Here is a 57671-nt window from a genome sequence, read left to right as displayed (position 1 = left end):
CGATATAGGCCCTAACGGAGACCTCTATGTCTTGGACTACGGAGACCACTTTGTGAAACGCTACACGCAGGATGGCACACTGGCAAATCGCTATGGCCATGGACAGGGGGCCGGACCAGGTGAGACACGGAATCCTACTGGTGTAGCTGTAGCACCCGGCAGTGGAGGCGTATGGATTAACGATCAGCAAGGACGCAAAGTTGAGTTTTTTGACGCTGCAGGAGATCACATTTCGGCTGTCCGTACGGATCATGGAGCATGGCGCATCGCAGCTCTTCAAGGCGAACGTATCAATGTTGCTTTCGGCTCGGATCCCAACCACATGGTCTCAGTCGCAGGGTCACAAACAACTGATGGGTTCCTACAAACATCGTCTCCTGTAATAGAAGAGCAGCAGTTCAACTTTAAAGTGCTGTCCGGAGAAACTGCGGCCGCGGGAGAGCAAGTCATCCATGTTCCTAACTATGGAGGACTCATTTTCAGCTACTCGCTTTCTGACGAAGAGTACTCGTATGTCAGAGAGCAGGTCAGCCCTCCTGATTTACCGCTTGTGCAGCGTACGGGAGACGGTGAAACGGGAAGCGTGGGTCTTCCACACGAAGATTTAAATTACCGCAATCTAAGCGTACACGCCGACGACGAAAGCATATATGTTCTTGTTTACCGACAGAGCGGCGAGCAGGTAAATTATTTTATAGACAAATACGAATTGGACAATGGGGAGTACGAGTACAGTTACCAACTCAAGAAGGCATTCCGCGACTTTGCTGTAGATGAAGAGTCCCTCTTTCTTACCGATGGTGAGAGCCTCTACTACTCATCGGATGCGCTGTAAAGTTCGATCATACTTTAGGGTTACGTTGCCCGTATCCCACCACGCGTCTGGCGCGCCCGATCACATATCATGAATCGACGTGCGCGCCAGCGGCAGCGTCATGCAGCGGGGGCCACCGCGTCCGCGCGAAAGCTCGGTACCGGCCAGTTGAATGGCCAGCTTCTCATCGCCCGGCGTGAAGGTGCTGTCCTGGTAGTACGACAGAAAGTTTTCGGCTGATACGACGCGGTAGCCGTGCTTGCGCAATTCCTCAAAGGTACGGCGATTCCGTTCGTATCCCACAATAACACCCGGCGCCACGGCAAACACATTGGCCCCGTCGGTCCACTGCTCGCGCTCCTGGTTGAGCCGCTCGCTGCCACCACACGGAATAAATTTCAGGTCGCGGTCGATGAGGTCGTTCAGCACGTCACGCAGGTTCGGACGCATGTCGGTGATGAACTGACCCGGCTCGCTCCCCTCGGTAAGATGCACCGCATAGCCGTAGCTCGGGTCGTCCACCAGCGGCGGAAAGGCAACGCACTCATTTGGTGAGGCAAACGTAAACACCGTATCCAGATGCATCGTGGAGCGGCGCTTGGGCAGATCCACCGCCAGCACGTGTTCGATGGGCGTGTGCTCGAACACCTGATGCGCAATCGCCATGATGGCGCCGAACGAGGTGCGCTCGGAGTGCCCTACCAGGAGCACATCGGGGGCCGCCATGAGCAGGTCGCCGCCCTCGAAGGTCACGCCTTCGGGCAGCGTAATCACGCGGTCGCTCACATCGTCAAAGAACGGGTGGTGATGCAGCAGCACCTGCATGATAATGCTCTCGCGCGAGCGCGCCGCCGTGGCTGCATGGCTGATCACGATGCGGTCATGTACCACCGCTGCCAGATCGCGTGTGAACATGAGATTCGGCAGGGGCGGCAGCGTAATCGGCAGGGGCGACTCGCCGGTTAGCGCCAGGCTATGCAGTTCGCTCGGCGTAAGCTGCTTCAGGTCGTGCCGCACCGCCTGGATGTTCGTCTCCGGCATCACGCGGCAGAGCCGGTCGATGAAGTCGGCGCGCGCATCCTCCTGCTGAAACACGTTCAGCAGCAACTCGCTCACCTGCAGCACAGCGCCCGGCTTGTCGACCACCTTCTCAAAGAGCGTGCACATGAGCAGATGCTCATCGCGGGCGTGCCCCAGAAACAGAATATCGTCAAAGAGCAGGTCCAGGCGATTGTCGGGCGCCACCAGCTCCATCTCGTGGCCCGGCGTATGCACCAGCACCTGTTCGAGCGGCATGGATTCGGTGTCCACCTGAAAGGTGGCCGACGTCGGACGCGGCGGAGCAACGGTATCGGGCATATGTCGCGGGATGCGTGCTTTGGGAGAAGAACATGTCGGAGTGATACTGGAAGCGCTTCTGACCTGCTTTTGTCACGATGCGGTGTGCAGGAAGCAGCTTCTCTCATGCCCGTACGTGCACAGCGCAGAAAAGTTAATCCCTCTTGTATTTGAGTTTGATGGAAACGTCTGCGATACTGCAAAACGTCTTCGCTTCGTTCTCCTCGACGCTGTCTGCCCTATGACCTGCCCTATGACCTGCCCTATGACCTGCCCTATGACCTGGCTCCGCTCGCTCTCTGTTAGCGGCCTTCTCATTGCCTCGCTCTTTGCTGCCTCGCTCCTTGCTACCCCGCTCGCCGCTCCGGCGCAGAGCCTGACGGGGTTCACGCCCGAACGGGCAGCTGCGCAGGAGGCGTGTGAGGCTGAGCTGCTTGCGCTTCCCGACAGCAGCACCTTCCGCACGCATCTGCAGGCCCTTACCGAGGAGCCCAACCCGGCAGGCACTGCAGCGAACGAGCGGGTGGCGGAGTACATCGCCGCGCAGATGGAGGCGGCCGGACTCCGCGTCGACCGCTACCCGTACGACCTCTACATGCCCGATCCGGAAGCGGCTACGGCCTCCGTCGCGCTGGTTACGCCGCAGCGGATGCCCCTCGGTATGCAGGAAGACATCCTGCCCGACGATCCCTTTTCCGATCATCCGGATCTGCGCCCCGGATGGAACGCCTATTCCGGCTCGGGTACGGTGACGTCTGAGGTGGTCTACGCCAACTACGGGCGTATCGAGGACTTCGAGCAGCTCGATGCGATGGACGTCGATCTGTCGGGCAAGATTGTGATTGCGCGCTACGGCGGCAACTTTCGCGGCTACAAGGCCAAGTACGCCGAGGAGCGCGGCGCGGCCGGACTCATCATGTACACCGACCCGGCCGACAGTGGCTACGTGCAGGGGCTTACTTATCCGGAGGGCCGCTACGTGCATGAGAGCGGCATTCAGCGCGGCTCCATTCTGACTCCGCTCGGCGGCGACCCGCTCACGCCCGACGGCCCGGCGCTTCCGCTTGACGATCCCGACACGCCCGAGCGTCTCGACCCCGACGAAGCCGACCTGCCGCGCATCCCTGTGGCCCCGCTGTCGTACCGCTCGGCGCAGGAGATCCTCTCGCGCATGAACGGCGATGCCGTACCAGCTGGCTGGCAGGGCGGCCTTCCGTTTACGTATCGCGTTGCAGGGGGCGAATCGCTCACCGTTGAGCTGGCCGTCGACCAGCCCAGGGGCATAACCCGCGCCACCAACATCATCGGCGTCGTTGAAGGCACCACACGCCCCGACGAGTGGATCATCCTCGGCTCGCACTTCGACGCCTGGGCCTTCGGCGCCACCGACCCGAACAGCGGCACCGCCATGCTTCTGACCCTGGCCGAAGCGCTCGGCCAGCTCTCTGCAGGCGACTGCGCGCCCCGCCGCAGCATCCTCATTGCGCACTGGGACGCCGAGGAGTATGGCATTCTGGGCTCGATCGAGTGGGTACGCCAGCTGCAGGAGCAGTTGGATGCAGGCGCCGTGACCTACATCAATGCAGATGCTGCCGCGACCGGACGTGCCTTTCGCGGGGCTGCTTCGCCCTTGTTAAAGGGGCCAATCCTCGACGCCGCACGTGCTGTCGCGCATCCCGATGATGATGCCGGCACCGTCTACGACCACCTGGCCGCTCGCTCGGGCGACGCCGACACCGCCCTCGGCAACCTGGGCGGCGGCTCCGATCACGTCGGCTTCGTGACCCACCTGGGCGTGCCGTCTGCTGCGGTATCGATGTCGGGTTCTACCCCGATCTATCACTCCAACTACGACTCGTTCGCCTGGTACGAGCGCTTCGGCGACCCGACGTTCACCGGCGGCCCAACATTGGCCCGCCTCGACGGCCTCTTGGCGTTGCGCTTTGCCAACGCCGACGTGCTGCCCTACGACGTGGCCCGCTACGCGCAGGACACGCATGCGCACCTGGATGCGCTGGAAGCGGTGGCCGCCGAGCATGAGATCGACCTTGATCCGGCGGCGCTTCGCACGGCCGTGGAGCGCATCGAGCAGTCGGCCCACGCCTACGAGTCAGCACGCGATGCCTACGTAGAAGATGGGCGCTCCGCATCCCCCGAAATAAACCAGGCCCTGTTGCAGCTGAGCCGGGCGTTTATGCGCCCCGAGGGCCTGCAGTCCGGAGGTATTCACCGCTCGCTCTACGTGTCGCCCGATCCGTTTAGCGGGTACGCCTCGTGGATGTTGCCCGCGCTGCGCTACGAACTGGAAACGGGCGCCGCCGACCTCGACGTGTGGATGGCCCGCTACGAGGCGGCGTTCGCCGAACTGGCCGACCGCATTGAGGCGGTAACGGTGCAATTGCAGTAGAGACGATTCCTGTAGAGACGACTCGGTGGGACGTCTCTACGGGTTATGCCTCGTACTCCACCCGCTCCAGCACCAGGCCTTCGGGCGGCATGGCGGGGCCGGCTTCGCGTCGGTCTTTCGTTGCTAACACGCGCGGCAGATCGTCGACGGGCCGCCGCCCCTGCCCGATATCGATCAGCGTACCCACAATGGCGCGCACCATGCCGTGCAGGAAGCGCGAGCCCTCGATCTCGAAGCGCCAGTCGCCGCAGTCGGTCTCTCGCACCCACCGGGCGTGGCGGATCGTGCACACGCGATTTTCGGTGTCGGACTGCACGAGGCAGAACGCCCCGAAGTGTTTCTCACCGACCAGATCGGGAGTAGCCTCCCGCATCGCGTCGAAGTCGGGCACAGGGCGCACGTAAGTGCGGGTGCGGCGGTCCAGCGCGCGGGGCTGCGTGCACAGGTAGTAGTGGTAGCGCCGCCAGCGGGCGTCGTAACGGGCGTGGAAGTCAGCATGGGTCTCTTCCACCTGCCGCACAGCAATGCCCGGCGGCGTAAGCGCGTTCAGGCTGCGGCGCAGGCGGTGCGGATCGGTGCTGCCGGGCACGTCGAGATGGGCGATCTGCCCGCGAGCATGTACGCCCGCATCGGTACGCCCCGACCCGGTGAGGCGGGGCGCCGTACTGAGCACGGTGTCGAGCGCCTCTTCCAGCGCGCCCTGCACAGTACCCACATCGGGCTGCACCTGCCAGCCGTGAAAGTCGGTTCCGTCGTACTCGATGCGAAGGCGCAAGCGCGGCATGGTGGAGGTCCGTTCGTTGAGAAGAGCCCAGACGCTGCCTGTAGACCCAGCAGCGCCACGCGTTCCCGTGCCTCTCAGGTCTGCCCCACCTTGCACAAACACACCACCCGTTGTACATCCGGACCAATAGCTCAGAGCACTGCTGCAGGATACTGCTGCAGGACATTGCTGTAAGGCACTGCTGCATTCCGCGGTCATGGCTATGCCGGAACCGGATCGGGCTGCATTACCTCGAAGGTGAGCATCTCACCGAGCGTAGTTACCCCCACGCCTTCGTCGGGGTGCCAGCTACGGTTCTGCGCCAGGTACGAGCGGCTGTCGAGCTCCAGCAGTCCGATAATCGTCTCCGCCACGATGCGAGCGCCCACCGGGCCCAGTCCCTCGCGCTCCTCAAACAGTCCCGGTTCGGTTTCGCGTCCGATGCGCTCTGCCTCTACCAGCAGGTAGAACCACAGCGGCGTACCTGAACTCAGATCGATCGTTGTATCCGCTGAGTTTGCAATGTTCTGGGCCGCGGTAGACACATGGTCAACCTCATCATCGGGGCGTTCCATAGCACGCGCAATCTGCTCGCCCGACGGAAGCAAGAAAGCCTGCCCGCGCAGCAGGTTACGCGTAGCCAGCGACGCCTCGGAAGGCGGTTGGATGAACGGAAGATCGAGCAGGTCGGGCGAGAGCTTGCTGTCGAGCTTCTCAGCCATCTGTACGTTCCGGTCGGCCGTTGTGTCGGCAAGTTCGTACCAGTCAACAACCGCCGCCTCGGTACTGAGCGGCGTGAACCCACGACCGAGCGTCGGCCCGAACACGTGGTGTGTCGGATTCGAGCGCTGGATGTGGATGCGTAGCGGAATCATCGAGTGCCCAAACCGATAGGCAGCCGTAGCAAACTCGATCGGCACGAACGGTACGCTCGTATCGGTGCAGAAGAACCGCCGTCCGTTCCCGAGAATGTCGTCGACCACGGCCTGTCCGCACATAGCCGTGAGGAAGTCCTCGACCACAACCCACTGGTAGTGCCAGGTCGTCAGGCGACGAGCGGCCTCGTAGAGATCGTGTCCGGAGAGGGCTGCGCCGTTCTGGGAGCCGCTGTGCAGCGTATCAACCACGTGGTTGTGGAAGCGCAGCATTGCCAGGTGCATCTGCGAGATGATACGGTTTTCGTCGTTGCGCGGATCGCCGATCAGAGCGACGCCGTGCGCCGTACGCGACAGGTCTTCGGCGGCCAGATCCGCCGGCTGAGGCGCGCCGTCGACCTGTGCGGCGGTGCCGTCGGCCCCGGTGATGAGCTTCACCCCGGCGAACTCGCCCGACGCATGGTAGAGGTACGCACTGGCTTCGGGCCCGCTGCCGTATACGGAGTCGAGGTCGAGCGTGGGGGTGCGCACATTCGGCGTTTCGCTTTCGTCGTTGACCTCCTCCAGGCTCGACGTCACGTCAAGCGTGATGTCATGATCAACAAACTGCCCGAAGAACACCTGTCCGACAGCCACCGACGACGTACGGTCTGACGACGTGCCGCCGTCCATGGGGCCACCGGGGGCGCCGAGGCGGCGCAGGTGGTCGGGACGCACGTACAGGGGCGGCCGGCGAAACATACGCCCGAATCGATCGCCACGCGCTCCTTCATGTCCGTACTGACAGAACGCGTGAATACCTTTTAGGCTGGTCATTCCATGATGATGAGACATAAGAGCACCTCTTTATAATCCAGTGTATAGTCCAGCGAAACGGTATCGCAGCGATGCGCACAGCTTGGCAGGCCACCTGGCGATACGTGCAGGCAACGGTTGGAGACAACAGTTGGAGAGCAACACCAAAGCGGCATCAGGGCACTTTCAACAGCTACCTTTCATATAGCCATACCGGCCCAAAAATGCTATACCGCAGAGGTGTCTTACACCATCTATCGCCCAAAGTCACGCCCCCTCCTGTCCGGTAGTCACACAGCACTCCGTAAGTGAGCGTACTTGCACCCGCGCCACGGCGCCGAACGCCTGCTCCTTCGGGGCATACACCATGGCGTTCGTGTACCCTTTTTCTAATCCATGCCCCTGTTTCCATGCGCGTCTACCTCACTGGCTTTATGGGATGCGGAAAGTCGACCGTTGGCACGCGACTCGCCTCGCGTCTTGACATGCCCTTTGTGGATACGGATGATTGGATCGAGAAGCAGATCGGCATGCGCATCCCACAATACTTTGCAGAGGCGGGCGAGGCGGCCTTTCGGGAGCGGGAACGCGACGCGCTGGAAGCAACTGCTGCGCATTCGCACGCTGTGGTGGCTACGGGCGGCGGTATGCTCGTCGACGCGGCACGCATGCAACGCGCGAAAGAACTGGGCACGGTCGTCTACCTGCAGGTGGACGTGGATGCGCTTTACGAGCGCCTGGCTCCTGAGGCTGCGTCGCGCCCCTTGCTCTGGGATGATAGCGGAGCGCCCTTGCAGGGCACGGCCCTGCGCCGTCATATCGCGGACCTTCTGGCCTGGCGGGCTCCTGCCTATGAGCGCGCCCACCTGCAGGTAGACGCCGCTGATCGTCCTGCACGCGTCAGCGCAACGATCGCTGCTCAGGTGCAGACCCAGGCAGAAGAACCGGCAGAAGGAAAAGACGAAGACAGATAGACGCTGCTTGCTACATGCCGCTTGCGGCGCGCCATACGGATGCTTTCCTGGTAAGGCCGTTTCCTGATTTCTTGAGCGTACCCGGGCCGCATGAAAGTAGTGCTTTTAGCGCATGTACGAAGCGCTCTACCTGACACAAAAGTGTTGCATAGGATAGCGTAGCCATTGAGTCGCATAGACTTCACAGACCGTGAACAAACAGAGGTGCATTCGGTAAATAAATCGTGGCTTAATCTCAAGCACTATATTTGTGTGTTGCCTCGGAGTAGCCAGAGCAGCACAGCAGCGTTTGTTCTGGGTATATTTTGCACCTTTGTATAGCGATTTTACCCTATTTGACACGTAAGCCAAACAGTTTGGCACGGTACGATAAGCATTTCTCCATCGTGCCTTGTTGATTTCATGTGAGCTAAGTGCGATTCAGCGCTGGTGGAGGCCAAGCATTCCCTCCTTCCATTCGTGATACGTGTTCACGGCGTTACCAACACAGCTTTACTTAACAAGAGTACCCCATTACTATGCTGTCTCACGTTCTCCTCGTCGGCACGAATACAACGTACACCACGCTTGTCAAGTATCGCCTGGCGTCTGCTCCGGCCCTGGATATGCGCCACGTAGATACCGGACAGGAGGCGCTACGTGCGTTCGACGCGACCACCACAATGGCAGTGGTGAATGCAACGCTTTCCGACGGGGCGGGGCTTGAGTTCGTCCAGTCGATGCGGTCGGGATGGCGCGACGTTCCCATCCTGTTGCTCGTACGCCCCCATGAAAAAGATATCGTACAAGATGCCCTGCAGCATGGCGTTACGGACGTGCTGATTGCCGGCAGTACAGATCTGAGTCGCATGGAGTGGTGGCTCAAGCGGGCCCGCACGCAGTCAATTACTACGGCGCTTCCTCTGCCTAAGCGCGCTGGTGGGCCAGACGTCATTGTCGGGCAGAGTCCTGTGATGTGCCGCACGCGCAGCCTGTTAGAGCAGGCCCGTCAGATGTCGGGTCCGATTCTTCTGCAGGCCGAGTCGGGCACAGAGCCCGACCGCTGGGCCCAGGCAGTGCACAGGCAGAGCGCCGATCCCGACGCACCGTTCGTGGCTATGGACTGCGCGCTCTACCGGGATGCCGCCGACGCCGAGGCGCTCTTTGGCGGTCCCAACACATCGGGGGCTTGTAAAGACGCCGGATGCGGTACGCTCTTCCTCGAAAATGTGGGCATGCTCGACGACGACCTTCAGCAGCTGCTCCTGTCGGTTGCCCGCGACGGTCATATTCCCGCAACTGGCGCGGACGCCCCTACTCCATTTGAAGCACGCCTCGTATGTGGCACCTGCCACGACTTGGAGCGCCTGGTCGACGACGGCGCGTTCAACGCCGATCTTTATGACGCCCTTACGGAGTCGCATATCACCCTCCCGCTCCTGCGCGATCGGAACGAAGATATTCTGATGGTGGCCCAGCAGATGCTTCGCAGCGCGACCAAAGACCGGGACGAAGCGCCCGTTGCGTTCTCGGTACCGGCCATGAAGCAGATGCTGCAGTACGACTGGCCCGGTAACACCCGCGAACTGCGCTCCGCGATCCGGCGGGGGGCCCAGGCGGCTACCGCCTTCGAAATCACTGCAGCCGATCTCTTCCCGGATGAATACGACGCAGACGAGTACAACACAGACGAGACTCCTGCCTCAGTTCTGTCAGATGGTAGCACCAAATCCCCAAGCGAGTCGCCCAATGCGCATTCGCTCAACGGCGAGTCTGATGGACAGACCGTACCTGCTTCGCACGATCAGCAGTCGGCGTCGCGCAACGACAGCGAAGATCGGAGCGAGGAGGTCCCCGCCCCCCGCTCGTTGTTTGACATGAAGGCTATTGAGCAGGATGCGCCTGTCCAGCCCTCAGTTAAACGTCCATCTTCCCCCCAGGTCACGCCCCTGCAGCAGCTCGCAGCCGACGCCCCGGAGGCTATCGTTCCTCTCGAAGAACTGCAGCTCCTTGCTGTTGAGCACGCGCTTCACCTATGCGGTGGGGATATGCAGCAGGCCGCCCGTGCCCTGGGGGTCCCGGCTTCAACCATTGCCCATTTTGCATCTACGCTAAACACCGAAGAGAGAGTTTCAGCCTGACCACGGCTCCTGGGCTCATAAACAGCCAATGAGCAGGGATGCAGCGCGACTAACCCCGAACAAATCTGTAGGGGTCGTGGCCTACCTGCCAGACATGCCCTACGCTTGCCCCATCGCATAATGGTTATGATACTACGGATTATCTGGCCCTTGCTGACAGGGCTGCTCCTCTCCGTGCTTCTCTCCCCGCTTCCTGCGCACGCGCAATACGATAGCCCAGACAACAACGTCCTCCACAACGTCGTGGGCTCTTGGGAGGGCCTGCTTGAGGCGGGGCTCACTGAGCTGCACATCGTCTTTCACCTCGATGCAGACGGCGATAGCCTGACCGCCCTCATGGATAGTCCTGACCAGGGCGCCATCGGCATTCCAGTCTCGGATGCAACGTTCCAGGACGATCGCCTTCGCCTCACGGTCACCGCAGTCGGTGGGCGCTACGAGGGCACGCTCGTGGTCGAGGCCGACAGCGGGCGCTCTATCCAGGGAAGCTGGTCGCAGATGGGGCAGTCGTTTCCGCTTACGCTGCACCCCACCGACGCATCGGTTGCGCTTCGCGTGCGGCCTCAGCAGCCGGAACCACCCTACCCGTATCGCACGAACGATGTGACGTTCGACAACAGCCCCGATGGCATCCAGCTCGGGGGCACGCTCTCGCTCCCCGATGGCGGCGGACCGCATCCGGCCGTCGTTCTCGTATCGGGGTCGGGACCGCAAGACCGCGATGCCACGCTCTTCGAGCATAAGCCCTTTCTGGTACTGGCCGACCACCTCACGCGAGCCGGCATCGCCGTGCTGCGCTACGACGAGCGCGGAGTGGGCGCCTCGTCGGGTACGCCCTTCCCGACCGTTACGACCGAAGCCTTCGCCCGCGACGCCGCAGCCGCCGTCCGCTTCCTGAAAGCTCATCCGGATGTACGGGTCGGATCGGTTGGACTTATCGGACTGAGCGAGGGCGGCGTGGTCGGTCCGCAGGTCCACGTCAACCACGAATCGCTTGCGTTCCTGGTGCTGCTGGCCGCTCCAGGGCAGACGGGATACGACACGCTTGTTGACCAGCTTGAACGCATTGCTGCTGCTCAGGGCATGCCAGCTGCGCTTGCTGAAACAAGCAGCGCCTCCCAGCGGCAGCTCCTGCAGGCTGTACGCACCGCCCCCGACTCAGCCGCCGCGCAGGAGGTCGCCGCTCTCCTGAAGGAGGGACGCTTGCCCGACGAACAGGTCGACGCGCAGGTTGCCCAGCTCACGTCGCCCTGGTTTCGCTACTTTGTTGCCTACGACCCCGTACCTGCGCTGCAGCAGCTCGATCTGCCGGTGCTCGCGCTCTACGGAAGCAACGACCTGCAGGTGCATCCCGATATCCACGCCAGGCCGCTACGCGATGCCCTCAGCGCTACCCCCGACGCAACCGTCTCTGTACTCGACGGACTAAATCATCTCTTCCAGTCTGCCGAGACCGGACTGCCTACCGAGTACGGACAGATCGAAACGACGATCGCACCCGAGGCGCTGCGTCAGATCACGACCTGGATTCAAGAACGCACTGCCCTGCCCTAACCGCCCACGCATGCTGCGTGAACCGATGTCACCCGCATCCAGTAGAGGCAGGCACGTCATTCTCTATCGCCAACACAGCCGCCCATGCCCCTCTTTCGATCCGCCGTTCTGCTGCTCTCTGCAGCGCTCCTGCTCATCCCCACTGCGCAGGCACAGTCGCCCGAACCCAATGACGACCCGCGCCCGGTTCCCTACTCTGTTACGCCACCTTCTGCCTTTATGGATGCGGTAGAAGCGAACACCCGCACGCTTACAGGCGCGCCCGGGTCGCAGTACTGGACCAACACGGCGACGTACGACATCGATGCAACGCTCAACCCGGAGACCGCGGAGCTTACAGGCAGCGCCACAATTCGCTATGCCAACAACGCCCCCGAGCCGCTCCTTGAGTTGAAGCTCCACCTGCGCCAGAACCTGCATGCCGAAGGCGCCATCCGCAACCGGGAGGTGCAGGTCACCGGCGGCATGGCGGTCGACCGCGTCGCTCTGTCTGATGTCGACACGGATGCGTTTGACGAGGAGCCGCGCTACGAGATTGACGGCACCGTGATGACCCTGCCGCTCGACACGCCGCTGGCCTCGGGCGATACGGCCCACGTGCAGGTCGACTGGTCGTTTGAGGTGCCGCGAGGCAGCGAAGCGCCACGCATGGGACGCGAGGGCAACGCGGTCTTCTACCTCGGCTACTGGTATCCGCAGGTGGCGGTCTATGACGACGTCGACGGCTGGGTCGCCGAGCGCTACCAGGGCAACGGCGAGTTCTACATGGGCTTCGCCGATTACACCGTGAACCTGACGGTGCCCGAAGGCTGGCTCGTAGCCGCTACCGGTACGCTCCAGAACGAAGACGCCGTGCTCACTGAGTCCATTCAGGAGCGCATCCACGCCCCCGAGGCCCCCGAGGCCATCCAGACCATCGTGGGGCCCGATGAACGCGGTGCAGGCAGCGCCACACGCACCAGCGAGAGCGGCACGCTCACCTGGACGTTCCACGCCGAGAACGTGCGCGACTTTGCCTGGGGCACCTCAGCCGAGTACATCTGGGATGCCACCACGGCTACCACCAGCGACGGCCCGGTGCGCATCAACACGCTCTATCGTCCCGGCACCGCCGCCTGGGAGCGCAGTGCCGAGTACGCCCGCTTCTCGATCGAACACCTCTCCGACATGCTCCAACCCTATCCGTACCCCCACATGACCGCCGTAGAGGGCGTCATCGGGGGCGGCATGGAGTACCCCATGATCACCGTCATCGGCGGCGACCGCACACCGCAATCGCTCTTCCGCGTCACCTACCATGAGATCAGCCACATGTGGTTTCCGATGCTCCTGGGCACCAACGAGAAGCGCTATACCTGGATGGACGAGGGCACTACGTCGTTCAACACCAACGAGGGCACTGTCGACTTTTACAACGCCAACGCCTGGGCTCCCAATCGGCAGTACTACTATGGCTTCGCCGGACACCCCGACGAAACGCCGTCTATGCGGCATAACGACCGCTTTCCAGTCGATGGGCCCGCACGCGTCGTCGCGTCGTACAACAAGCCCGGCGTTATGCTGCACGCGCTGCGCGGCATCTTAGGCGAAGAAACGTTCTTTGAGGCCTACCGCACCTACGCCGAACAGTGGATGTACAAACACCCCACACCACACGACCTCTTCCACACCTTCGAGACTGTTAGCGGCGAAGACCTCAGCTGGTTCTGGCGCGGCACCCTCTACGAAACGTGGACGATGGACCACAGCATCGATAGCGTTGCTGTAGAGGACGAACGCATCACCGTAGCCGTGCACGACAGCGGCGACCTGCCCATGCCCATCATCCTCGAAGTCACCTACGACGATGGCACCACCGAGATGCATCGCCGCGCCGCCACCGACTGGATCGACGCGCGCACACGCCGCCTTCAGGTTTCATGGGATGCGCCCGCTGATGCCACCGTCACCCGTATCCAGCTGGATCCCGAACGCTTCCTGCCCGACGTGGACCGCCGCACCCATCTCTGGATGCCTGCGCCCGGCGAGTAGGTACTTTCGCGTTGTCAGCACAGGGGTTCTTGGGGGCCCCGAGTACGGTGTACGTGCTTTGAGAAGAACCGGCTGCCGGCAGGCATATGGAGGACCTGTGATCTTCGCTGCGTTCCTTTTGAAATACACGTCAAGCACTTGACGGGGACCGAAAAAAGAGCTACCATGCGTGTGCCTGTTGGGAACTGCTCAGTGCCCGACGCATTGGTAACGCCTGCAATTGTAAACAGCAGATTGCAACAGCGAAGATCACACATTCCTCGGTAGCTCAATTGGTAGAGCATGCGGCTGTTAACCGCAGGGTTGCTGGTTCGAGTCCAGCCCGGGGAGCCCTGAACGCTCCGTGTCACTCTGGCACGGAGCGTTTTCTGTTTCTACCCGCTGCTATCTCGCGCGTCAGCCCCGGGATAGCAACGTACCCCTCACGCTCCACATGTCATTTCGAGCGGAACGGCACTGACAGGGAAACGCGCAGTCCTGACACGAGCGAATCGCGGTCCCAGATCAGGTTCAGGACAGGTGAACACGGTGAATAAGGATCTCCCGCATACCGGGCAGAACATCCCACACGAGCGCGTACCCACGACTCCAGTGTAGACCTCCTGCCGACGAGGCCTGCTCGCAGAACATCATTTTAGCCCGGTCTTTCAGTTTGGGAGCCGCGGTGACTTGAATTGGTGGGGAACCGCTAACGGTTAAATGCGCATCTCGGGTCACACCGCCCCCAAATCGCCACGAACACCCGACGGTCTTATCACCTGAACGTAACCTTGACGCTCGGCATTCATCTTAGTATCATAAAGATAGGTTTGACAGGGCCGTAGAACCAAAAACGGGCAAGACCAACTGGGCCAGCATCTGATGGGTCGAAGCAGAGAACGCACCATCCGCACGCCCTCCCTTGATTAGGACATATCTCTGATTAGGACATATCTCTGATTATGATACCTCTCAACTTTATGCCGAGTGCATCTCAAAAGTGGTCGTTTATCCTCTTCTTCACTTTTCTGCTGGCCTCTCCGTACCTCTGGAGCGGATGCAGTGATGCTCCTTCAAACGGGGTTAAGGTCACTGTCGAAGAGCGCGACGGTGTCACCTACGTTACCAACACCAGTACCAGAGTGTGGGATGATCACGACGCCGCCCCGATTCAGTTTACGTTGGAGGAGTCCTTCGGGGCCGAAAATGAACCGGAAGAGGCCATGATCGCCACTGTGCGCGGTATCGTAGTCGATGCTGCCGGCATCGTGTACGTGCTTGACCAGGGCAACAACCGCCTGGTTGCCTTCAACCCGGATGGCAGCCTCCGGTGGAGCGTCGGGCGTGAAGGCGAAGGGCCGGGCGAGTTCAACGGCGCCTTTGGTATGGTCAGCGATGGCGACAGCACACTCTACATCTCAAACCAACGGAGCACCCGAATCGATGCATGGTCGACAGATGGCACGTTCATCGAAAGCGTGAACCTGAGCGAGATGGAGCTCATGGGCACCATCGCCTCGTATGTGGATGGGATGCTCGTACTCAGCGGCTGGGCACAGGGCGGCCTGCAGCGCTTCCATTTCGTAGATCCGACACGCTGGACGCTGGAGCGCACCGTCGACATCGACATCGGCCTGGAGCTACATGATCGGTTCTACGTGAACGTCGAAACGTTTCCTTACGAAAACGGCTTCTGGCTCGGCCACATAGACACGTACCAAATCGGCTATTACCCCCCCGATGGTACGCTGCAGAAGCGGATTGAACGCCCCTTTTTTAATGACGACCTGGTAGGCGGCGTAATGGCACGGGATGAACGCTCATGGACCATCTACAGCAACGTTAGTGCTCCCCGCGTGCTCTCAGATGGCTCGCTCATCGTTACCTCGTCGTGGCCCGCTAACGTAAGCAACCCCGTTCAGCACTTTGAGCAGAGCCGCAGTCCGGATGCACCGGAAACCATCTGGGCCAGCGCACTCGACCTGTTTGCGCCAGACGGTCGCTTTCGGGGGCGATTGCTGTGGGAAGACACATACGAACGAGGCGCAATCCCTGATATAGGACGCATCCAGACCATCGGTCCAAACGGCGCGCTCTACACAACAACAACAGCTCCCTTCCCGCAGGTGCGCCGGTATGCGGTGACGATAGACTGACGACGTTTCCAGCAACGCTATCATGGCAACCAATCGCTGTACCACGCATCCCCCTGAAACCGACCCTCGCTTCGATGTCCCCCTGTGCGGTGTCGAGGTAGACCCGGAGACGCGCTGTGCTCATTACGACACCGAGCGCGACGTAATTGCGATCCGGTTTCCGTGCTGCGACGTGTTCTATCCGTGCCATGCGTGCCACGATGCCGTCGCCGATCACTCTGCGCAGCAGTGGGATGCGCAGGCGGATCTCGATGAGCGGGCGGTGCTGTGCGGCGCGTGCGGTACGGTGCTTACGTGGCGGCAGTACCTCGATGCCGAACACGCGTGCCCCGACTGTGGGACCGACTTCAACCCCGGATGTACAACGCATCTGCATCTCTACCTCCAGAACACAGAAAGCCTGTAGACGCCCCGCCCGTGGCAGAGACATCTACAGGCTTCTATTGAACAGGCCCTGAAGTGCGAAACTACTCCACACCGTCCCATTCGCCGAACCAGCGTAGGATCTGGTTCAGGCGCTCGACCAGGTTTACCGGTGTGCCGCCGCGTGAGAGGCCGTGGCCCTCGCCTGCGAACATCACCATCTTGGTGGGGACGCCCACATTCTTCAGCGCGTAGTACCACTCCATGCCCTGCCCAATCGGCGTAATGTGGTCGTCTTGGCTGTGGATAATGAGCGTGGGCGTCGTCACCTGATCAGCAAACTGCAGGGGCGAGCGGTCCCAGTAGTAGTCGAAGTTCGTCCACAGCGAGCCGCCGAACTCGGCGTTCATCTGACGCGGGGGAAAGGCCTGTGTGCCCGCTTCCGAGATCCAGTTGCTTACGCTGCGCTGCGTGACTGCGGCGCGGAAGCGGTCGGTCTGCGTGGTGATCCAGTTGGTGAGGAAGCCGCCGTGGCTGCCGCCGGTGATGAGCAGGCGCTCGTCGTCGATCCAGGCGAAGCGCTCCAGGGCCTCATCCACAAGCGCCATGTTGTCGCGGTAGTCCACGCCGCCGTAGTCGAGGCGCACCTCGCTCTGGAAGTCATAGCCGTAGCCGGTGCTGCCCCGGTAGTTCGTGAAGACCACGCCGTATCCAGCTGCCGCAAGCATCTGCATTTCGTGGAACCACTGATGCCCCCACATGCCGCCGGGGCCGCCCTTGATGTTCAGCACAACTGGATACGATTCGCCCTCCTCGAATCCAACCGGACGTAGCACAAACCCGTCGAGCGTGCCGCCGCCGTCGTGCTCGAAGGTAAACCGTTCGTAGGGCTGCACCGCGAGCGAATCGAGCATCTCAGCGTTGAAAGTCGAGAGCGCCTGTGTGTCCGAGCCGTCGGCGCGGGCGGTCCACACCTGGGGCGGGGTGGTTTCGTCGTGGCGCGTGTAGGCGATGCGCGTGCCATCGCCCGAGAATGAAGGTGTGCTCAGGCTGGCGCCTTCGCCCGTAAGCACGGCGTAGCTGCCGTCGTTGCCAAGCTGGAAGATCGGACGCGCCCCCCGGTAGTCAGCGCCAAAGAACGGCTGGTCGTGTCCCTCAGGCCACTGCACGCTTGAGGTGGTGAGCGCCATGCCGTCGTGTATGACCTCAGGCGTGCCGCCTGCCACCGGAATGCGGTGCAGTTCAGTCGGCTCGTAGCGGTCGGCGGTGTGGTGGTAGAGCAGGTGCTCACCGTCGGGCGCAAACACCGGACTCTGTGCGCGGCGGTCGGGCGTGTCGAGCGTCTGCACTTCGCCATCGGACAGCGAGAGCAGGTGGATATCCTGGTTGAAGCCAGCATCGAACTCCTCGCCGGTGAAGTCGGCGTTGAAGGCGACGGTTTCGCCATCCAGGGATACGGTGGCGTTGTGCACGTGGTAGTCGGCATCGCCTACGAGCGGGGTGAGCGCACCATCGTCGAGCGAGAGCAGCCAGAGCGTGCGCCGTTCGGGACCGAGGTAGCTGCCGGCTCCGGTGCGGTACGCTGCTTCGCGTGCTACCGTGGTATCGGGACGGGGCCCCTCGGGCTCATCGGCCTCTTCGGTGGGATCGTCGACCGCCGGGTCGATAGAAAGCGTAAGCAGGACTTGGTCGCCATCAGGCAGCCATTCGTATGCGCTAATGCTGCCTTGCTTGAGCTCGGTGACGGCTTCTGCTTCTCCGCCATCGGTGCGGATCGTGTAAAGCTGCGAACGTTCGTCGCGGCTACTCAAGAAGGCGATTCGGTTACCGCTTGGCGACCACTGCGGACTGCGATCCGACGTCTCTTGCGTGAAGCGGCGCGGCGCCTCGGAGCCGTCGGTCGGCACGATCCACAGGCTGGATTCGCGGCTGCGGCGGTCGTCGGCAACGGTGGTGCGTACAAACACGACGCGCTCGCCATCGGGCGCCATCTGCGCGTCGCTGCTCATCTGGAACTGATAGTAATCGTCGGGCTGCAGACCGCGCTCCTGCGACAGAGCGGGGCTCATGCTTACAACGAGAAGAAGGAGCATACCCACGAAGGGGATGCGGGGCGAAGCAATCGACATAGCGAATACATTTGCGTGGAGGATACAACGGTTTGCCTGCAAGATACAAACCTCCGACCACGAATGCATCCACCCAGTGCTGCGATGGATGGTGGAGCGCTCCATGTCTGTTAGCCGCTTCTTCGACCGCGACGACTTTCTCGCATCCACCCAACAGACCGCATTTACATGCCGCACGCACAACGAAACGCACAACGACCTGTCGCAGGCAATCCTGCCCACGTTCCTCCGCTACAAAGATCGCGCGCTGCAGTACTACGAAAGCCGCCTTATGAACACGCTCTTCCGGTGGTTTTTGCCGTGCAACATGCTCCAGAACTCCGTGGCTGGCGCCCCTATCCCGCTAACGATCGAGGAAGGCATCCACACCCACAACCGAATGACGCTGCAGAAGGGGGGAGGGGGGCACAGAAGGAGGCGCTGCATGGGTGTCAAGGATCGTGAGTGCGGGTACGGCGACGATAAACCGCGTGCCTTGCACCGCCACCTCGTGCTGCTGCGCCACAATTTCGGGCGCAATATTCCACGGCAGAATTAGTACGTAGTCGGGTGGGTTTTGCTGCAGCGCCTCGGGTGGATGAATCGGGAGGTGGCTGCCGGGCAGGTACTTGCCTTGCTTCGAGGGGGCCGCATCGCACACGAATGGGAGCAAGTCGGGCTTGATGCCGGCGTAGTTGAGCAGCGTGTTTCCTTTCGCGGCGGCTCCGTACGCGGCCACGGTTTTGCCACTGCGCTTGGCCTCGATCAAAAAGTGCAGCAGGTTGCCTTTGATGCAGTCGGCCCGGCCCTGGAACGTGGCGTACGTCTCCTGCTCCTGGAGTCCGTAGCGTGCCTCCTCTTCGAGAAGCGCGAGGACGGCATCGGTTGTGGGTCGTGGGTCGTTGGTGTGACAGGCGTAGATGCGCAGGCTACCGCCGTGGGTAGGAAGGCACTCCACCTCCCACACACGCAGACCGGCTGTGGCAAGCACCTGTTGCGCTGCATAGAGCGACAGATACGAAAAGTGTTCGTGGTAGACGGTATCAAACTGCCCGTGCTGCATCAGCGTCATGAGATGCTGAACCTCCAGCGTAACGGTGCCACCTGGCGCAAGCGCAATGCGGAGCCCCGCACAGAAGTCGTTGATGTCGGGCACATGTGCCAGCACGTTATTCGCAGCAATGAGATCAGCTTTGGGATAGGTATCTGCAAGCTCCATGGCCAGCTCGGCTCCGAAGAAGCGCGACACGACGGGGATGCCGAGCGCGCGTGCAGCATCCGCCGTACAGGCGGTAGGCTCAACGCCCAGACACGGAATCCCCGCATCTCGAAAATTACGTAGGAGGTAGCCGTCGTTGCAGGCCACCTCCAGGACGAAGTTATCTTCGGTCAAGGCCAGCCGGTCGGTAATCATGGAGGCGTAGTGCGCCGCATGGTTGAGCCACGTCGATGACGTGCTCGAAAAGTATGCGTAGTCGTCATCAAACATAGCAGTGGAGGCCGCATAGTCTTCCGTTTGCACCAACCAGCAATGCGTGCAGACGCGCGTACGAAGCGGGTAGTAGAGTTCATGGGCACGTAGGTCAGCCTCTGAAAGGTATGCGTTGGAAAGCGGTGCATGGCCCAGATCCAGAAAGCGCGTGGTCAGCGGCGCGTGGCAGTGGCGACAAGTCATGGACGTAATCAGTAAGGACAGAGATGCAATAAACAAGCCTGTGAGTATCCCGGTAGGCTTGTGCATCCAGTATAAATCAATGCGACACAGATGACGTACGCCATTACGCATGAGACCGATGGAGAAGCGGTGCATCGTCTATGCGCCAACGCGGCAAAGCGCGGGTGGGGGGCAGAGGGGGGACGCCTCCAAGATACAAGCTACCGACCACGAATCCGTCCTCCAACGCTTGCGATTGGTGGGGGGCGGACAGCTTGGCTTGGCTTTCCCTCAAAATAAAACAGGGCAGAGCCCCTAAACGGTTTGCATCGCACGGCGGAGCCATGCGACGAGTAGCACATATCCTATTACTCACGTTGTATCGATTCACAAAATTGTCTCAATACGATGTCTGGTTTCAACATACAGCCCATTGATCTTATTGTGATTGTGCTCATGACGGCCACGTTTGCTACGCTCAATGAAACTGGGCACATCGGCTATGTGCAGGAGCTGATTCTGGTGCCGGTGCTCGGAGCGTATTTTCTGGGGCGCGATGCGGAGCGCCTGCAAGCTAAGATCGATGCATGGCGGCGCGGATCTGCGTCAGAATCAGCTTCGGAGTAAAGGGATGCCAGTGGTGAAGGAGATCCCTCGACCTCTGCACCGACAGCGGGCGGCGCATCCGCTCGGGATGACACGGCGAGCAAATCGTTGTCTGTCTCAATTGATAACACGCGCTTGCTGCTCGTGGCGTGGGCGTTGCATCTGCGGGGGCGGTGCGGTACGTTGAAGGTGCTCTCCTAAATAAACCAACGCGAATATGATGATGCGAACGGGTACGATAACGTCGGATACGATAGCGTGGCTGGTGGGATGCGTGGCGTTGCTGCTGGCGGTGAATGTGCAGGCGCAGGAGCGATCGCTTCCAGTGGATACGACGATCACGCAGAGCGATGCGGTGACGGTGAATGGCACTGAGATTCCGTACGACGTGACGACGGGCACGCAGCCGGTGTATCACGACGACGGCCACGCCATGGCGTCGCTGCACTACACGTACTACGAACGCAGCGACGTAGACGACCGCTCGGGGCGTCCGCTCATGATCTCGTTCAACGGCGGCCCCGGCTCGGGCTCGCTCTGGATGCACCTGGGCTACACGGGCCCGAAACTGCTGGAGATCGACGACGAGGGCTACCCGATTCAGCCGTACGGCGTGAAAGACAATCCGCACTCGATCATCGACGTGGCCGACATTGTCTACGTAAACCCGGTGAACACAGGGTTTTCGCGCATCCTGGATGACGAGGTCGACCGCGACCAGTTCTTCGGCGTGCGAGCCGATGTGTCGTATCTGGCCGACTGGCTCGACGTGTTTGTATCGCGCCAGGGGCGATGGACCTCGCCGAAGTATCTGATCGGTGAGAGCTACGGCAGCACGCGCGTGGCCGGACTGGCCGGCGCCCTGCAAAACCGCCACTGGATGTACCTGAACGGCGTCATTCTGGTATCACCTACCGGACTCGGCATGCGTCCGCCCGGCCCGTCGCCGCGCTCAGAGGCGCTGAAGCTGCCCTACTACACCGCTGCGGCCTGGTACCATGAGCAGTTGGATGCACAGCTGCAGCAGCGCGAGCTGACGGATCTGCTGGAGGAGGTGGAGGACTACACGCTCGACGCGTTCATTCCGGCGCTCTCACGGGGCGGTATGTTGGATGCGGAGCGGCGGCAGCAGGTCGCCGAAGAGGTGGCGCGCTACGCGGGTGTGTCGACCCAGACCATCTTGGACCACAACCTCGCGATGCCGGCCTCCTACTTCTGGAAGGAGCTGCTGCGTGACGAGGGCTACACGATCGGCCGCCTCGATTCACGCTACAAGGGCCTCGACCGCAAAAACGCCGGCGAGCGCTACGACTATCCGCCCGAGCTTATCTCCTGGAATCATGCGTTTACGCCGGCCATCAACGAGTACCTGCGCGAAGAGCTGGGCTTCGAGACCGACCTGCAGTACAACGTCTTCGGACCGGTGCGTCCGTGGGACGGGCAGGGGGACCATGACGTTGGCGAAGACTTGCGGCAGGCTATGGCGCAGAATCCGTTCTTGCACGTGATGGTGCAGTCGGGCTACTTCGACGGCGCCACGGACTACTTCTCGGCCAAGTACGTGCTCTGGAATATGGACCCGAGCGGACGTCTGGGCGAGCGGATGCGGTTTGAGGGCTATGAGAGCGGACACATGATGTATCTGCGCGATGAGGACCTGGAGACCTCGAACGAGCACATCCGCGAGTTCATCGAAGCATCGACACCGATGCCGGATACGCCCGCACGATATTGATCTTCACGATATTGAGTAGGCTCACAAAAGAATCTTCGAGTCTGTCACTGCGAGGAGCGCCAGCGAGGAAGTGCCTTTAGGGTGCAGTTAGGGGGCAGTCTTGTACCCTGTAAGCAGGATAAGCCGCGTCTACCTGGCGCATGAGATCGCATCCCAGCAACGGTGTTCAATGTCAAGGCGCCTACGCGGCACAAGCGCGGAGAAGGCCTGCTGGTCCTTACTTGGCACCTCCCGAAGGTCCGGACGGATACGCTCCAAAAAGCGCCAGAAGGCCAGCGTCTATGTCATCTGTCTTGGCCAGACGCCCCGTCGCTTTGGCGAAATCTCTGCTCTGACGCGGGTTCACTACGGCGACTGGTAAGCCAGCAGCAGCCAGCGCGGCAACGAGTTCGCGTTCATAGCCGCCGGTGGCTTCGAGAACAACCCGTTCGGGAGCCGCTTCCAACAGGCGCTCTGCAAGCCGGTCAATGCCCCCAGACGTATGGTCAAACCGGGTCACTTGGACGTGGCCTTCCCGAGCGAATAGCCAAATCTAGATGCTTCTTTGCAACGTCGATGCCAGCGCTGCAGCGGGGATTCGGTCTTCAGCAGTAGCTTCTTCAGCAGTAGCTTCTTCAGCATATGCTTCTGCGAGAGGACCCAGAGTACATCGAGCTACTACCCCCAATTTTAGAATCTCAAACGTTGATCAAACATACAAGGAGTACTCGTTTGCTACGCTCACAGCGCCGCGTCGGTCGCGGGCTCCCTCCTCGCGATCACACCGTGTAAACGTATTTTCGTCGACTTAGCTTAACCCGCGCCGGAAGTCAGATCGCGTTCATGGAGACACGTGCAGGCCGATACAACGCCCCGCTTTGTCCAGCCCCCGAGTCATATCAGGCTCAGGGGGCTTGGTAATGTGGGTAGTAGACAGTGGCCGTCGGTCGCACAGCTCTGAATCAGCTTCCTTCTTCGATCTCGCCTGCCACCTCCGAAGCGACCTGGCGATTGAGATGGGTGTCATAGTCCGGACGCTTGTTCTCGTACGATGCGTTCATCAGCGGCGAGGAGATGATAAAGTCGGCTGAGGTCCGGTTGCATGCGATGGGGATATTCCACACGACTGCGATGCGGAGCAGTGCCTTTACATCCGGATCGTGGGGCTGCTGCTGCAACGGATCCCAGAAGAAGATCATGAAGTCGATCGCGCCCGACGTGATGAGTGCCCCAATCTGCTGGTCGCCGCCAAGCGGACCGCTCTGCAGCTTGTTGATTGACAGTCCCAGCTTGTCTTCGAGGATGCGCCCGGTGGTGCCGGTCGCGTACAGGTCGTGCTGACGAAGCACATCGCTGTTGTAGTCGACCCAGTCCAGAAGATCGCTCTTCCGGTTGTCATGGGCGACCAGTGCGATGTGTCGTGTGCGCGACGGAGCAGGTGTTTCTGATGATTCCATGGGTGGCTCGTAGATTGATGAGAGCACACAGTGCATCTGCCGGCCTTGCGAGCCTGCTTTGATTTCTCATTCTGGGCTGCAAGCCTGGCGGACGTATTGTGCGCGCTCGAATCCCACCTGCTGAAAAGTGATTCCTCATCCGTGAGGTGTAAGCACTTCCTGAGTGCAGTCTTCTTCACGTCTACACCTTTCCTTCATGGAAAGCGGTACCGGGTGGCACAATGATGCTACTGTTCTGAAGCATCGAGGCTCTCGGTGTTTTTACGGCGCTATGGGTACGGGCCTCCTTATCCATCGTCCTATCTACTCGGGGGGCCGGCGGTGCGCGTCAGACGTCTCGATTTTATACCGCTCGTTGGATGAGGCAACCGCAGTGCTCACTACCGCCACAACAATTCCTGCCCCGCCAAGCACAACGCCGAGGGCACCTCGCCCTATCGAGCTGCCAATATCATCAGACTGATCTGCGGAGACGAGAAGCGCTCCCCCTACAATGGTGCTTCCGAAGCCAATAAGCATTCCTGTGTTTACCCCCGACTGCACCTCTACCTCGCGGAGCGATTCGGTTGCATACGCCTCATTCTGGTCCGTTGCCGTGTTGTAGAGCGTGATGGAGTCGGGACGGATATGAACACGCTGCGCCTCGATCTCGCCGCCCCCTGCGAATGAGAGTACGACATCATCGTCCGCATCGAGCGATGCATTCAGTCCCTCTCGCTCATCCGCGTCGGCAAGACGCACTGTATCGGTTGTGGTGCAGCCAGATGCGAGAACAAACGCAAGCAACACCCCCGCCGCAGCGTACCAATAGGAAAGGTGTGATGCGTGGAAGGGGGATGAGTTCGCACAGCAATAACCCATAAGACGACAGGTGTTATGCACGAAATATACTGCATGACAGCTATCTCATTGTAACTTCATCATGCACTATTGCTATCCATCCCGGCGTGTTTCCTGGTGCATTTCCTGGCTGACTGCTGCAGCCTACCGCTCGCCGACGACTACGGAATCGGTCGTAAAGGCATACGCCTCCAGTCCCTCCCCCTCTTGCTCGTACTCTACAGTGAACTGCATGGTGGTTGGCGCCAGCGGAGCGTCGTTGAGGATAAAAAGAAGCACGTCAACCGGACGGGGCGTACGTTCCAGGAAGTCGATCAGGGGTTGCCGCTCGTAGGGGATACCAGGCCCGTTTCGGCGCCCGGCGATGTCGAACAGGCCAGCAAGATTCTCGCCGGCCGGATAGGCGTCCCCGAAATCTGTATCGCTGTAGATCCGGATATCTTGGATCATGGCGTCGTACTCCGGAATCGGTGGCGAGCAGGCGCGCGCGGCAGGAATCAGCTGGATCGACTGAACCGCTCGGGGTTCGGGAGACGCGGCGGCGTACAGCTCGCCCTCCAATTGGAGGCGAAGCCCCAGCTCGCCAGCCGCCAGCGTATCGTCCTCAATCTCATCCAGATCGAACTTGAATCCAAACGTAACATCCGGGTCCACCTTGAACGCGGCACCAGAAAAGCCTGTCGTTCGGATCTCGCTCTTGAACGGGCCACACTCGTTTGTCGTGTCGCATCCGCCAAGTACAATAAGAATGCTCAGCAGCAGAAGAGGAAGTAGGCGATTCATAGATGTGTCTTGCTGGACAGCGGTTCAATGTTAAATGATTGCCTGTGGTTTACATCATCGCAACCTGCCCCCCCTCTGTCTGCCGAGCTTCGCTGCAGGCGTGATCCTGTGGACATCTCCCCCTTGGCCAAGGGGGAGAACCCTGACACGAGCCCGTAGGGCGACTGATGGAGCGAAGCAGAATAAGGGAGAGAGGGTTCGAAAAAGAAAAAGCTACGGCATCCAATCGCTTTATCATTTACCATCTATCCACTACCTTTTACTGGATTAAAATGGCGGTCAGGTGAGGGGGGAAAGCGGCGCCCATGGCCCGAGTGCATGCATTTAGCCACTTCTGGCAGTGATTTTCATAGAAGGGTCAACAAAGCGATGGCACGTGCATATTGCTGACGCACTACAGACCGACCTGATCCAACAATGACGGCCAGAAATTACGTGGCGACTCAGACAACGGAATGCGTGCCGTAATCTGCCAGTGCCCGAGATCCTCAAAAAAGCCGTTATGTGCGGAAGCCGTCCACGACCGATTTAGCGTTACGTAGTAGAGGTCCACGCCCCATCCAAGCGTGGTGTACTGGCGTCCGCCAACCGCTTCGGGTTCATGGAAGCGCCCGGCTTGCAGCGATAAGATATCGTAGACCTTGACCTGTGCCCCGAGATGGTGCGTAATTTGTTCGCCCAGAGAGGCCTGTTCATCACCTGTCACAGATGTCGTGGAAAACGCGGGTTGTGCGCTCCACGTTTGGATGAGTGAAGCGAAGGGTCCGTACAGATCCCCGGTTTCGTCATAGGCCTGCATCTCCTTAGAGAGTGCTCCAAAGACATCCACCGAGAGCGGCGAGCGATTGGCCCATCCGGCAGGGAGGGCATAGCCTACTGCAGCGCCTGTACGCAGCCGCGTCGCAAGCGGCTCTTCTGACGGAGCTCCTGAAATGCCATCCTTGGGCGTATCAGCGTGCGGACCAAAATCAGTGAGCGATGCGCCCCAAGACGTGTGGAGCGTACCCTCTGCAACGGCGAACGAACGGGTGTAGTGCGCCCCCAGGTCAACGGATACACCCCGACGCGAAGAAGCAGGCTCGCCATCAGCACCGATCCGTTGTCCGGAGATCGCCTCATACAAGATGTTTACGCCTGCGCCTACACGCCACCGATCTGAAAGAGTGTATGCACCAGAGAGTGTGTGAGCCGTTTGAATGTTGTTCCTATCTTGTACCGATCCTGCATCAAATCGACGGTACTGATAGGCGCCTGCCCACCGTCCATGCTGTGCCTCAACATACGGATTGGTGGTCCATGTCGACCCAAATAGCCAATCGGAACTGGGCAGGGGCCCATTGCCACCCAGCGATATATTACTCCCTACTCGCACCTGATCGGGGGTCCCGAAAGTGGCCGGGTTGATGCGTGCTGCCCCGGGGTATCCGTGTGCGGCAACGGTGGCCTCCCCCAACGCACGAAGCACTGGATGAGGATGGATTTCCTGGGACTGGAACGCGGGCGTTAGGCGCTGGAACTCAACGTCGGGGATGCCCACTTGCGCTTCTGCCTTGAGCGGAACAGCAATGAGAAAGATCGCAAGAAGCGTAGTGCCACGAAACGCAAACATGAAAACGGCTAATATCGGCTGAGATTCGACGATGACGATGGCATTACCAGTCTAATCTACTTTTAAAGACGCTGTCTGTAGGTATAGAGTAACACATGCTATTCTCAGCCTGTGCGATAGACCATCAACCTGTATCAAATCCCCAATCGCCTACGGGTGCAACCGTCCAATCGTACGCGGAAACGGAATCGCCTCGCGCACATGCTCGCGGCCACAGATCCACGACACCACGCGCTCCAGCCCGAGTCCGAACCCGCTGTGCGGCACCGCGCCAAATTTGCGGAGGTCCAGGTACCAGTCGAACGCCTCCTCGGGCAGCCCGTGCGCCTCAATCTGCTCCTGCAGGAAGTCCAGATCGGTGGCCCGCTCGCCGCCGCCCACGACCTCGCCGTAGCCCTCGGGCGCCAGCACGTCCATGCCCAGCGCCAGCCGGTCGTCGTGTGGATCGCGCTTCATGTAAAAGGCCTTGATCTTCGCCGGAAAGCGATGCACGATAATCGGACGGTCGAAGTGCCACGTCAGCACCGTTTCGTCGCTTCCGCCGAAGTCCGACCCCCATTCGAAGGTCTGTGCCGATTCCTTCCAGTCTGGCAGGTTGCGCAGCTCCTCTTCAATTTCGTTGATGCGCTTGTTGATCTCAATCTCGCGCGCGTCGATCTGGCGTTTGATGTGCTTCTTCGCTTGGCCGCGCCGCTTCTGATTTTCCTCACGTTCTGTTTCCAGCTCCGCCTGCTCCTCGTGCAGCCCTTCAATACGCGCGTCGATCAGCTCCGCGGTCGACTCGCTCCGCAAGAGCTCCACTGCTTCATCATAGCTGATGCGCGGGAACGGCGTCTCTACCTGCTTGAGCGCGGTCGTGTCGCGCTCCAGCGTCTCCAGCTCACGCTCGCAGTGGGCCAGCACGTCCTGCACGATGTACGTTATGAAGCGCTCCGCGAGCGTCATGTTCATATCCAGATCGTAGAACGCCATCTCCGGCTCGATCATCCAAAACTCCGTAAGGTGGCGCCGCGTCTTCGACTTCTCGGCGCGAAAGGTGGGCCCGAACGTATAGATCTTGCCGAACGCCATCGCCATCGCCTCGCCGTGCAGCTGCCCGCTCTGCGTGAGGTAGGCCGACTCATCATCGAAATAATCCAGCTCGAAGAGCGTCGAGGTGCCCTCCACCGCGTTGCCCGTCAGCACCGGCGCATCGGTGCGGATGAACCCGCGGTCTTGAAAGAAGTCATGCATCGCCTTCTGCACGCGGTTGCGTACGCGCAGCACAGCCCATTGCGACTCGCTGCGCAGCCACAGATGGCGGCGGTTCATCAGGAAGTCGATGCCGTGCTCTTTCGGCGTGATCGGATAGCCATCGGAGGCGCCGATTGTCTCCACTGCATCCACCTGAAGTTCATAGCCGCCCGGCGCCCGGTCATCGGCCGACACCGTGCCCGTAATAGCGAGCGCAGTTTCCTGGCTCGCATCGTCTGCCGCGGCCCAGCTTTGCTCGTCCACATCCCCCTCGCTTACCACGCACTGCACGTAGCCCGACCCATCGCGCAGGATCAGGAAATACAGGTTTTTGGAGCCGCGTTTGTTGTGGAGCCAGCCCTTCAACGTGACGGACTCACCGTCGTGGTTGGGCAGCGCATCAATGCGAACGTAGTCTTCGATAGGAGCTTCGGTTGGAACGGCGTCGTCGGCCATGAAAAGCGGGGCTAAGCGTGAAACGAATAGATGAACGGGTGCCAGCGCGCACCGATGCCATGATACCACATCGCATCCACAGGTTCCAGTACCGAGCCGGCCACAAGCCCCCATGCAGCCTGGATTTCAGCCGGTTTGCATGGAGCATCGCCGGCAACACCTATAGAACACATGCAGAGGGATGCGAAGCGCTGTCTTCAACATTCGCCTGGATGCTGCTACACTTATTTCGCTGCCTGCCTCAGATCTGGTCGCGCAGGCGTTACCGTAGTGCATGTTTGCGACGTCGCAGCGCGAAACAGCACTCTCTGTCTCTCCCCATCAGCGACAAAAAAGATCAGTGACTCTCCACTGCACAATCCATTGAGAGGCCGCACGTTCGCCGGAAGGTCGGGCGAATCGCCTCCTGAGGAACCCGCCTGGTTCACCAGTTACGCCTGTTGCGCAGTAAAGAGTCTGTTATGCTTTGACCCCATTGGAGTATAGAAGTCTACCCTTCTCGAAGTGAAGAAGGTAGTGTAAAAGCTCGACACGCAATCCCTTACCTCCATTTAATCTAACCACACCACCTCTTCATGACCAAGCAACCTGTTGTTGGCGTTATTATCCCCGCTTATAACGCAGAGGCGCACATCGATGCAGCCCTGGCCTCAGCGCGTGCTCAGACCTACACCACACTGGATATTGTCGTAGTTGACGACGGATCGACTGATGCCACCGCCGAGCGTGTGGGTTATCATGCATGCCAGGATGCGCGGGTGCGGCTGCTTCGGCAGCCCAACCAGGGCGTTGCATCCGCACGTAACCGAGCCATTGCAGCCACGCAGGCCCCGCTTATCGCCCCTCTTGATGCAGACGACCTGTGGGCTCCGCAGAAAATTGCCCGCCATGTAGCGCAGCTTCGTAAGCATCCCAAGGCTGGTCTTGCCTACTCATGGTGGGTCTCGTTAGATGAAGCCGGGCACGTTATCGGACAATCAGACCGGTGGGGGCTCCACGGCGACGTGTTTCAGGCTCTGCTGTCTGTCAACTTTGTCGGAAACGCCAGCGTCCCGGTCTACCGGCGCGACGCGCTTGAAGCAGCCGGCGGATACGTCAGCTATCGCGCTAACGACGCCGAAGGCTGCGAGGACTGGGACCTTACGCTTCGCGTAGCTGAGCGCGCCCCCTTCTGCCTGGTTGCCAGCTACCTTACCGGCTACCGGTCTGTCTCGCAGAGCATGTCAAACCGCGTAGACCGGATGCTTCGCTCCTACGACCGGGTCCTTGCGCCGCTTCGTGCTCGCCACCCCGAAGTGCCCGACGAAGTGTATCGCTGGTCGCGCAGCAACTTTATGATGTATCTGGGAACGCTGTGCTATAACCAGGGCGCTTTGAGTTCCGCTATTCGCCTGCTATGTGCCTCCATTCGCACCGACCCTCCTGCAGCGCTGTGCACCACTTCTCTGAAGAAGATCTTCAAAAGCGCACTCCGGAAGGCTGCACGTCCCGTTACACGCCACGTGTGGCCGACACAGGATGACTGGGAACGCTTTCGAAGCCGCACCCGGCGCAAGGCGCCTCCGCTTGCTCTGCCCCCCGAGGCCTACCCCACACTCAACGATGCTGTCGAGTCGTGGTCGTGGAAGCCATACAAGCCCTACGACCGCATCCGGATGCAGCGCTGGAGCCAGGCGGTTGACGCTTCCTCCTCCTACGTCTCTTAATCACCTGTTTCTTCGTAGCAATTCACTCGTAGCAATTCACTCGTAGCAACTTATATGTCTTCCGCTGCCCTGCATACCATGCAAACCGTACGTCCACTGCTCAAGCGACACCCGTGGATCGTTGCGGGCACAATCGTTACAGGCGTGCTTGCCACGCTGGCCGAAGGCATTGGGCTGGGCCTGTTCATTCCGCTGTTGCATAGCGTAGAGGCCGATACCCCTCCTGAAACAGGAACCTGGTTCATTGATGCGGCTGCCTCGCTTTTCAGCGACCGTTCCCCCAACGAGCGGATGCTTCTGCTAACAGGCGGTATTGTAGCGGCCATCTTTGTACGTACCGCCCTAACGTACATACGCGACGTGCTATACGGGCTTCTTGAAGCCCGCCTGGGTCATCACGTGCGCGCTACGTTGTTCGACCAGCTTGTGCAGGTCGGCTATCGCTTCTGGGAGTCTAACGACCACGATCGTCTCTACAACACCGTTGCCAACGAGAGCTGGCGCCTGGTACAGGCTGTTGCGTTGGTCGTCTATCTGGTTATCACGATCAGCGCTCTATGCGTGTATATCGCGCTGCTCCTGCTAATTTCGTGGCCCCTCACGATCGTAGCGGCTGTGTGCCTGGGCGGCGTCATGGTTGCTACCCGAGGGCTGCGCACCCGGGTCGAACGGCTGGGCCGGGCTGCAACGCGTGCCAACGTTGGGCTCACCCGGCGGCTGCTTGAAACGTTCGGAGGCATGGAAGTCATCCGCACCTTCGGACAGACCCGCCACGAGCAGGAACGCTTCAACCGGGCATCGAAGCGCGTCAGCCGCATCGGAATCTGGAGCAGCATCTGGGGCGGGTTGATCACGCCCATCTATGAGATGGTGGCGATGGCGCTGCTTGTGCTGATTCTGGTCGGACTGTTATACTCGTCGGCGTCGCTGTCTGCAGCGCTGGTGTTCGTGCTGGTTCTCTACCGCCTGAAACCGCGTATTCGCGATCTGGATGGCACCCGCGTTGCCCTTGCCGCACAGGCAGGGGGAGTGGAGGCCGTAGCCAGCGTGCTCAGCCGGGCGGATAAGCCTTATCTCCCCAACGGCACCCAGACCCCCACCGCTCTGCAAAACGAGCTTCGGCTTGAAAATGTCACCTTCCAGTACACCCCAAACGACGCTCCGGCGCTCAACAATGTCTCATTTTCATGCCCCGTCGGTAAGACCACAGCACTTGTAGGTCCGTCAGGATCGGGGAAGTCTACGCTTATCAAGCTACTCCTGCGGCTTTACGACCCTACTCAGGGGACCATATACGTGGATGGCCAGCCGCTTTCAGACTTCAAGGTAGAAGCATGGCGTGCTCATATCGGCGTAGTTAGCCAGAATACCCACGTGTTCAATGACACCGTGCGGGCCAACATCGCTTACGGGGAGCCTGAGGCCTCACTTCAGGCGATCAAGCAGGCTGCCCGAGAGGCACAAGCGCATGCATTTATCGAAGCACTCCCCCGGGGCTACGAAACGCGCGTCGGCGATCAGGGCGCCCGCCTCTCAGGCGGACAACGACAGCGCATTGCTCTGGCCCGCGCGCTACTCCGCGACGCCGATCTCCTCATCTTGGACGAAGCAACGAGTGCTGTAGACGGACGCTCAGATGCGGCCATCCAGCGCGCGCTGGCAGATAGCAACCGGAACCGCACTATACTGGTTGTCGCGCATCGCCTTTCCAGCATCATGCACGCCGACCATGTTATAACGCTCCACGACGGTGAACTGGGGGCGTGCGGTTCCCTCGATACGCTGCTGAACACACCGGGGCTGGTTGCCGATCTGTACGGGGCGCAGTCACCTGATGCCACGCTCTCCACATCTGCAGCCAAGACTCCTATCTCCTCTACGTCACCAGCCTCGTAGTTTAACCAACCGCATTTAACTAACTGCTTACGTATGCCTTATCTGCTTACTGACATTGACGTCGCCAAACCGCTGCCCTCGCTCCATCTTCGCGATGACCAGACAGGATGGGCTGCCCTGATTCGATGGAAAGGACGTCCCGTCGATTTCTGGATCGAGCCATGCGATCCTGGCACAACCATCTCCGCCCACGAGTTAGCCAGGCGCCTACACACGCAGAGCCAATATGCCCTTACCGAAGCGCAACTGCACCTCGAATCGCCGTCTCCACAGGCTGATCCGCCTTCCGTATCCGTTGTCACCTGCACCCATAACCGGCCCGAGCGACTCGCCCGATGCCTGGCAAGCATACAGCAACACGTTCCGGAGAACGGACCCGCTGAGGTGCTCGTCGTCGATAACGCCCCGCCCGACAATCGCACCCACATAGCCGCTCAAACTGCCGGTGTGCGCTATGTGAAAGAAGCCCGCCCCGGACTCAATGCTGCCCGTAACCGGGCCTTTGCAGAAGCCCAAGGAGACTGGGTCGCCTTTTTAGATGATGACGTAGTCGTTGATGCTGAATGGTGGAGGGGCTTGTGCCGCGCGCACGCTGCTAACGCGGATGCCGACGGATTTACCGGGCAGGTGATGCCCTATGCGCTCGAAACGCATGCGCAGGTTCTCTTCGAGCAGCGCGGCGGATTTCGACGTGGATTTACCTCGATCCGTTACGGTCCTGCCCCTCATGCTCCTATCTATCCGTGCAATACAGGTATTCTGGGTACCGGCGCCAACATGGTCTTTCGGCGCGATGCCGTTCGCCGCATAGGCGGATGCGATGAAGCCCTCGATGCCGGAGCAGCCTTGCCTGGCGGAGGCGATTTAGACCTGTTCTACCGGATTATTCGTAGCGGGGGCGTGCTGGTCTATGAGCCAACCATGCTTGTCTTCCACGAACACCGTCGTACCCTTCAGGCCCTGCACAATCAGTACGAACACAGCTGGGGACGCAGCCTGATGGCTTATCTCGTTAAGATATACCAGACTGATCCTGCCACACGCCCTAAAGTCCGACGCTTGCTGTGGTGGTGGATCCGCAACACCGGCCAGCATCTGGGGCGGGCGACCTGGGGACGTACCGACCGCCCCCTTTCATTTGTGATCGCTGAACTTCGAGGCGCACTACGCGGCCTGTGCGGGGCCTACCCGCGTGCTGTGCGCCGAGCCAACCACCTCAAACAAGAATACCCATCATGAATCCACCTTTTGCTGTTCACCATGTTGAGATGGAGCACCTGCCCGAGGCGCTTCCGCATCCCTCTACGTCAGATGGAGCCTACGTCGTGTTCTGGGCCCACGGCGTTCCGCTGGGCCACCGCCTGATTCCATCATCCGCGCTGCCCATGTCGCCTGCCATGCTGCGGGCCTACGCGTACCCGGCTATTGCTCCCACCGTAGCCTACTATAATGAACAGACGGCCCCCCTCAAAAGCACCGCAGATACAGATGCGATAGGCACGAATACGCTCAGTGCCATCAAGCATCTGCGACAGAACCAGTCCCCCCCAAACAGCAAGCCGCGCTACGCATCGACCGATGCATCCGTCGTTATCTGTACGCGCGACCGCCCCGAGCACCTTGCTGCATGCCTGCACGCTATCGATGCACTCACTCCGGCGCCTGCCGAAGTCATCATCGTTGATAATGCTCCGCAGACCGATGCCACCCGACGGCTCGTTGCCACGCGCCCGGGAGTGCGGTACGTGCACGAACCCCGCCCCGGACTCGATATTGCCCGCAACACAGGGGTGCGTGCTAGCACGAAACCGATTATCGCTTTCACAGACGACGATGTGCGCGTGGATCCACAGTGGCTTCACCACCTGTGCGCCGGGTTCGATACCCCAGACGTCATGGCCGTTACAGGGCTGGTGCTTCCAGTGGCGTTAGACACCGAGCCCCAGTACCTGTTTGAGATGCACTGGGGCTTTCACCGGGGCTACCTCCCGCGCCGCTTCGATGCGGCATACATGAAGGCGCATCGCTCACGCTGCGCACCGGTGTGGGATATCGGGGCCGGCGCCAGCATGGCATTCCGGCGCGATGCGTTTATGCACGTGGGCGGCTTCGACGAACGCCTCGACGTAGGCGCTGCCGGATGCAGTGGCGACTCGGAGCTCTGGTATCGTATCCTGGCCGACGGGTGGACCTGTCACTACACGCCTATGGCTGTAGCACATCATACCCACCGGACCACAGCAAGCGGCCTGCGTCGCCAGCTCGAAGCCTACATGCGCGGGCATACCGCCGCGCTGCTGGTGCAGTACGAGCGCCACGGTCACCATGGGCTGCTGCGACGTCTGTTTGCATCGCTTCCCAAGTACTACCTGCGCCGCCTTATTGCAGGTGCCCGGCATGGCTACCAGGGCCGCTACCAGACCCTGGCTGCTGAGATCCGAGGCGCCCTCTCCGGGGTGCTCTTCTACCTGCGTACCCCGGCTGCCTCCCCTGAGCACCTCTTCGCCAGCGTAGCAACGGGCGCAGAAGCAGAAGCTGAACCAGAACGCCCTGCCCTAACCAAATCCTCGCCACAGGCCTCCTCGCCACAGGCAGCGTAACAGGCAACATGGGCATCCCGTTTCTCTCAATGAACCCTACCCACAATAGACATGCTCGATACGAACAACGTCGAATATCCTGCTACCTACTACGAAGAGCTGCATCCGGGATCGGCCCGTTCAGCGCACGCTGTAGCGCAGACGCTCGTAGACTGGCTCGCCCCACAATCGGTTATCGACGTCGGATGCGGCGCCGGAGCCTGGGCCGCCGCTTTTGCCGATCAGGGCGTGCCAACCGTGCATGGCCTGGATGCCCCCTGGCTGCCCCGTGACGTACTTCAGTTTCCAGCATCCGACTTCATTGCCCACGACCTGCGTACACCGCTTACACTGAACCGCACGTACGACCTGGTTCTCTGCCTGGAGGTCGCTGAGCATCTCCCCGAAGCGCAGGCTATCCCCCTGGTCGAGTCGCTCGTACAGCTTGGGACGGTTATCGTGTTCTCGGCAGCACTTCCCCGACAAGGAGGGCACGACCATCAGAATGAGCAGTGGCCCGCCTATTGGGCGCGCCTGTTTGCTGACCATGACTACGTCGCCGTGGATGTGCTCCGGCTCCCTTTCTGGCACGACGACGCCGTTGAGTGGTGGTATGCACAGAACATGATTGCATACATGACTCCCGAGGCACGGGCTTCCCATGCCGCCTTTCCTCAACCAAAACACACTACCGCTCCCGCACCCCCTGCCCTGGTCCACCCATCGCATGCTGTGCACCTTCATGCCGAAATTGATGCGCTGTACGAAAATGTACAAGCCCTTGAGACGCACATCTCGACTCAGGAAACTGTTAATAGCGATTTGCGAAGCCGCTCTCAAGAGCTGGCCACCTGGGCACAGCAACTCCAGACAAAAGTCAGTGCTCTTGAGCAACTCACCCCCGGTACGGTCTCGCTAACCCGGGTGCTGCGCGCCTTACCTCATCTTATTGCGCATGCCATACGCCGCCGGTGGACGTAAGCCAGCTTCCTTTCAGAGCCTGTTTGGGTTTTGGTTTGCAGGCGAGAGCGAGCGCCGCTCGGAGCCCAAATTAAGAAATCAAAACAGGTTCTCAAGGCACCGGTAAAGGGTATAGAGGAATGTAGAGGGATGCGAAGCGCTGCCTTCAACACTCACCTGGGTGCTGCTACACTCATTTCGCTGCTCGCCCGAAACATAGCCTTGCAGGCGTACCCCTTACATCCTCCCGCACGATCATCACAAACGTGCAAGTCCCAGCCAGCCGTACCTGCCAGCTACACGTACAGACGCCCCAGTGGGACGTCTTTGTCCCGTTGAGGCATCTTCGTTCCGGCGAAGCTACCGCACGCTGCTACCGCACAACGGTGACGCGCTGGGTCTCGGTGTGGCCTGTAGTCTGCATGCGCAGGAAGTACGTGCCGCTCGCCAGGCGGCTCACGTCAAGCACCTGCTCCGTGCGCCCCTCCGCATCGGCGTTCACCACCGTCTGCACCCGGCGGCCTAACAGGTCGTACAGGTCGATCCGCACCGCCTGCCGCTCCGGCACTGCAAAGCGCACGGTGGCCTGGCTGCGTGCCGGGTTCGGGTACGTGGGCAAGAGCTCCGCCTGGGTCACCTGCCGCGCAATCGTCACCGTCTCGCTGAAGGACGCGGTGCCGCCCGTGTCGACCTGGCGCAGGCGATACGAGAGGCTGTCCGCTGCATAGGGCAGGTGCGCATCTTCGAAGCGGTAAGATTGGGGGGCGTCGGTGGTGCCCGCGCCATTTAGGCGCGCGATCGTTTCCCACGTTCCCCCGGTAGAGACGTCCGACCCGGGCGTCTCCATTACGGATCCATTCACGGATCCATTCACGGGTCCATCGGCAGATCCCACCGCGCGCTGCACCTCAAACCCGGCGTTGTCGGTTTCGGAGAGGGTCTGCCACTGCACGGTGACGGATTCGGGGCCGGAGCGCTGCGCTTCGAATCCCGCCAGTTCGACCGGGAGGGGGTTGCCCGCGTCGCTGCTTCCAATCGCGAACTGGCTAAAGCCCACGAGGTCTTGCACCGCCACGAGGGCGCGGCCTTCATCCAGCACCAGGCTCGCGCCGCTGAACGTATCGACGGCATCCCACGTCTGCCCGCCATCTTCAGATTTGTAGAGCGTGAGCGCGTCGAAATCACTAATGCCACCAATATCTGATGTGGAGAGCAGGAGGTCGTAGCTGGGAGCGGTGTCGAGGTCCGAGGTGACCGTCCACGTAAACGGCGCGACGTTATCAGGCAACTCGCCGCTCGGATCATCGGGGGCCTCGCCCGTGCGGTCGAACGCAAGCCCGCCATTGGCCGCGCTGTTCTCGCGCAGCAGCACGAGTCCCTCGAAGCCGGTCGGCTCCAGGTAGCCGAGCAGCCCAGCAGCGTCGGCGATGTCGTTGTCTGTGGTTGCGATGTCGTTAAACGTGAAGGCGCCGAGGTCGGGCTTAGCGCCGAAGAGGCGGTTGTCGCCTGCAAGGTCAGTGGTGATGCCTTCCGCGACGCCACCGGATTCGAATGGGGCGAACGTGCCGCGCGCAATCGCGGGGGAGCCGGGGGTGAGGCGTACATCGCCGGCGTCGGCATCGGCAAAGAGCGGATCGGCGTCGAGGTTGTTTCCGCCGTCAGTGATAGCATCGCCTCCAACGCCCGAACCGTTCAAACCGCCCTTAATGAGCGTGTGCGCGAGGGTGGGCGTGGCTTCTCTGTTGTAGATCTCGTTGCCGTCGGGGGCAGCATTGCCCCACGAGATGGTGTTTGTGACTACTGGATTGCTCATCCCCCCACGACCTGCAGCGTTGTAGATCGCCCCGCCCCGATCTCCCGCAGTGTTGCCCGTGAAGGTCGCATTCGTAACCTGTGGACTGCTCTCTCCACCATCGAAGCCGCTGTTGTAGATGGCCCCACCGCTGCCCGCTGGGCCGTCTACGGAGTTCCTGATGAAGATCGTATTTACAATTACTGGGTTGCTCGCTCCGCCATCGCGGCCATTGTTGTAGATCGCCCCTCCGGTATTTGCGGCGTTGCCCGTGAAGGTAAGCCGGTTTAGCAACGGACTGCATGCATTGCCGCTGCGCTCACCGTCGCAGACAAGTCCTCCTCCAACACTATCGGAAAAGTTGCCGTCTGCATTCCCGCCGGTTATGGTCAGGCCATCCAGCACCGTATCGGTCGTGATGTTTGCGGCGCTATTGATACCAATGCGGCTCGCACCCCCATTGAGAACAACCACATGGTAGGCGTTACCCAAGTCATCACTTTCGTCGTCGTTGATGTTGCCGGAGAGGATGGTTTCGTTGGCTGATAGGTCGCGACTGTCCAGCGCTGCTTCCACCTCCGACACGTCGGTAAACGTCTCGCTGCCGCTCCAACCGCCATAGATCTTCAGTCCGTCTTTCGCGCCGGCGACTTCAAACGTAGCCGTGCGGGCATCGCTGGCATCGAGCCGGGCGCTGGGCGTGTAGGTACCTGCCGCAATGAGAATCACGTCGCCCCCCGTAGCGACATCCAGTGCGTATTGCAGATCTGAAAGTCCATCCTCAAAAGAGGATCCGTCGCCGCCGGAGGCACTTTCGTCCACAAAGAAAAGCGGACCCTTGGTGAAGTTGCCGCGCTCGTAGGCCCCGAGACTGACGGTGCCGCCCTGAATCCGATCCTCCCCAATCAAGTCCGTGGTGATACCGGCTGGAATCGCGCTGTTGTCACCAGCGTTGAGCACGGAGCTCCCCGGTTCGAAGCGCAAGCCGTCGTCAGCGGTGCCGAGGATGCCATCATCTCCAGCCGGATTATCAGCATCCACAAAGAGCGGATCGGCGTCGAGGTTGTTACCGCCGTCGGTCGTCGACGAGCCATCATTTTCGCTGATGCTCGCGAGACCGCCCTCTATGAGCGTGTGCGCGAGGATGGGCGTGGCGTCTCTGTTGTAGATCTCGTTGCCATCGTCGCCGGCGGTATTCCCCCACAGGATGGTGTTCGTAATCTGTGGGCTGCTCGTGCCGCTGAAGCGACCATCGTTATAGATCGCCCCGCCTTGGGAGTCTGCGGAGTTGCCCGTAAAGGTCACGTTTGTAAGCACCGAGCTGCTCTCGCCGCCATTGAAGCCATTGCTGTAGATCGCCCCACCTTCCCCCGCGGAGTTGCCCGTGAAGGTCGCGTTTGTAACCACCGGGCTGCTCGTGCCACTGAAGCCCCCGTTGTAGATCGCCCCGCCTTGGGAGTCTGCGGAGTTGCCCGTGAATATCGTGTTGACAATCTGTGGGCTACTCGTGCCAGAATCGCGGCCATTGTTGTAGATCGCCCCGCCCCTGATAGCCGCAGAGTTGCCGGCGAAGGTGAGTCCGGTCAGCGATGGGCTGCATGCATTGCCACTGCCCTGGGCGTCGCAGTAAAGCCCCCCTCCGGCACCGCGGGGAAAGTTGTTTTCGTCGGCGTTTCCGCCGGTGATGGTGACGCCATCCAGCACCGTGTCGGGAGTAAGGTTTGCGTCAACATCTGCACCAATCGCATCGCCACCGTTCAAGACGATCACATGGTACGCATTGCCCGATTCGTCACTTTCGTCGCCGTTGATGTTGCCGGAGAGAATGGTTTCGTTGGCAACCAGGTCGCGACTGTCCAGCGCTGCGTCCACCTCCGACACGTCGGTAAACGTCTCGCTTCCGCTCCAACCTCCGTAGATCCGAAGGCCGTCCTGTTCGCCGGTGACCTCAAACGTAGCTGTGCGGGGGGCGCTGGCATTGAGCCGGGCGCTGGGCGTATAGGTGCCTGCCGCAATGACGATCACGTCGCCGCCGACGGCTGCGCTCAGCGCATCTTCCAGGTCGGGATAGGCATCGTCCCATGAGGCGCCGGTGCCAGTGCCCGAGGCCGCGGCATCCACATACAGGATGCTGGTGGCGTTGTCGTAGAGCGCAAACTCACGGGCGCTCGTCTGACCCGTGAGCGTGAACGTCTCGCCCGAGGGTGCTTCTGCGCGGGCGGTCCACGGCTGCGTTGGACCTGGGCGTTCCACGAGGCCCACCGCGCTGGGATTCGGTACCGTCACGTCGCCGTACGTGAGCTCCAGGTCGGACATGCCGGTCGGCACCGCGCCCCATACGGCGTTGCTGCGCTGACCGCGTGGAATTTCCTCGTCATCGAAGACCTCGGCACTGGCGTCGCCATAGCGATAGAGCGTCACAGGGGCATCGGTGGTGGTCACAGTGAGTGCGGCATTCGTTGGCCCCACAGCACCGGTGCCGTTTACGTTAATGACCACACTTTCTTGCCCGAGCGGTGCGCCGCTGGCGGTCCACTGCGGGGCGCCTTCAAATGCGGCATCCCGCCCGCCGGTCAGATCGTACGCAGTGAGGCCGCTGTGACTGTCGTCGAAGCGCTGACCAGTCTGCGCGGCATCGAAGCGATATGACGCAACCAGATCCGGCGTATCCGCCGGGAGGGTTTGGTGCATCGTCGCCTGAATGTCGGCTTCGCTGCGCGCCTCCGTCCACATCCGCAGCTCGTCGAGCTCTACTTGAAGCCGGTCGGTGCCATCCGGCCGCTGCGCCACGGACCACGCGCCGTCGTTGACGGTGAGCGTGCCCACATCGCGCTCATCTTGGAAGACCCCGCCAAGGTAGACCTTCTCAGTTCCGGCGCCGTCGTAGGTCACGGCCACGTGCTGCCACGTGTCAAACGCCACGCCCGCGGCGTACGTGTTGTCGTTGCCCCAGTGGGCGACCTCAATGGATTGATCCGTGACCGCAATGCCGAGCAGGCGATTCTCCGACTGCGATTCCGAGCCTTTCCAGAGGTACCAGCCCTGGCGGTCTGCGCCCGAGGCGCTGCCATCGACCTTCGCCCAGAAGGCGATCGTCCACGGCGCGTTGCCGGAGAGGTCAGGATGGGCTTCGGCTGTGGCCCCGTCATTGGTGCCGTCGAAGGCGAGGGCGGTGCCGGAGCCGTACGGCGCTTCGAGCAGGGCCCAGTCGACGATGGCATCGCTCGGGTCTGTGCCGTCGACACCGCCATCATCGACGGTGTAGCTATTCGTGTTAAGCTCGGCAGTCAGGTTAAGCAGGCCCGGGTCGGCGGAGGCGCCGCGTTCATAGTCGATGCGTACCGTTGCAGTGCCTCCCGCCAAGACATCTACCGTCCAGGTATCGCCATCGTTGTTCACATCGCCATCGCCTGAGTCGTCTATGGCGGAGACGCCGGGAGGCAGATTCCCCAGATCGACCTCGGCGCCGAACACGCCAATGCCCGTGTTGGATAATTCAAACGTGCCGGTTTCTACGCCCGAGCGGGCCACCAGGCGCAGTTGAGCCTCGTTGTTGATCCCTCGCTCATAGGCTCCGACGCTGACCGTCCCGTTCTGGATACGGGCCTCGCCCAAGAGGTCGGTTTCGATATCTTCGGCAATACCGCCTGTTTCGAACGGCGTGTTGTCTCCCGCATCCAGTGCAGGTGAGGTAGTCAGCAAAAGCAGCCCGTTGCCCGATGGGTCATTCACATTCACAAAGTCCGGGTCGGCGGCGAGGTTGGTACCATCGCATGATGCATTTGTAATACTTCCGCATCCACCCTTGATAAGCGTGTGACTGAGCATTACAGAGGCTCCGGTGTTGTTGAAGATCTCAATGTCATCGTCATCGTCATCTGCACTATTGTCCCAAAAAATACTATTGACTACTGTGGGACTACTTGCACCCTCATCAAATTTAAAGTTATTGATTGCCCCGCCGCGGACCCCTGCACTGTTGCCCGTGAAGGTGGAATTCGTGATCTGCGGGCTGCTCGTGCCGTTAAATCCAAAGTTATTGATTGCCCCGCCGCGGTCTCCCGCACGGTTACCGGTGAAGGTCGAATTGATAATTTGAGGGCTGCTTGTGCCCCCACTTGTCGTACGGTTGTAGATCGCGCCGCCATTACCAGAAGCAGTGTTGCCGATGAAGCGGGTGTTAGATATCACAGGACTACAGTTTCCGCCAGAACCGCCGTTACAAAATGCACCACCGCCGGTTGTATCTTCGAAACCCCCACCACGATCGGCCTGTCCTCCGGTAATCACGAGCCCGTCGAGCACGGTATCGGTTGTGATATTCCCGCCCGTCGTACCATCAAGGTACACCACCGTTTTGCTATTTGCGCCGTTGATGTCGTCGGCCTCTTCGGTGATCCCCTGGGCGTTGGTGTTGTCGTTACCTTCGATGTCTCCGGACAGCACCGTGAGATTTTCTGCCTGCCCCCGATTGGAACGTTGATCCTCCACATCGTCGATATCTGAAAACGACTCATCGCCGCTCCATCCGCCATAGATCTTGAGGCCGTCTTGGGTGCCGGTGATCTCAAAGCGCGCGTCACGGTCGGAGGCATCGCTTGTTGGCACGTAGCGCCCGGCGGCAATTACGATAACGTCGCTTCCCGTCGCCATGCTTAGCGCGCCTTGCAAGGAGAGCGCATCGCCGTCGGAAAACGAGGAGCCGTCGTTGCTCGCGTCGCCGGTCTCCGTGACGTGGTAGACCGTCTGTGCATGGGTCGTACCAGCTGTACCAAGAGCACCTCCTAAGAGAACAAAGAGCGCGAGTGTGGCAGCAGCAAAAAAGCGCAGATAAATAGAGCGGGAGCTGGTGGAGCGGTTGCAGTAACGACTAATCATTATCGGGTCAGCACACGTGGATCATAAAACGGACAGCAATCGGCCCGACTCATCCGCTGGCGCAGACGGTAGAGCACAGAAGGCTCTTCTATATACCGCTTTTTGGTGTCATCCGCTTGTCTATGCGTGTCAATCCCTTACCTATTTGTGTCAATCAATGGCTCAATCGGCTAAAACGAAGTTTTTTTTGCTTTTGCGAAGAAACAGGCAAGCTAAACACAGCTGGCGCTCCGGTCCCGAACTGCGCGTTGTTTGTTGGATACAGCTTGTGTGCACGACCTCCCGTTTCGTATCCCTCTCACGACGTTCCTGACGTATGCCCGACCTGCTCTGTGTAAGCGACATTCATAGCGACCGTAGCGCAGCCCGCCGTCTCGTAGCCCGTGCGCCGGAGGTAGACATTGTTGTGGGCGCTGGCGACTTCTGCGATATGCGACGCGGGCTCAACCGCACCATCGACATTCTTTCGGATATCGACACGCCCACGGTGCTCGTGCCCGGCAATGCGGAAAGCGTGAAGGAGCTACAGGAAGCGTGTGCCAACTGGGAGGCGGCCCACGTGCTTCATGGCAGCGGCGTAACGCTGCAGGGCGTTCCGTTCTATGGCATCGGCGGCGGCATTCCGGTGACGCCCTTCGGCGCATGGAGTTGGGATTTTACCGAACAGCAGGCCACGGCCCTGCTGGCTGATTGTCCGGACAACGCGGTGCTCGTTTCACACTCCCCTCCGAAAGGCGCTGTCGACCGCGACTCCCGCGGACGCTCACTCGGCAGCGCGGCCCTGCGCGATGCGATTCGACGCGCCACGCCGCGCCTGGTGGTGTGCGGGCACATCCACGGAAGCTGGAACACCGAAGAGCACATCGGGGACACGCCCGTGCTAAACGCGGGCCCCGAGGGGCATGTGCGGGGAGTGTAGAGCCCCCAGTCTCGCATATCTCGTAGAATCGCGCTCCTACGCCAGCGCCCCATCCCCACCAGATTCAGGCGACTCCGGCGGAGTCCAGTCTTCCTGATGCATGATATGAAGACGATCTTGGGCTCGCGTGCAGGCCACATACATAAAGTTGAGATGCGTGGCGTAGTCGCAATCTGCGTCGAGCCCGTACACAATCACGACCGGCGCATCCAGCCCTTTGAAGCGCTGTGCCGTACTGTATGACAGTTCTTGATTTGTAGGCGGGTCATTTAGATCAAACGACTTGAGCTCGTATCCCCCCAGACGTTTTGTATCTGCAAGCGCCGTGTTTTTCTTGCTGTGCATCGCCAGCAAGATGATCTGGTTGGCCTCAAAGCCATCGGCACGCAGGTCGCGCACCAGCGTATCCAACATCTCGGCCTGCTCGTCTGCGTTTTTGTACGTGTGCTCTTTAACGTCTATTCCTTTACTGAGACTTGGATGGTGGTGCAGAGGCGTTACACCACGCATAGTTGCTGCATACTCGGCCACACGCTGCGTTGCTCGGCAGTTTCGGGTAATGCGAACGAGAGGCATGTCATCCCACGCAGTGTCTACACTCAACTGCGGACCATAGATGTTCTGATGGATATCGGCAAACACATATACATTGGGATCTTCGGTAAGCAGGAATTGCAGTGCATCCCACCAGTTCGAGTAGATGTCTTGCGCTTCGTCAACTACCAACGCGTCGTATTGAATCCCCCTGTTTTCAATGATCTCGAGCAATAGATCTGAACTTTCTTCAACCCAGAACGCGTCATCGGGTCGGGCGGGCATCCGGCGACGGCTGGTATGGATAATATTCTTTTCGATGATCTCGTGGAAGTAGCGGGTATCGAGGTTATCGATATCGCGTGTCTGCTCCGACAGGTGTTGGGCCAGCAGACGGTTATAGCAGAGCAAGAGCGTTTTCTTCCCTTCGCCGGCCAGCTGCTTTGCTCGATTCTCTGCGAGTAGCGTTTTTCCGGTGCCCGCTGGCCCCCGTACCAGCACGCGGGGATTTGACTGGAGCGTTTCGTAGTAGAGCGCTGCCTGCTCTTCGGTGAGCTGGTGGTAGAGCTCGCGTCCCTGCTCAATAGTGGCTTTTCGTGTTGATGCCCCCTCAATATCGCCTGCGGGGATCATCCGAAACGTATGCGTGAGCTCGTTCCACACTGTTTGTAGGTTGGCCTTGCGCTTCTGCTGTGCCCTGGAGTCGAGCTCTGCAAACGGGGTAGCCACCGCTCGCAATGCCCCCTTCACAGCGCTGTTAAGCTGCTTCATGGCTCGTGCGTCTATACACGTTTCAGGCGGATGCCCCACTGGCATCTCTCCATTTAGCTCCGCATCCGGAAACACGCTGGCAAACGCGTGGGGAACATCGATCTTGCCCTCTCTCATCCGTTCCGTTAGCTCATCTTTGAGCGCATGCATCGCCGACTGAGCCTGCGCGAACGGATCTCTGATCGTATTCCACGTCCCGTCGTCATGACGCTGCGACCGCCAGGTGCCATCGGGCTGCTTCTCAATCGCACGCCCCCCTTTCACTTCGAGCACGAGCAGCCCCTGATGCGGATGCCAGACAACAAAATCGGCTTCTCCGAAACGCCGATGATTGTTGTGGTTACGATACGAAAAATCCTGCGAGTAGATGATCTCATAGTCGTTGTCGAGCTGGTCGCGTAGTGCCTCATAGACGGTGCCTTCTGCCCTGGGCGTAATGTTTTTCGGGTTGATTGGGGGGTGTACAAAAGCCATAAGGGTCACGTAGAATTGTTCAAAGACTGGGGAAGAACAGGCACCCGTCTACCTGCAGACAATATATGGATGAATCGACTACAGATGAATCGCATCGTGCAGTGATAGGCCACCGTACCGGGTGTTTCAACATCCGTTAACATAAGGCCGTGCCCGGTCTGTATCAAGCGTGCCGACCTTGTTGCGTTGCTCACTTGCATTCGGCCTACAGGATGCGACACCTTAGTGCATGTCCGAATAGATTTCACCACACCCAGCCGCCCGTGCCTGATCATGGCTCCCTCTGCCCGATCGACCCTGAATGATCGCCTGACGCGCTTTGCCGCGCTGCACGCCGTGTTGCTTCTCGCAGGCGCTTCCGGAAGCCTTGTTCTGCAGTCGATGGTTCCTGTCGTTGCGGCTGGGGCTCTTTCGTTTACCGGGTTCATCGTAGCCTTTCGCTCCTACTGGACACCCGCCGGACGCTTCGGCGCGGCCAACACAACTACCGCGATACGACTTATCGGCTTGCTGGCCCTGGCTCTCTGGCCGTGGTCGCCCGAAACCGCGCAGCCGCTGCTTGCTGCAGGTGCCACACTGCTTCTTCTGTTTGATGGACTCGACGGCTGGCTCGCACGCCACACCGGTCAGGCCTCAGCGTTCGGCGCCTTCTTTGACAAAGAGGTGGATGCGTTTGCGCTGCTCCTGCTCTGCCTGTTGGCTGTTATACAACAGGGCATGTTCGTCGCGCTGATGCTGGCCGGTGCGCTACGCTACCTGTTTGCTCTGAGCCTCTATCTCGGCGATCCGCCAGCCGCCACCGAGCCGCGCACCCCGGCCGCCCGCTATCTGTATGTGTTTATGATGACAGCGATCTTACTACCGTTCCTCCCGCTTCCTAACTGGACCCTTCATGCTGTGTGGATCGCGGTTGCCGGACTCCTCGCCTCGTTTCTGCCCTACTTCGTCTGGACATTCCATGGGCGCGTCCCTCTGCTTCCGATACTTCGCTCGTCGTCGTAAGTTTTTTGCCGCAGCGTCTCCCCGCAAGGTAGGTGCGTGCTATCTGCATTTCCTTCAGGTTGTGTTTGCCCAGGCCTTTAACTTCACCCGAATGCTATGCCCCCCGATCCGAAGCCCGTTGAGTCCATCGCCGATGTACGCACGTTCTTCGACCGGTTTGCTCCGCATAACACCGAGCAGCATGGTACCACCGATACGCTGCTCCGATACCGCGTTCGGCTGCTCCGACAGCACGGACGCTTTGCCTCGTCCGACACCGTACTCGATCTGGGATGTGGCGATGGGAACCACCTGCGCATGCTCGCTCCCGACATCTGCAAAGGCATCGGTGTAGACGTATCGCCCGCCATGGTAGCGTCGGCACAGCGCGCAGCCCGTGCTGCTTCCTACGACACCCCTCTCTCATTTCGGGTGGATGACGCACGCACCCTTTCTACAATCGACCGCGATAGCGTCGACCGCGTGATCTGCGTGGGTGCGCTGGAGCACATGATAGATCCTGCATCGGTGATTCAGAGTGTACACCGCGTGTTGCGTCCAGGCGGACGTTTCGTCGCTCTTACGCTGAATGGCAGATACGCATGGTATCGCTGGGTAGCCCCCCTACTCCGTATTCCTACACGTCACCTCGAAACCGACCGGCGCCTTACGGCTGCAGAAGCCCATGCGCAGCTTTGTGGCGCTGGTTTTGCATCGCCCACCCTAACACCGTGGACGTTCGTTCCTGCAGGCGACATGCCAAAGGGGGTGGCGCCCGTCTGGATCGGATTGGATTACGTGGGGCAGTGGTTTAATATCTGGGCGCTACGTGGGGGACTGATCCTGACAGGAATAGCCACTTGACATTCTCCCACGACTAAAGATGATGGAGCACAGCGGAATATCCGGGATATAGGAGGCGGTGGTTCAAATAAGGCGAAGCCGCAGTGCCCGATAGCTTTATCACTTAGAACCTGTGTTGATTTCTTAATTTGGGCTCCGAGCGGCGGCGCTGGACTGCAAATTGCCCCCAATGTCGGCCCGTAGCCCCGGCTACGAACCTCCGTCGTGGTCCAATTTTCGCTTCGGCGGCGCTCGCTCTCGCCTACAAACCAAAACCCAAACAGGCTCTTAGCCACGCTCCACCCCCTATCTCTTTTCTACCTGAAGTAGTATATTTCTGCTCTAATTGCAAATTGCTTGTATTCACTTCTTACACAGCGGGGGTCATAGCCCAATATCGGTAGATTAGCTAACAACCGGCAAACACAATTGGGTAATTTATACCGGTAAAGTTGTTAATGGAAACAGAAGCTGCCCGTATCTCATCTCCCTTGATGCAATAGAATGACGGTTTAGAGACGTGGAATAAATCATTTCAGACATATACCTCCCTGCTCATTGCCCGGATATATACCTCCCATCCGCCCCAAAAGGGGTATCGCTATACATATCAAAGCATTACCTCACTCGCATACTAAATAATCAGGAGTTGAATCTCATCCTTTTCTGGACCCCTTACGCTCCAAAAGCGACGCTCTCAACGCTTGACACAAAGCGCGTAGTTTTGTATCATTGGTTTACAAAATAACTCCCAAAAAGCACAAGTGGTCATTATGACGACCTCATTTACGGACAAACTTATTCTTTTCTGCGCACTTATATTTACACTCGGGGCCACCTCTTCTGTAGCACAGAGCGAAGATGCCTTTGTGACCACATGGGTGACTACGGAGGCAGATGAATCCATTTTCATTCCGACGGCCTCAAGCACTGCATATGACTTCACGATCAACTGGGGCGACGGAACGACCGAGTCGGTCAGAGGCATTGATCCGCGGCCTGAGCACACCTACGATACGCCGGGCGTACATACCGTCGTGATTACGGGCGTATTTCCGCGCATCCACTTTAACGCCAGCCCCGTGCCTCCATTTGGCGAGGGGGATGCGGCGAATGCCCGCAAGCTACAGACGATCGTACAATGGGGGGCGGTCGAATGGCTGAGCATGGAAGACGCCTTCGCCGGAGCGGTGTATCTGACCTCTGACGCAGACGACGCCCCCAACCTGTCGCGCGTCTCGTCGATGGATCGCATGTTTGCAGGCGCCGCGTTCTTCAATGACAACATCGGGCACTGGGACGTATCGAACGTCGAAAGCATGTCGGCCTCGTTTGCACGCGCCTTCTCGTTCAATGGCGATATAGGCGAATGGGACGTTTCCAATGTAGAAGACATGTCGGGACTGTTCATGCATGCAGCGTCGTTTAACCAGGATATTAGCAACTGGGACGTGTCAAATGTCACAAACATGCGTGCGCTCTTCGCAGAGGCTGATGCCTTTAATCAAGACATCGGAACCTGGGATGTCTCCAGCGTCGAAGATATGTCGGGACTGTTCATGCACGCAGCGTCGTTTAACCAGGACATTCGCGACTGGGACGTCTCTTCAGTGACCCAGATGACAGCTATGTTTGCGGGCACCGAGTCGTTTAACCAAAGCATTGGGGACTGGGACGTCTCTTCGGTGCGCAACATGCGCGCTATGTTTGCAGAAGCTGTAGCATTCAACCAGGATATCAGTAGCTGGGACGTATCGAACGTCAGGAATATGACCCGGATGTTCAGTAAAACAGCGTCGTTTAACCAGAACTTGCGGAGCTGGCAGCTTGACAGCGTGGTCAAAATGGGATTCATGTTCTCGGGAGCCGAGTCGTTCAACCAAGACGTTCGATCCTGGTACGTCCCCCCCGTTGCCCTCGCAAGCAACGCCTTTGACGACACCCCAGCCTCCAGACTACTTCGCATTCCCCCCCGGTTTCGGTAGTCTTACCAAATAAGAACGGCACGGCCCCTGCACGGTAGCGTGATATCCAATACAACCAAGCAGCTAACTGTGTCTGTCCCCCATTTCGCATGGAGACAGTGCCTCCCGTACTCGCATGCCTGCGTTCCAGCATTGCTTCGGTATACTGGCGGGTATGATGGTGCCTATCACATATCTTTCATCATCTGCTCTTGTTGACCATCGCGTTCCACCTGATCTCTGAACCATGCGTAGCTTGTTTGTTTTTGCAGTGATCGCTCTGCTTACTGGTATGTCGCCCGTATCGAAGGCACAACCTGCTGAAGCGTTTGTCACCACCTGGAAGGTAACTGACCCCGCGTTGTCGATCACAATCCCTACGGCGCCACAGGTCACATACAACTTCGTTATTGACTGGGGAGACGGCACCCGCGAAACCGTTACCGGCATCGATCCCAACCCGACTCATACCTACGCAGCCCCGGGCACCTACACCGTATCCATTCAGGGCAGCTTTCCGCATATCTACCTGGATGCGGCTCGCCACGACCCTGTAAGCAGTGGTAGTCGTGCTAACGCGCAAAAGCTTCAGACGGTGGAACAGTGGGGGGCTATCGCGTGGCACAGCATGGAGAACGCATTTGCCGGAGCAAGCCACCTGACGGTACATGCCGACGATGTGCCCGATCTATCTCGCGTTACGTCTACACGGGGCATGTTTTTGGAAGCCACCTCGTTTAACGCTCCTATTGGAGACTGGGACGTCTCTTCGATCAGAGACATGTCGGTGATGTTTGCCGAAACAGCCTCTTTCGATCAACCGATTGGCGGATGGGACGTCTCGCGCGTAGAGGATATGTCCGGCCTGTTTATGAACGCCTCGCTTTTCAACCAGCACCTTAACGGGTGGGATGTCTCTAACGTACAGTCAATGGCTGCCATGTTTGCCGGGGCTGCTGAATTCAACCGCGATATTAGTGATTGGAACGTCTCCAGCGTTGAAACGATGGATGGCATGTTCATGAACGCGGCCTCGTTCAACCAGAATATCGGCGGGTGGGATGTCTCTCATGTGAACTCCATGACTGCCATGTTCGCCGGGGCTGACGCCTTCAACCAGGATATTGGGAGCTGGAACGTGTCGAACGTTGCTACCATGCGCGACATGTTCACCGAGTCGGAGACGTTTGACCAGGACATCGGGGCATGGGACGTATCCAACGTCAGGAACCTAGTCAGCATGTTTAGGCGGACTCGCTCATTCAACCAAGATCTCAGCGCGTGGAATACCTCTAATGCCCACGACCTGAGCTTTATGTTTTCAGGCGCTCGGTCTTTCAATCAAGACCTCAGCGACTGGAATATTGCCGCGATCGCCAACACCTATAGTATGTTTCACAACGCCTGGGCGTTTAACCCCGACTACGCTCCCCCGGGCGTCTCCGTGCAGCGCCCTACACCGCCCTGTGCCCCCTCGTGCGAGCTGCACCTCGTGTGCCACGGCCGCGGGTGCACCGTTTCGTACGTATCAGATGCCATCCAGCTGGCGTCTTTTGCAGGCGGACGCAACCTGCAACTCTACGTTATGATGTGCCATGCTCCCTTTCCCACTGCCTCACGCGCTCTTTTTTGCATGAATCCAAGCCAGGGTCCGCCGTACATAGGTATGCAAGATGCCATTCAGGACTTTCACGAAGGCCAACTCGACCAGTAAGGATCGCAGAGCTTGATGCGAGTCGCAACCTACGCCTTCAGGAACGCTACCGGACGACCATAATCGACTGGGTCTTCTGGGTGGATTCGCCACGCAATCGCACAACGTAAAATCCGCTCGCTAACCCGGCAGCTTCGAATTGGAACGTGTTTGTCTGATGCGGAGTCGTGCCCCCCCGATACAGTGTCTGAACGCGCTGACCGAGTGCATTGTATACCTCAATAATCACCTCTTGCGCTGCGTCGACAGCGAAGCGTACCGTAGCGTTATTTCGAACAGGCGAAGGGTACACAGTAAGCGCAACCGACCGGTCAAGCTGAACGTCTATGCTACGCGCCTCAGTAAGCGTAGCGGTGCCGTCGGTATCCACCTGTCGCAGCCGGAACTTATGCGTGCCTGGAAGCAGGGATTCGGTTTCAAATTGGTAGGTGGTCTCCACATCCGTCGTGCCCTGTCCTTCCACAAAGCCAAGTGCAGCGAAGTCCTCGGAACCAGGTCTCTGGTGTTGCACCTCGAAGCCGGCATTGTTCGTTTCGGAGAGGGTCGTCCACCGCAATGTGGCGGAGGAAGCCCTTGTCTGTACCGTAAATTCAGCCAGCTCTACCGGCAACGAATTACCAAACTCGTCGGTGGGTATGATGTGGATTTCAAAGCGCACATTGGCATCCTCTGCCTCATTGAGCGGCTCGGCATGCTGGTCCATTGTTGTAGCCGGATGGGAACTACGAATTGCGCTCTTCGAAACGCTGCGGTTGGTACTCATTGCTCCAGGTTCAGCATCGAACGTGTAGGCATCGGCCTCACGCAGATCGACCTCGGCCCCGGTCTTCAGATCACGCAAGTACACCTGCCAACCGGTAGGCAGGCCCCGCAGCGTCGGCCACCGTAGCGTAAGTTTGTCAATGTCGTCCGTGTTTTGTGCATCAATCACGACGGGCACCACAGCAGGCGCATCCAGCGCAAACGGAAGGGAGTAACGCGAAAGCCGGATAGGCTTGCTATTGCGCATGCCATGTCCAGACAGGGTGACGTACGTGCCGGTCATGGGCGAGAGCTTCACCGCGCTACGCACGTCGAACTTCATTGTAGCGTCGGGGTGCAGGAAAACCTCGAAGGCCTCGTCGTACGTGGCCAACGTGCCTGCCGCGTCATATCCCGAAAGCGTAAAGGCGATGCGCGCCTGCGAGGGATTGGGCACGGTGGATTTGGGCGCAGTGGGCGCGAGACGACGGCCATCGGCATCGAACGTGAGTGTGGTAGCCGTACCGCTGGCCCGTGCTACGAAGAACCCCTGCCAGGGCGCGATGAGACGTGCCTCTCCGGCGTTTTCCTGACTGCGCTGAATGTATGACCCGGACCCTCCGTTCAGGCTGGAATCCCAGATCTGAGCTGTGGTCGTGAACCCTTGTCCCGCAAGGTCGATTGCGTTCAAGTCGAATGTGTACGGGTACGGGTTGCCAAGAAGATGCCACTCTACGTCATCGCCCGTCGGGTCGCCGCCGTTACCGGCCGTCCCCCCGTTCTCAACATTAACCGTAATATCGTCTGCAGGCGACAGACCCTGACCGCTTAGCGTGAAAGGAAACGGACTGTACTGGTTGACCGGAGCCGAGGTATCCCACATGTACCAGATGAACCCTTCTCCGGCGGGAAGCAGATCACTTCCAGATGACGCCGACTCCCAGCCGGTTTCTTCCCAGCGGTAAACGTTTGCCTGCCCGCCCAGTGGTAGATCGGGAACGCCCTGGACCATGTTCTGCATGTCGAGGTCGGCTACAGTGAAGGCTTCCACGGGCGGTGCCAGCATACGCCAGCCCGAGGTGCCGTCGATTGGGGTAGCCGGCTGAAGCTGCTGCTTGGGCCCGTTCTGTCCGGGCGCGCCCAGATCGGTACGGCTGCTGCGTCCGCGCGTGAACAGAAACCCTTTCTCGCGCCGCTCCGCCACGGCCCAGCGGTCGGCGTTGTTGTTTTGCGCGGTGCCAGTGAACACGCTTGACGCCCCGGCAACCGGATCGAGTGTGCCACTGCTGCGGGCAGTGCCATAGTCAACGGTCGTAACCGGGGCCCCATTGTCCTTGACGGCGAGCGTGGCACCGTCGTTTGCCAGTTCAATGTTGGCCTGCTGGTCGCAACGCACGCCGCCGTTCTCGCTGATGTCGGTGTTGCGGCACACGGTGAAGAAGCTGCGTGCCGGGAGCGTGCCGGAAAGAGCAGCATCAGTGGCAGCGGCGGTATGAAGCGTCCAATTGCTCAGGTCAATATCACTATCGGTGGTATTGTACAGCTCGATCCACTCGCCGTCGGCGTCGGACACAGCGTCTGGAATGGCCAGAAACTCTGAGATAAGCACATCCGGGGCACTCTCCCGGTCGAGGATCGTGACGGTGAGCGCCCCGCTGCTGGCCTGCGCAAAGCATTCGGCAGTAAAGCAGCGTTCCACATCCAGCGTAAACACCGCATCGAGGGGACCGTCCTGGTTGGTATTTGACGGAAAGGCGAGGTTGAGCACTGCTTCTACAGTGTCGGCGGGACTGCCTGCGGGAAACGTGAGGGTTTCGCTGTCGAAGCCACCAATGCTCGTAGATGAAGCGGAGCTACCGGCTTGGTCAAAAGTGATTGTGGTAGCGGCAAGACGTCCTTCAAAGGGGGTGAGCTGAATCGTCGCTCCGAGCGTGGTGCTCTCCGTATCCCCCTGTACAACCGTCGTTTCGGAGGTGAGGAATGTGGCTTCGGGCCACGGGGCATCGCAGAACCCGTTCAGCTCATCAGGATCGGTGGGCCGATCAACCAGCGTAAGGAAGCGTGTGCTGGGGTCGGTAAATCCGTTGCGATTCCCAGCCGTCGTACCGGGTTGGATGCCCAGGTACTGATCGAACGTACGCACGCCGTTGCCCTGCCAGCCAGGATCAGGCTGTTCGCCGATGGTCCCCAACACATCTTCGGTGCGTCCGTCAAGGACCAACTCAACCACATCATCGCCATTAAACCATGGCTGGCGCTCGAAATAGGCTACTCCGGAGCATGTATTATCGCGGAACGCCTTGAGTCCGCCGGTGTCGTCGTTATCGCCGATAAGCAGGACCTCATTGGCTCCGAGCTCGCCGCTATCTATTGTAGGCTGTGTGGTAGACGACGTGCTTCCATTAAAGTACGTGTTTATCTCAAGTGGATCCTCCGCGAAGTCGATGGGCTCCCCCGACACGTTCCATACTTGAATGCCCCGTGGCGTGCCGCCGCCTCCGCTATCAGAGTACACGTATCGGCTAATGAGCACGCGCGGCGCATCGCCTATATCGAGCGTGTACGTGCGGCGCAGGCCAATGGACGTGCCCGATGAGGCATTTTGCAGTACGAACTGGGCTGTACGGGTCGCATCGCCCGAGAACGCATTTAGATCGACCGTGACCGTCTGCGTGTCTCCATCGCTGGCCGAGGCCGGGAACGTGATGGTTTGGGTGTCGAAGTTGGCTACGTCAGCGGGATTCGCAGTGCTGTTACTCTCGTCAAAGGCGACCTCCACAGTGCGCTCGGTGCCATCGGGATTGCGGATCTCCACATCGAAGGTAACGGTGCCATCGGTCGACCACACGGCGGCCCCGGTGTCTACCAGCTCGACAACGGGCGGATTGGGCGTGAGCGAAAGGTTGTTGAGCGCAATCTCGTCGCGCGCCCCGCTTCCCCCGGCATCGTCCGAGTCCCATCGGAGGATCAGATACTCGCCGTTTTGCAGATTGAGATCGGTGAGCGCCCCCTCACGCGGCACGGTCTGCCAGTTCGGACTTGCATCGGCTCCTTCCGGCGTGGTGTAGTCGAGTGCAGGCACATCGGTAAAGCCGCCTTCGGTAAAGGCATCTTCGTCGGTGACTTTGTATATGAGGTTCAAGCTCGTGGAGCGGTCCTGGTCGTTGAACACCTCGATATCGTACGCCACGGCGACGTCATTGATGGATGTGCCCGTGTCGTTGAGGTAGCGTGCGACGAAGGAGCCTGGAGTAACGTCGGATCCGGTAGGCTGCACGCCCCAAGCGAAATCGCCCGTATCCACCTCAAAGGCGTAGATACCGCCGGTTGTTACACCGCCGGTGCTGATGCCCCGGGCGAAGTCGCCTGTTGTTTGCGTGTCGCCAAAATCGAGATCCCCATCATTGAGGCCACGCACGATGAACGCTTCCGAATTCAGCTGATCGGGGTCCGCCGGCGAGGCAAATCCGCTTCCCTGAAAGGTGTTGAAGTCCTCGAACAGCGTATCATCGGTGTTTTCGATGATGATCGGTCCGCCATCTGCCGTGCGGGGAGTCACCGAGATGTCGTTGAATCCGAACTGCGGGCGGGCTCCACCCCCGCTGACGTCGTTGGTGACGAACGCCAGGGTGATGAACTCGCCTGTGGGAACTGCAGCAGGGAGGGTGGTCGATTGCTCATTGCGTTCCCATACCGCATCTGTGTCGGCATCCTCGTCGATTGTGAATGCCAGGCCGCTGTCGTTAAAGGCGGAAGCGCTGTTGCCATCGGTCTGGCAAGCATCGCCGACCGCGTACTTGAGTTCGATGGACTGGCTGCGGTCTTCATCGTTGAGCACCCAGAGATCGTAGGCTACATCCAGCCCGCCGTTGATGCGAGTGCCTGTCGTGTTCTCGTAGCACACGTATACCGTGCCGGGCGTAAAGTCGCTGCCTGAGGGCTTTAGTCCGAACGTGTAGTCGCCATATCCATTATTCAGATCGGTGGGTTTGCTAACGTCGAAGGCGTAGATACCTCCTGAAAAGGCATCATCGGTCTGTGCCCCTTGCGCAAAAGCGCCACCTGTCTGCGTTCCACCAAAGTCCAGATTGCCATCGCTCGTGCCAAACACCGCAAACGCGTTTGAATTGAGCTGCCCCAGACTCGGTGAAGGCGAAAACCCGTCGCCGCGAACACCCTGAAAATTAAGCAGGGCAGGCGTGTCGATGGCAGAGAGCGTTACGGGACCCGCCGCGGGCTCCAGATCGCCACGCACGGTGATGTTGTCGTAGCGGTTGTTACCACTACCTGATGTGGCTCCGTCGAGCGTAATTCGAAAGACGACGTCCGGGTTATCGTTTAGCGTTGCAATACCCGAGAAGTCGAATGTCTCGACGGCGCCGCTCGTTGTGCTATTGGGGGTAAAGGTGAACTCCTGCGTGAAGGTTGCTCCGCCGTCGGTCGAGTAGCTAACCGTGTTGTTGTCAAATCCGGTGTCCGTGCGTCGGGCCCACAATGCCAGCTCGATGTTTTCGGCGCCTATCGTGGAGACGGCAATATCGAAGTGGTTCCCGTTTTGGTCGTCGCCCGCAACAGAGAAGCTATCTCCCGCTGCGTCGCCCCCTTGGGCATTGCCAGTATTTCCTTCAAAGGCGTTCAGACTTCCCTCATCAAACGAATACGTGATCTGCGCGTCCCCAAATGTGACTTCGACCGGCGCGGGCCATGGATTGCCATTCTCGACGGGGTCGTTGAAATTCCAGTAGCCGAGCAGGTCTTGCTGGGCCATCGTTGGCTGCGTGATCAGTAGTAGACTGATAGCAACAACCGGTAGCAACCGGAGAGAAAATATACGAGCGTACCATGCAGGCATAAGCGACGGTAGCCAGGAGGTAGGTGTACAGGCGATTCTCTACGGTACATATTTTTCTGGCAAACAGCCACAAGCCTATTGTTACGATCCCTTTAAGGATGGTCCAAATTGCCTGTGGATTTGAGTCCGTTTCGCGATGGTACGGAAAACGTACGCGCCTTTAGCCAGTCCAGAATGTCGCTGATTACAACATCGCGCTCCGGCTCGTTGAGGACTTCGTGGCGCAGGTCTTCGTATTGGTGCATCGTTTTGTCGGTGGAGCCGCTCTGGGCGTGGAATGCTATGCTTCCCGCGGGGTCTACGATCGTGTCGGATGCACCCTGTACAAGCAAGTAGGGAAGACAGATCGCATCAGCCCGTGCTCGCACCTGCTCTCCGCCACGCAGGATCTCAATCCCGGTGCGCGCAGGAACGCGCCCCTGGTGATTAAGCGGGTCGGCTGCAGCATCGGTGAGGACGTGCACATCCCGTGATATTCCGTTTTCGATGGCGCCAACTGTGGGCAGCGCAGGCAGGTACCTGCTCACGGCATCGGCAACGGCCAAGAGCACGCGCGGCACGCTGGCCTCTACCGAGAGCGCAGGGGCAGAGAGCACCGCTCCGTCAACGGGGAGTCCGGGATGGAGTGCGGTACGCAGCGCAACGAGTCCGCCCATGCTGTGGGCAAGTACAAAAAGCGGCCCATCGGCTTTGCTGGGGAGATGCGCAACCATCGCAGCAAGGTCTTCGCATAACAGGTCCAGGTTCCAGACGAGGGCACGCTCTCCCGGCGAGCGTCCAAACCCGCGCTGGTCGTAGGCGACAACGGCGTATCCCGCCTCCTGCAATGCCGTAGCCACATGGCCGTAGCGTCCGCTATGCTCGGCGTATCCATGAACGATCAGGACCGTGCCGATGGGGGGTGATGTGGGCTCCCAATGCTGCGTGAAAAGCGCCACACCACTCGGCAGCGCTGTGCGAGTGATGCGGCTGGGTGGGTTCGCAGAGAAGAGCATAGAGGCGTGGGGGGACGCGAAGGAATTAGAACAGGTACGAGAGCCATGCCTGAGACAACGACGATGTTCCGCTTCGATAGAAGCGAATGGAACAATAGTCGATCGCCTGCGATTTCGTGGAGTGTCGTATGTTTATCGTAACAGTCTGGGGCTTCGCTCCGCATGAACGTCCTTCGCCATCCTTCTATTCGGTATGTCATGGTCAGCGTGCTGGCTGTGAGCCTGTTGCCGTGGGTGGGGAGCAGTTGGACGGAGTCGCTGCTCGGACCGTCGTCTGACGCGCGTGCCTCCTGGCTTCAGGGGCAGGTGGCCGAGTGGCCTTCTGAAGCAGACCGTGAGGCCTTCAACAAGGCGCTTTCGGAGGCTTCATCTGGACCGTTGCTCTCGGCTCAGCAATATACGGCGTCTGTGCTTCAGGCCTACGAGGCTCACGCCCCGAGCGG

At 59.8% G+C, this 57671-nt stretch carries 36 protein-coding genes, 1 tRNA gene and 1 pseudogene (2 of these 38 running past the window's edge); 22 read left to right on the top strand and 16 right to left on the bottom strand.

What is annotated here, in order from left to right; all coding sequences use genetic code 11:
- Nucleotides 1-835, top strand: partial view of a hypothetical protein gene (locus ACZ48V_RS07170; RefSeq protein WP_464542966.1) — the 3' portion only. 215 nt of this gene lie to the left of the window's left edge; 835 of the gene's 1050 nt are visible here — the last part of the coding sequence; the start codon falls outside the window, past its left edge; its stop codon occupies nucleotides 833-835.
- A 60-nt stretch (nucleotides 836-895) separates the two neighbouring features.
- On the opposite strand, the gene ACZ48V_RS07165 is transcribed toward ACZ48V_RS07170, so the two are convergent.
- Complete coding sequence (locus ACZ48V_RS07165) at nucleotides 896-2173, bottom strand: arginine deiminase (protein ID WP_464542964.1); 1278 nt, start codon at nucleotides 2171-2173, stop codon at nucleotides 896-898.
- Between the two features lie 256 nt (nucleotides 2174-2429).
- Between ACZ48V_RS07165 and ACZ48V_RS07160 the strand changes: the two genes are divergently transcribed.
- Complete coding sequence (locus ACZ48V_RS07160; RefSeq protein ID WP_464542962.1) at nucleotides 2430-4559, top strand: M28 family peptidase; 2130 nt, start codon at nucleotides 2430-2432, stop codon at nucleotides 4557-4559.
- A gap of 43 nt (nucleotides 4560-4602) precedes the next feature.
- Here ACZ48V_RS07160 and truA read toward each other — a convergent pair whose 3' ends face one another.
- Both truA and ACZ48V_RS07150 read right to left on the bottom strand, forming a co-directional pair.
- Complete coding sequence (gene truA, locus ACZ48V_RS07155; protein WP_464542960.1) at nucleotides 4603-5343, bottom strand: tRNA pseudouridine(38-40) synthase TruA; 741 nt, start codon at nucleotides 5341-5343, stop codon at nucleotides 4603-4605.
- Nucleotides 5344-5543: 200 nt separating this feature from the next.
- On the bottom strand, nucleotides 5544-7031 hold the full coding sequence (locus tag ACZ48V_RS07150) for a peroxidase family protein (protein ID WP_464542958.1): 1488 nt from the start codon (nucleotides 7029-7031) through the stop codon (nucleotides 5544-5546).
- A gap of 371 nt (nucleotides 7032-7402) precedes the next feature.
- Here ACZ48V_RS07150 and ACZ48V_RS07145 point away from each other — a divergent pair, with 371 nt between their 5' ends.
- From ACZ48V_RS07145 to ACZ48V_RS07115, 7 genes are all read left to right on the top strand, one after another.
- Nucleotides 7403-7966: a shikimate kinase gene (locus ACZ48V_RS07145; protein WP_464542956.1), complete on the top strand. Its 564-nt coding sequence runs from the start codon at nucleotides 7403-7405 to the stop codon at nucleotides 7964-7966.
- Between the two features lie 518 nt (nucleotides 7967-8484).
- Nucleotides 8485-10086, top strand: coding sequence for a sigma-54-dependent transcriptional regulator (locus ACZ48V_RS07140; RefSeq protein ID WP_464542954.1), 1602 nt, complete (start codon nucleotides 8485-8487; stop codon nucleotides 10084-10086).
- Between the two features lie 126 nt (nucleotides 10087-10212).
- The gene (locus ACZ48V_RS07135) at nucleotides 10213-11640 is read left to right on the top strand and encodes an alpha/beta hydrolase family protein (RefSeq protein WP_464542952.1); all 1428 of its coding nucleotides are present in this window, start codon (nucleotides 10213-10215) and stop codon (nucleotides 11638-11640) included.
- Between the two features lie 84 nt (nucleotides 11641-11724).
- A complete protein-coding gene (locus ACZ48V_RS07130; protein ID WP_464542950.1) occupies nucleotides 11725-13671 on the top strand; it encodes a M1 family metallopeptidase in 1947 nt (648 codons plus the stop codon).
- A 257-nt stretch (nucleotides 13672-13928) separates the two neighbouring features.
- Nucleotides 13929-14001 (top strand) — tRNA-Asn (locus tag ACZ48V_RS07125).
- Nucleotides 14002-14630: 629 nt separating this feature from the next.
- Entirely contained in the window at nucleotides 14631-15806 is a 1176-nt protein-coding gene (locus tag ACZ48V_RS07120; protein WP_464542949.1) for an NHL repeat-containing protein, read from the top strand.
- A 22-nt stretch (nucleotides 15807-15828) separates the two neighbouring features.
- Nucleotides 15829-16212, top strand: a complete 384-nt coding sequence (locus ACZ48V_RS07115) for a CHY zinc finger protein (protein WP_464542947.1) — start codon at nucleotides 15829-15831, stop codon at nucleotides 16210-16212.
- A 61-nt stretch (nucleotides 16213-16273) separates the two neighbouring features.
- Here ACZ48V_RS07115 and ACZ48V_RS07110 read toward each other — a convergent pair whose 3' ends face one another.
- Together ACZ48V_RS07110 and ACZ48V_RS07105 are read right to left on the bottom strand one after the other, a co-directional pair.
- On the bottom strand, nucleotides 16274-18298 hold the full coding sequence (locus ACZ48V_RS07110; RefSeq protein ID WP_464542945.1) for an alpha/beta hydrolase family protein: 2025 nt from the start codon (nucleotides 18296-18298) through the stop codon (nucleotides 16274-16276).
- A 343-nt stretch (nucleotides 18299-18641) separates the two neighbouring features.
- The gene (locus ACZ48V_RS07105; RefSeq protein WP_464542943.1) at nucleotides 18642-19952 is read right to left on the bottom strand and encodes a methyltransferase domain-containing protein; all 1311 of its coding nucleotides are present in this window, start codon (nucleotides 19950-19952) and stop codon (nucleotides 18642-18644) included.
- A gap of 387 nt (nucleotides 19953-20339) precedes the next feature.
- On the opposite strand from ACZ48V_RS07105, the gene ACZ48V_RS07100 reads away from it, so the two are divergent.
- Nucleotides 20340-20558: a hypothetical protein gene (locus tag ACZ48V_RS07100; protein ID WP_464542941.1), complete on the top strand. Its 219-nt coding sequence runs from the start codon at nucleotides 20340-20342 to the stop codon at nucleotides 20556-20558.
- A gap of 202 nt (nucleotides 20559-20760) precedes the next feature.
- On the top strand, nucleotides 20761-22272 hold the full coding sequence (locus tag ACZ48V_RS07095) for a S10 family peptidase (protein ID WP_464543109.1): 1512 nt from the start codon (nucleotides 20761-20763) through the stop codon (nucleotides 22270-22272).
- A gap of 177 nt (nucleotides 22273-22449) precedes the next feature.
- On the opposite strand, the pseudogene ACZ48V_RS07090 reads toward ACZ48V_RS07095, so the two are convergent.
- From ACZ48V_RS07090 to ACZ48V_RS07060, 7 genes and pseudogenes are all read right to left on the bottom strand, one after another.
- Nucleotides 22450-22829 (bottom strand): annotated as a pseudogene (locus ACZ48V_RS07090) (IS110 family transposase); the annotation flags it as partial.
- A gap of 384 nt (nucleotides 22830-23213) precedes the next feature.
- Entirely contained in the window at nucleotides 23214-23708 is a 495-nt protein-coding gene (locus ACZ48V_RS07085) for a methylglyoxal synthase (RefSeq protein ID WP_464542939.1), read from the bottom strand.
- A 303-nt stretch (nucleotides 23709-24011) separates the two neighbouring features.
- Nucleotides 24012-24449: a hypothetical protein gene (locus ACZ48V_RS07080; RefSeq protein WP_464542937.1), complete on the bottom strand. Its 438-nt coding sequence runs from the start codon at nucleotides 24447-24449 to the stop codon at nucleotides 24012-24014.
- Between the two features lie 243 nt (nucleotides 24450-24692).
- Entirely contained in the window at nucleotides 24693-25331 is a 639-nt protein-coding gene (locus ACZ48V_RS07075) for a hypothetical protein (RefSeq protein WP_464542935.1), read from the bottom strand.
- Nucleotides 25332-25725: 394 nt separating this feature from the next.
- Nucleotides 25726-26940, bottom strand: coding sequence for a PorV/PorQ family protein (locus tag ACZ48V_RS07070; RefSeq protein WP_464542933.1), 1215 nt, complete (start codon nucleotides 26938-26940; stop codon nucleotides 25726-25728).
- 150 nt (nucleotides 26941-27090) lie between these two features.
- Complete coding sequence (locus tag ACZ48V_RS07065; protein ID WP_464542931.1) at nucleotides 27091-28629, bottom strand: asparagine--tRNA ligase; 1539 nt, start codon at nucleotides 28627-28629, stop codon at nucleotides 27091-27093.
- Between the two features lie 11 nt (nucleotides 28630-28640).
- On the bottom strand, nucleotides 28641-28802 hold the full coding sequence (locus tag ACZ48V_RS07060) for a hypothetical protein (protein ID WP_464542929.1): 162 nt from the start codon (nucleotides 28800-28802) through the stop codon (nucleotides 28641-28643).
- Nucleotides 28803-29204: 402 nt separating this feature from the next.
- On the opposite strand from ACZ48V_RS07060, the gene ACZ48V_RS07055 reads away from it, so the two are divergent.
- The 5 genes from ACZ48V_RS07055 to ACZ48V_RS07035 are packed head-to-tail and all read left to right on the top strand — an operon-like array spanning nucleotide 29205 to nucleotide 35791.
- Nucleotides 29205-30335, top strand: a complete 1131-nt coding sequence (locus tag ACZ48V_RS07055) for a glycosyltransferase family 2 protein (protein ID WP_464542927.1) — start codon at nucleotides 29205-29207, stop codon at nucleotides 30333-30335.
- Nucleotides 30336-30389: 54 nt separating this feature from the next.
- Nucleotides 30390-32231, top strand: a complete 1842-nt coding sequence (locus tag ACZ48V_RS07050; RefSeq protein ID WP_464542925.1) for an ABC transporter ATP-binding protein — start codon at nucleotides 30390-30392, stop codon at nucleotides 32229-32231.
- 33 nt (nucleotides 32232-32264) lie between these two features.
- Nucleotides 32265-33470 (top strand): glycosyltransferase family 2 protein, encoded by a 1206-nt coding sequence (locus ACZ48V_RS07045; RefSeq protein WP_464542923.1) that lies wholly within the window; start codon nucleotides 32265-32267, stop codon nucleotides 33468-33470.
- Nucleotides 33467-34831, top strand: coding sequence for a glycosyltransferase family 2 protein (locus tag ACZ48V_RS07040; RefSeq protein ID WP_464542921.1), 1365 nt, complete (start codon nucleotides 33467-33469; stop codon nucleotides 34829-34831). Before ACZ48V_RS07045 ends, ACZ48V_RS07040 begins: the two co-directional genes overlap by 4 nt.
- A gap of 51 nt (nucleotides 34832-34882) precedes the next feature.
- Nucleotides 34883-35791, top strand: coding sequence for a methyltransferase domain-containing protein (locus ACZ48V_RS07035; protein ID WP_464542919.1), 909 nt, complete (start codon nucleotides 34883-34885; stop codon nucleotides 35789-35791).
- 352 nt (nucleotides 35792-36143) lie between these two features.
- On the opposite strand, the gene ACZ48V_RS07030 is transcribed toward ACZ48V_RS07035, so the two are convergent.
- Nucleotides 36144-42440 carry a T9SS type A sorting domain-containing protein gene (locus ACZ48V_RS07030; protein ID WP_464542917.1) on the bottom strand — a complete coding sequence of 2099 codons (6297 nt, stop codon included), beginning with the start codon at nucleotides 42438-42440 and terminating at the stop codon, nucleotides 36144-36146.
- A 316-nt stretch (nucleotides 42441-42756) separates the two neighbouring features.
- Between ACZ48V_RS07030 and ACZ48V_RS07025 the strand changes: the two genes are divergently transcribed.
- Nucleotides 42757-43359 carry a metallophosphoesterase family protein gene (locus ACZ48V_RS07025; protein WP_464542915.1) on the top strand — a complete coding sequence of 201 codons (603 nt, stop codon included), beginning with the start codon at nucleotides 42757-42759 and terminating at the stop codon, nucleotides 43357-43359.
- 36 nt (nucleotides 43360-43395) lie between these two features.
- Here the strand turns inward: ACZ48V_RS07025 and ACZ48V_RS07020 are convergent, their stop codons facing one another.
- Nucleotides 43396-45138 (bottom strand): nuclease-related domain-containing DEAD/DEAH box helicase, encoded by a 1743-nt coding sequence (locus ACZ48V_RS07020; RefSeq protein WP_464542913.1) that lies wholly within the window; start codon nucleotides 45136-45138, stop codon nucleotides 43396-43398.
- A 273-nt stretch (nucleotides 45139-45411) separates the two neighbouring features.
- On the opposite strand from ACZ48V_RS07020, the gene ACZ48V_RS07015 reads away from it, so the two are divergent.
- From ACZ48V_RS07015 to ACZ48V_RS07000, 4 genes are all read left to right on the top strand, one after another.
- Nucleotides 45412-46140: a CDP-alcohol phosphatidyltransferase family protein gene (locus ACZ48V_RS07015; protein ID WP_464542911.1), complete on the top strand. Its 729-nt coding sequence runs from the start codon at nucleotides 45412-45414 to the stop codon at nucleotides 46138-46140.
- A 96-nt stretch (nucleotides 46141-46236) separates the two neighbouring features.
- Entirely contained in the window at nucleotides 46237-46983 is a 747-nt protein-coding gene (locus tag ACZ48V_RS07010) for a class I SAM-dependent methyltransferase (RefSeq protein ID WP_464542909.1), read from the top strand.
- 752 nt (nucleotides 46984-47735) lie between these two features.
- Nucleotides 47736-48947 (top strand): BspA family leucine-rich repeat surface protein, encoded by a 1212-nt coding sequence (locus ACZ48V_RS07005; RefSeq protein ID WP_464542907.1) that lies wholly within the window; start codon nucleotides 47736-47738, stop codon nucleotides 48945-48947.
- 226 nt (nucleotides 48948-49173) lie between these two features.
- The gene (locus ACZ48V_RS07000) at nucleotides 49174-50640 is read left to right on the top strand and encodes a BspA family leucine-rich repeat surface protein (RefSeq protein ID WP_464542905.1); all 1467 of its coding nucleotides are present in this window, start codon (nucleotides 49174-49176) and stop codon (nucleotides 50638-50640) included.
- A gap of 46 nt (nucleotides 50641-50686) precedes the next feature.
- Here the strand turns inward: ACZ48V_RS07000 and ACZ48V_RS06995 are convergent, their stop codons facing one another.
- Both ACZ48V_RS06995 and ACZ48V_RS06990 read right to left on the bottom strand, forming a co-directional pair.
- Complete coding sequence (locus ACZ48V_RS06995) at nucleotides 50687-56149, bottom strand: lamin tail domain-containing protein (RefSeq protein ID WP_464542903.1); 5463 nt, start codon at nucleotides 56147-56149, stop codon at nucleotides 50687-50689.
- A 176-nt stretch (nucleotides 56150-56325) separates the two neighbouring features.
- On the bottom strand, nucleotides 56326-57228 hold the full coding sequence (locus ACZ48V_RS06990; protein ID WP_464542901.1) for an alpha/beta hydrolase: 903 nt from the start codon (nucleotides 57226-57228) through the stop codon (nucleotides 56326-56328).
- 162 nt (nucleotides 57229-57390) lie between these two features.
- On the opposite strand from ACZ48V_RS06990, the gene ACZ48V_RS06985 reads away from it, so the two are divergent.
- Nucleotides 57391-57671: the 5' end (the start) of a hypothetical protein gene (locus ACZ48V_RS06985; RefSeq protein ID WP_464542899.1), read on the top strand. The gene runs 292 nt beyond the window's last position; 281 of the gene's 573 nt are visible here — the first part of the coding sequence; the start codon lies at nucleotides 57391-57393; its stop codon lies off the right edge, out of view.

The sequence above is a fragment of the Longimonas haloalkaliphila genome (assembly GCF_055379825.1).
This window is presented reverse-complemented; position numbering and strand designations above follow the sequence as displayed.

Coding starts and splice junctions, on each gene's coding strand:
- ACZ48V_RS07150 (WP_464542958.1), bottom strand. CDS start 7,031: ATGTCTCATCATCATGGAATGACCAGCCTAAAAGGTATTCACGCGTTC.
- ACZ48V_RS07030 (WP_464542917.1), bottom strand. CDS start 42,440: ATGATTAGTCGTTACTGCAACCGCTCCACCAGCTCCCGCTCTATTTAT.
- ACZ48V_RS07130 (WP_464542950.1), top strand. CDS start 11,725: ATGCCCCTCTTTCGATCCGCCGTTCTGCTGCTCTCTGCAGCGCTCCTG.
- ACZ48V_RS07110 (WP_464542945.1), bottom strand. CDS start 18,298: ATGTCGATTGCTTCGCCCCGCATCCCCTTCGTGGGTATGCTCCTTCTT.
- ACZ48V_RS07055 (WP_464542927.1), top strand. CDS start 29,205: ATGACCAAGCAACCTGTTGTTGGCGTTATTATCCCCGCTTATAACGCA.
- ACZ48V_RS07140 (WP_464542954.1), top strand. CDS start 8,485: ATGCTGTCTCACGTTCTCCTCGTCGGCACGAATACAACGTACACCACG.
- ACZ48V_RS07015 (WP_464542911.1), top strand. CDS start 45,412: ATGGCTCCCTCTGCCCGATCGACCCTGAATGATCGCCTGACGCGCTTT.
- ACZ48V_RS07145 (WP_464542956.1), top strand. CDS start 7,403: ATGCGCGTCTACCTCACTGGCTTTATGGGATGCGGAAAGTCGACCGTT.
- ACZ48V_RS07050 (WP_464542925.1), top strand. CDS start 30,390: ATGTCTTCCGCTGCCCTGCATACCATGCAAACCGTACGTCCACTGCTC.
- ACZ48V_RS07010 (WP_464542909.1), top strand. CDS start 46,237: ATGCCCCCCGATCCGAAGCCCGTTGAGTCCATCGCCGATGTACGCACG.
- ACZ48V_RS07120 (WP_464542949.1), top strand. CDS start 14,631: ATGCCGAGTGCATCTCAAAAGTGGTCGTTTATCCTCTTCTTCACTTTT.
- ACZ48V_RS07095 (WP_464543109.1), top strand. CDS start 20,761: ATGCGAACGGGTACGATAACGTCGGATACGATAGCGTGGCTGGTGGGA.
- ACZ48V_RS07100 (WP_464542941.1), top strand. CDS start 20,340: ATGTCTGGTTTCAACATACAGCCCATTGATCTTATTGTGATTGTGCTC.
- ACZ48V_RS07115 (WP_464542947.1), top strand. CDS start 15,829: ATGGCAACCAATCGCTGTACCACGCATCCCCCTGAAACCGACCCTCGC.
- truA (WP_464542960.1), bottom strand. CDS start 5,343: ATGCCGCGCTTGCGCCTTCGCATCGAGTACGACGGAACCGACTTTCAC.
- ACZ48V_RS07060 (WP_464542929.1), bottom strand. CDS start 28,802: ATGTGTTCTATAGGTGTTGCCGGCGATGCTCCATGCAAACCGGCTGAA.
- ACZ48V_RS07005 (WP_464542907.1), top strand. CDS start 47,736: ATGACGACCTCATTTACGGACAAACTTATTCTTTTCTGCGCACTTATA.
- ACZ48V_RS07105 (WP_464542943.1), bottom strand. CDS start 19,952: ATGACTTGTCGCCACTGCCACGCGCCGCTGACCACGCGCTTTCTGGAT.
- ACZ48V_RS07070 (WP_464542933.1), bottom strand. CDS start 26,940: ATGTTTGCGTTTCGTGGCACTACGCTTCTTGCGATCTTTCTCATTGCT.
- ACZ48V_RS07085 (WP_464542939.1), bottom strand. CDS start 23,708: ATGGAATCATCAGAAACACCTGCTCCGTCGCGCACACGACACATCGCA.
- ACZ48V_RS07020 (WP_464542913.1), bottom strand. CDS start 45,138: ATGGCTTTTGTACACCCCCCAATCAACCCGAAAAACATTACGCCCAGG.
- ACZ48V_RS07160 (WP_464542962.1), top strand. CDS start 2,430: ATGACCTGGCTCCGCTCGCTCTCTGTTAGCGGCCTTCTCATTGCCTCG.
- ACZ48V_RS07045 (WP_464542923.1), top strand. CDS start 32,265: ATGCCTTATCTGCTTACTGACATTGACGTCGCCAAACCGCTGCCCTCG.
- ACZ48V_RS07000 (WP_464542905.1), top strand. CDS start 49,174: ATGCGTAGCTTGTTTGTTTTTGCAGTGATCGCTCTGCTTACTGGTATG.
- ACZ48V_RS07135 (WP_464542952.1), top strand. CDS start 10,213: ATGATACTACGGATTATCTGGCCCTTGCTGACAGGGCTGCTCCTCTCC.
- ACZ48V_RS07075 (WP_464542935.1), bottom strand. CDS start 25,331: ATGAATCGCCTACTTCCTCTTCTGCTGCTGAGCATTCTTATTGTACTT.
- ACZ48V_RS07025 (WP_464542915.1), top strand. CDS start 42,757: ATGCCCGACCTGCTCTGTGTAAGCGACATTCATAGCGACCGTAGCGCA.
- ACZ48V_RS07040 (WP_464542921.1), top strand. CDS start 33,467: ATGAATCCACCTTTTGCTGTTCACCATGTTGAGATGGAGCACCTGCCC.
- ACZ48V_RS07035 (WP_464542919.1), top strand. CDS start 34,883: ATGCTCGATACGAACAACGTCGAATATCCTGCTACCTACTACGAAGAG.
- ACZ48V_RS06995 (WP_464542903.1), bottom strand. CDS start 56,149: ATGGCCCAGCAAGACCTGCTCGGCTACTGGAATTTCAACGACCCCGTC.
- ACZ48V_RS07065 (WP_464542931.1), bottom strand. CDS start 28,629: ATGGCCGACGACGCCGTTCCAACCGAAGCTCCTATCGAAGACTACGTT.
- ACZ48V_RS06990 (WP_464542901.1), bottom strand. CDS start 57,228: ATGCTCTTCTCTGCGAACCCACCCAGCCGCATCACTCGCACAGCGCTG.
- ACZ48V_RS07165 (WP_464542964.1), bottom strand. CDS start 2,173: ATGCCCGATACCGTTGCTCCGCCGCGTCCGACGTCGGCCACCTTTCAG.